The organism is Vibrio sp. zbq_1 (genome assembly GCF_043102935.1).
Lineage (GTDB): Bacteria > Pseudomonadota > Gammaproteobacteria > Enterobacterales > Vibrionaceae > Vibrio > Vibrio parahaemolyticus.
The window spans coordinates 57,672-115,342 of the sequence record NZ_JBICJH010000036.1; the positions used below are offsets into that span (position 1 = coordinate 57,672).

46 protein-coding genes and 2 pseudogenes (2 of these 48 cut by a window edge) are annotated in these 57,671 nt (G+C 42.4%); 8 read left to right on the top strand and 40 right to left on the bottom strand.

The genetic code is table 11. From position 1 onward, the window contains the following. A protein-coding gene (locus tag ACF8CV_RS16840; RefSeq protein ID WP_024103839.1) for a GH116 family glycosyl hydrolase crosses the window boundary here: on the bottom strand, nucleotides 1-2,832 show its 5' portion. The gene continues 246 nt to the left of window position 1, outside the view; 2,832 of the gene's 3,078 nt are visible here — the first part of the coding sequence; it begins with the start codon at nucleotides 2,830-2,832; its stop codon lies off the left edge, out of view. 65 nt (nucleotides 2,833-2,897) lie between these two features. On the opposite strand from ACF8CV_RS16840, the gene ACF8CV_RS16845 reads away from it, so the two are divergent. Continuing rightward, nucleotides 2,898-3,839, top strand: coding sequence for an aldose 1-epimerase (locus ACF8CV_RS16845; protein WP_023584749.1), 942 nt, complete (start codon nucleotides 2,898-2,900; stop codon nucleotides 3,837-3,839). Between the two features lie 35 nt (nucleotides 3,840-3,874). Here ACF8CV_RS16845 and ACF8CV_RS16850 read toward each other — a convergent pair whose 3' ends face one another. The 9 genes from ACF8CV_RS16850 to ACF8CV_RS16890 all read right to left on the bottom strand — a co-directional run bounded on the left by ACF8CV_RS16850 (nucleotide 3,875) and on the right by ACF8CV_RS16890 (nucleotide 16,701). Continuing rightward, a complete protein-coding gene (locus tag ACF8CV_RS16850) occupies nucleotides 3,875-6,286 on the bottom strand; it encodes a GH36-type glycosyl hydrolase domain-containing protein (RefSeq protein WP_023584748.1) in 2,412 nt (803 codons plus the stop codon). A gap of 70 nt (nucleotides 6,287-6,356) precedes the next feature. Continuing rightward, nucleotides 6,357-7,448, bottom strand: a complete 1,092-nt coding sequence (locus tag ACF8CV_RS16855; RefSeq protein ID WP_023584747.1) for an ABC transporter ATP-binding protein — start codon at nucleotides 7,446-7,448, stop codon at nucleotides 6,357-6,359. After that, the gene (locus ACF8CV_RS16860) at nucleotides 7,448-8,797 is read right to left on the bottom strand and encodes a GH1 family beta-glucosidase (protein WP_024103838.1); all 1,350 of its coding nucleotides are present in this window, start codon (nucleotides 8,795-8,797) and stop codon (nucleotides 7,448-7,450) included. Before ACF8CV_RS16860 ends, ACF8CV_RS16855 begins: the two co-directional genes overlap by 1 nt. Before the next feature lie 16 nt (nucleotides 8,798-8,813). Further along, on the bottom strand, nucleotides 8,814-9,710 hold the full coding sequence (locus tag ACF8CV_RS16865; protein ID WP_023584745.1) for a carbohydrate ABC transporter permease: 897 nt from the start codon (nucleotides 9,708-9,710) through the stop codon (nucleotides 8,814-8,816). A gap of 1 nt (nucleotide 9,711) precedes the next feature. After that, nucleotides 9,712-10,677 (bottom strand): carbohydrate ABC transporter permease, encoded by a 966-nt coding sequence (locus tag ACF8CV_RS16870; RefSeq protein WP_373924884.1) that lies wholly within the window; start codon nucleotides 10,675-10,677, stop codon nucleotides 9,712-9,714. A gap of 86 nt (nucleotides 10,678-10,763) precedes the next feature. After that, nucleotides 10,764-12,008: an ABC transporter substrate-binding protein gene (locus tag ACF8CV_RS16875; protein ID WP_023584743.1), complete on the bottom strand. Its 1,245-nt coding sequence runs from the start codon at nucleotides 12,006-12,008 to the stop codon at nucleotides 10,764-10,766. Between the two features lie 18 nt (nucleotides 12,009-12,026). Then, complete coding sequence (locus ACF8CV_RS16880) at nucleotides 12,027-13,034, bottom strand: LacI family DNA-binding transcriptional regulator (RefSeq protein WP_023584742.1); 1,008 nt, start codon at nucleotides 13,032-13,034, stop codon at nucleotides 12,027-12,029. Between the two features lie 183 nt (nucleotides 13,035-13,217). Next, a complete protein-coding gene (locus tag ACF8CV_RS16885; RefSeq protein ID WP_023584741.1) occupies nucleotides 13,218-15,287 on the bottom strand; it encodes a methyl-accepting chemotaxis protein in 2,070 nt (689 codons plus the stop codon). A gap of 142 nt (nucleotides 15,288-15,429) precedes the next feature. Then, complete coding sequence (locus ACF8CV_RS16890) at nucleotides 15,430-16,701, bottom strand: carbohydrate porin (protein ID WP_023584740.1); 1,272 nt, start codon at nucleotides 16,699-16,701, stop codon at nucleotides 15,430-15,432. Nucleotides 16,702-17,229: 528 nt separating this feature from the next. On the opposite strand from ACF8CV_RS16890, the gene ACF8CV_RS16895 reads away from it, so the two are divergent. The 3 genes and pseudogenes from ACF8CV_RS16895 to ACF8CV_RS16905 all read left to right on the top strand — a co-directional run bounded on the left by ACF8CV_RS16895 (nucleotide 17,230) and on the right by ACF8CV_RS16905 (nucleotide 19,874). After that, nucleotides 17,230-18,150, top strand: coding sequence for an IS5 family transposase (locus ACF8CV_RS16895; RefSeq protein WP_023584738.1), 921 nt, complete (start codon nucleotides 17,230-17,232; stop codon nucleotides 18,148-18,150). A gap of 504 nt (nucleotides 18,151-18,654) precedes the next feature. Then, a pseudogene (locus tag ACF8CV_RS16900) lies at nucleotides 18,655-18,854 on the top strand (transposase); the annotation flags it as partial. Nucleotides 18,855-19,094: 240 nt separating this feature from the next. Continuing rightward, nucleotides 19,095-19,874, top strand: coding sequence for an ion transporter (locus tag ACF8CV_RS16905; RefSeq protein ID WP_023584737.1), 780 nt, complete (start codon nucleotides 19,095-19,097; stop codon nucleotides 19,872-19,874). A gap of 30 nt (nucleotides 19,875-19,904) precedes the next feature. On the opposite strand, the gene ACF8CV_RS16910 is transcribed toward ACF8CV_RS16905, so the two are convergent. The 8 genes and pseudogenes from ACF8CV_RS16910 to ACF8CV_RS16945 form a co-directional block, all read right to left on the bottom strand. Beyond that, on the bottom strand, nucleotides 19,905-21,767 hold the full coding sequence (locus tag ACF8CV_RS16910; RefSeq protein WP_232425011.1) for a DNA repair protein: 1,863 nt from the start codon (nucleotides 21,765-21,767) through the stop codon (nucleotides 19,905-19,907). 7 nt (nucleotides 21,768-21,774) lie between these two features. Next, entirely contained in the window at nucleotides 21,775-22,698 is a 924-nt protein-coding gene (locus tag ACF8CV_RS16915) for a hypothetical protein (protein WP_023584735.1), read from the bottom strand. 3 nt (nucleotides 22,699-22,701) lie between these two features. Continuing rightward, nucleotides 22,702-23,106 carry a TerB family tellurite resistance protein gene (locus tag ACF8CV_RS16920; protein ID WP_023584734.1) on the bottom strand — a complete coding sequence of 135 codons (405 nt, stop codon included), beginning with the start codon at nucleotides 23,104-23,106 and terminating at the stop codon, nucleotides 22,702-22,704. A gap of 16 nt (nucleotides 23,107-23,122) precedes the next feature. Then, a complete protein-coding gene (locus tag ACF8CV_RS16925) occupies nucleotides 23,123-24,292 on the bottom strand; it encodes a hypothetical protein (RefSeq protein ID WP_023584733.1) in 1,170 nt (389 codons plus the stop codon). Between the two features lie 40 nt (nucleotides 24,293-24,332). Beyond that, nucleotides 24,333-25,301 (bottom strand): YafY family protein, encoded by a 969-nt coding sequence (locus ACF8CV_RS16930; RefSeq protein WP_023584732.1) that lies wholly within the window; start codon nucleotides 25,299-25,301, stop codon nucleotides 24,333-24,335. Nucleotides 25,302-25,539: 238 nt separating this feature from the next. After that, a pseudogene (locus ACF8CV_RS16935) lies at nucleotides 25,540-26,251 on the bottom strand (type I restriction-modification system subunit M N-terminal domain-containing protein); the annotation flags it as partial. 144 nt (nucleotides 26,252-26,395) lie between these two features. After that, nucleotides 26,396-28,459 (bottom strand): hypothetical protein, encoded by a 2,064-nt coding sequence (locus ACF8CV_RS16940; RefSeq protein WP_023584729.1) that lies wholly within the window; start codon nucleotides 28,457-28,459, stop codon nucleotides 26,396-26,398. Further along, on the bottom strand, nucleotides 28,441-32,013 hold the full coding sequence (locus tag ACF8CV_RS16945) for a hypothetical protein (protein WP_023584728.1): 3,573 nt from the start codon (nucleotides 32,011-32,013) through the stop codon (nucleotides 28,441-28,443). Before ACF8CV_RS16945 ends, ACF8CV_RS16940 begins: the two co-directional genes overlap by 19 nt. A gap of 116 nt (nucleotides 32,014-32,129) precedes the next feature. On the opposite strand from ACF8CV_RS16945, the gene ACF8CV_RS16950 reads away from it, so the two are divergent. Next, nucleotides 32,130-32,984 (top strand): YafY family protein, encoded by an 855-nt coding sequence (locus ACF8CV_RS16950; protein ID WP_014232275.1) that lies wholly within the window; start codon nucleotides 32,130-32,132, stop codon nucleotides 32,982-32,984. An 816-nt stretch (nucleotides 32,985-33,800) separates the two neighbouring features. Here ACF8CV_RS16950 and ACF8CV_RS16955 read toward each other — a convergent pair. The 9 genes from ACF8CV_RS16955 to ACF8CV_RS16995 form a co-directional block, all read right to left on the bottom strand. Further along, a complete protein-coding gene (locus ACF8CV_RS16955; RefSeq protein ID WP_138938233.1) occupies nucleotides 33,801-34,202 on the bottom strand; it encodes a DUF2007 domain-containing protein in 402 nt (133 codons plus the stop codon). Nucleotides 34,203-34,842: 640 nt separating this feature from the next. Beyond that, nucleotides 34,843-35,259 (bottom strand): lysozyme inhibitor LprI family protein, encoded by a 417-nt coding sequence (locus tag ACF8CV_RS16960; RefSeq protein WP_138938642.1) that lies wholly within the window; start codon nucleotides 35,257-35,259, stop codon nucleotides 34,843-34,845. A 148-nt stretch (nucleotides 35,260-35,407) separates the two neighbouring features. Beyond that, nucleotides 35,408-35,884, bottom strand: coding sequence for a GNAT family N-acetyltransferase (locus ACF8CV_RS16965; RefSeq protein ID WP_042765616.1), 477 nt, complete (start codon nucleotides 35,882-35,884; stop codon nucleotides 35,408-35,410). A 135-nt stretch (nucleotides 35,885-36,019) separates the two neighbouring features. Further along, nucleotides 36,020-36,529 carry a hypothetical protein gene (locus ACF8CV_RS16970; protein WP_025507141.1) on the bottom strand — a complete coding sequence of 170 codons (510 nt, stop codon included), beginning with the start codon at nucleotides 36,527-36,529 and terminating at the stop codon, nucleotides 36,020-36,022. A gap of 623 nt (nucleotides 36,530-37,152) precedes the next feature. Further along, nucleotides 37,153-37,617 carry a DUF2846 domain-containing protein gene (locus ACF8CV_RS16975; protein ID WP_021485101.1) on the bottom strand — a complete coding sequence of 155 codons (465 nt, stop codon included), beginning with the start codon at nucleotides 37,615-37,617 and terminating at the stop codon, nucleotides 37,153-37,155. A gap of 215 nt (nucleotides 37,618-37,832) precedes the next feature. Then, nucleotides 37,833-38,294 carry a GNAT family N-acetyltransferase gene (locus ACF8CV_RS16980; protein WP_138938634.1) on the bottom strand — a complete coding sequence of 154 codons (462 nt, stop codon included), beginning with the start codon at nucleotides 38,292-38,294 and terminating at the stop codon, nucleotides 37,833-37,835. Between the two features lie 148 nt (nucleotides 38,295-38,442). Continuing rightward, on the bottom strand, nucleotides 38,443-38,922 hold the full coding sequence (locus ACF8CV_RS16985) for a GNAT family N-acetyltransferase (protein ID WP_138938635.1): 480 nt from the start codon (nucleotides 38,920-38,922) through the stop codon (nucleotides 38,443-38,445). A 2,617-nt stretch (nucleotides 38,923-41,539) separates the two neighbouring features. Then, nucleotides 41,540-42,007 (bottom strand): GNAT family N-acetyltransferase, encoded by a 468-nt coding sequence (locus ACF8CV_RS16990; RefSeq protein WP_138938636.1) that lies wholly within the window; start codon nucleotides 42,005-42,007, stop codon nucleotides 41,540-41,542. 164 nt (nucleotides 42,008-42,171) lie between these two features. Continuing rightward, the gene (locus ACF8CV_RS16995) at nucleotides 42,172-42,474 is read right to left on the bottom strand and encodes a hypothetical protein (protein WP_138938637.1); all 303 of its coding nucleotides are present in this window, start codon (nucleotides 42,472-42,474) and stop codon (nucleotides 42,172-42,174) included. Between the two features lie 1,991 nt (nucleotides 42,475-44,465). Between ACF8CV_RS16995 and ACF8CV_RS17000 the strand changes: the two genes are divergently transcribed. Both ACF8CV_RS17000 and ACF8CV_RS17005 read left to right on the top strand, forming a co-directional pair. Further along, the gene (locus tag ACF8CV_RS17000) at nucleotides 44,466-44,750 is read left to right on the top strand and encodes a type II toxin-antitoxin system RelB/DinJ family antitoxin (protein WP_005497249.1); all 285 of its coding nucleotides are present in this window, start codon (nucleotides 44,466-44,468) and stop codon (nucleotides 44,748-44,750) included. Beyond that, on the top strand, nucleotides 44,747-45,025 hold the full coding sequence (locus tag ACF8CV_RS17005; RefSeq protein ID WP_005497247.1) for a type II toxin-antitoxin system mRNA interferase toxin, RelE/StbE family: 279 nt from the start codon (nucleotides 44,747-44,749) through the stop codon (nucleotides 45,023-45,025). Before ACF8CV_RS17000 ends, ACF8CV_RS17005 begins: the two co-directional genes overlap by 4 nt. A gap of 146 nt (nucleotides 45,026-45,171) precedes the next feature. Here ACF8CV_RS17005 and ACF8CV_RS17010 read toward each other — a convergent pair whose 3' ends face one another. The 12 genes from ACF8CV_RS17010 to ACF8CV_RS17065 all read right to left on the bottom strand — a co-directional run bounded on the left by ACF8CV_RS17010 (nucleotide 45,172) and on the right by ACF8CV_RS17065 (nucleotide 55,680). After that, nucleotides 45,172-45,456: a MazG nucleotide pyrophosphohydrolase domain-containing protein gene (locus tag ACF8CV_RS17010; RefSeq protein WP_021453788.1), complete on the bottom strand. Its 285-nt coding sequence runs from the start codon at nucleotides 45,454-45,456 to the stop codon at nucleotides 45,172-45,174. A gap of 702 nt (nucleotides 45,457-46,158) precedes the next feature. Continuing rightward, nucleotides 46,159-46,713 (bottom strand): hypothetical protein, encoded by a 555-nt coding sequence (locus ACF8CV_RS17015; protein ID WP_138938638.1) that lies wholly within the window; start codon nucleotides 46,711-46,713, stop codon nucleotides 46,159-46,161. Between the two features lie 170 nt (nucleotides 46,714-46,883). Further along, the gene (locus ACF8CV_RS17020; protein ID WP_138937928.1) at nucleotides 46,884-47,474 is read right to left on the bottom strand and encodes a cold shock and DUF1294 domain-containing protein; all 591 of its coding nucleotides are present in this window, start codon (nucleotides 47,472-47,474) and stop codon (nucleotides 46,884-46,886) included. A gap of 146 nt (nucleotides 47,475-47,620) precedes the next feature. Beyond that, entirely contained in the window at nucleotides 47,621-48,253 is a 633-nt protein-coding gene (locus tag ACF8CV_RS17025) for a hypothetical protein (protein WP_138937927.1), read from the bottom strand. Between the two features lie 621 nt (nucleotides 48,254-48,874). Then, a complete protein-coding gene (locus ACF8CV_RS17030; RefSeq protein WP_171055911.1) occupies nucleotides 48,875-49,621 on the bottom strand; it encodes a hypothetical protein in 747 nt (248 codons plus the stop codon). A gap of 164 nt (nucleotides 49,622-49,785) precedes the next feature. Continuing rightward, nucleotides 49,786-50,376: a cold shock and DUF1294 domain-containing protein gene (locus ACF8CV_RS17035; RefSeq protein ID WP_170827819.1), complete on the bottom strand. Its 591-nt coding sequence runs from the start codon at nucleotides 50,374-50,376 to the stop codon at nucleotides 49,786-49,788. A 707-nt stretch (nucleotides 50,377-51,083) separates the two neighbouring features. Next, nucleotides 51,084-51,560 carry a GNAT family N-acetyltransferase gene (locus ACF8CV_RS17040; RefSeq protein WP_138937926.1) on the bottom strand — a complete coding sequence of 159 codons (477 nt, stop codon included), beginning with the start codon at nucleotides 51,558-51,560 and terminating at the stop codon, nucleotides 51,084-51,086. A 488-nt stretch (nucleotides 51,561-52,048) separates the two neighbouring features. Next, on the bottom strand, nucleotides 52,049-52,441 hold the full coding sequence (locus ACF8CV_RS17045; RefSeq protein ID WP_138937925.1) for a nuclear transport factor 2 family protein: 393 nt from the start codon (nucleotides 52,439-52,441) through the stop codon (nucleotides 52,049-52,051). Nucleotides 52,442-52,576: 135 nt separating this feature from the next. Then, nucleotides 52,577-53,053 carry an N-acetyltransferase gene (locus ACF8CV_RS17050; protein WP_138937924.1) on the bottom strand — a complete coding sequence of 159 codons (477 nt, stop codon included), beginning with the start codon at nucleotides 53,051-53,053 and terminating at the stop codon, nucleotides 52,577-52,579. Nucleotides 53,054-53,213: 160 nt separating this feature from the next. Further along, complete coding sequence (locus ACF8CV_RS17055) at nucleotides 53,214-53,753, bottom strand: AlpA family transcriptional regulator (RefSeq protein ID WP_025506643.1); 540 nt, start codon at nucleotides 53,751-53,753, stop codon at nucleotides 53,214-53,216. Nucleotides 53,754-54,272: 519 nt separating this feature from the next. Beyond that, nucleotides 54,273-54,734 (bottom strand): GIY-YIG nuclease family protein, encoded by a 462-nt coding sequence (locus ACF8CV_RS17060; RefSeq protein WP_138937923.1) that lies wholly within the window; start codon nucleotides 54,732-54,734, stop codon nucleotides 54,273-54,275. A 595-nt stretch (nucleotides 54,735-55,329) separates the two neighbouring features. Continuing rightward, on the bottom strand, nucleotides 55,330-55,680 hold the full coding sequence (locus ACF8CV_RS17065) for a hypothetical protein (RefSeq protein ID WP_138937922.1): 351 nt from the start codon (nucleotides 55,678-55,680) through the stop codon (nucleotides 55,330-55,332). Nucleotides 55,681-55,885: 205 nt separating this feature from the next. Here ACF8CV_RS17065 and ACF8CV_RS17070 point away from each other — a divergent pair, with 205 nt between their 5' ends. Continuing rightward, a complete protein-coding gene (locus ACF8CV_RS17070) occupies nucleotides 55,886-56,278 on the top strand; it encodes a leucine-rich repeat protein (protein WP_132700255.1) in 393 nt (130 codons plus the stop codon). A gap of 1,167 nt (nucleotides 56,279-57,445) precedes the next feature. Here ACF8CV_RS17070 and ACF8CV_RS17075 read toward each other — a convergent pair. Then, on the bottom strand, nucleotides 57,446-57,671 hold the end of the coding sequence (locus ACF8CV_RS17075; protein ID WP_021485185.1) for a cysteine hydrolase family protein. 308 nt of this gene lie beyond the right edge of the window; only the last 226 of its 534 coding nucleotides appear in the window; the start codon falls outside the window, past its right edge; its stop codon occupies nucleotides 57,446-57,448.

Below are 57,671 nucleotides of genomic sequence, written 5' to 3' on the forward strand. Positions count from 1 at the left end.
AAAACGTTCAACCAAGTCACTACTACTCACGGACACTGAACAGTTAAAACCTTCAGGTGCGGCAAAAGGGATCTTCGCCATTTCATAAAGGGCTTTATACACCGCATCCATCAAGGTTTCTGCTTGCTTTTGCTTACCGGCAAGGCGTAAAGCCGTTGCAACACTAAACTGAACGCCAATCCAAACATCTTGAGCCTGAAATGCTTCATGAGGGCTGCCATCCGCCAACGTCATATTCGCAACACCCAACTTAGGGCTGTTAAGCACATAGTTAGTCTGATAAATAAAATCTAAAGTACGCTCAATGCGAGATGAGTCAAACAAACCTGGTAGCTTAACTAATTTTAGATAACTGTCTGCAAGCAATGCATCACCAAAACTGTTATCTGAATCTGCTACTAACTGGGCAAATTCATCACGAAAAGCATTTGGAGCCAACTCCAACAGGATTTGTTTCTTGGCCATGCGTTGTTCGCGCTTACTCTTACCGTTATTTATTTCATACGCATCTAAATATTTATTCACCAAATTAGCGTCATGCACAGTGTCGCCTGTTAACATTAAACCAATTTTTTCAAGTGTTTCGAAGTCATGACCAGATAGGTGCTTTGCTTGCACAGGAGTGATAAAGAAATGGTAATAGCCTTCCTGTTCATCCCATAACCCACGCTCCAATGTCTCAAGAGCCTCTTTTGATCGGCGAGAATAGTCTTCAGCCAGCTCTGTTTCTTCGACGATCAAAGCTAACTCACTCGCCGCACGTAAACCAGCCGCCCACAAACTACCACAGTAAATAGATATACCGTGAGAAGCGAGGTTATCAAATGTATCATCTGTACCACGAGTCAATGGTAGAGTGTCGCCTGGCTCAATAAGATTAGTAAGGTATTGAATACTTTCTTTTACCGCAAACCAACAACTCTCAACGACAGATTTGTCCCCCGTTTTTTGCCAGTGTCGGTACACCATCAAAATGAATTTAGGCGCCAGATCTTTCCACTCTTTGACATTATGCCAACTGTAAGCATCGGGCTGAATGTCATAAGGGCTACCTAGATCATGGATTACAGCACCACGTTCGGATCTTGTACCTTGATATTTTTCATCCACTAGTTCAGCATAAGGCTTATCTTCATATTCCCAGTAGCGCCGTAGGGTTACATCACTAGCCAATATAGCTTTGGCAAAATGTTTCATTACGCAGCCGTCTAGTTCGGGTAGTAAATACAACAGCGAGAAAGAACCATAAAAATACACATCTAATGAGTTAAAGAATGGATAATCAACACATTCTTTAACCAGAAGTGTGTTTTCTCTATCCCAAACCGTAGATTCCGCTAAGAAAGACAAACTATTCATCGCCATCGTTGCATAGCGTAGTGCACTATCACTATCATCAAAATTCCTACTCGCCATATCGAGAAACTCGCATTGCTGCGCAATAATCTCTTGCTCGATCTGTCCAAGTCTAGGTAATGTCATGTTAAGCATAGTTTGTGCTCGAGATTCTACCGGGAAGTAACGGGTGTACGCTTTTTCACTCTCCCAATCATCTAACATGATCTTGCTGTGGTCCATCACTTGTGCAAACCTAAGTGCGATTGTCTCTCCCGGCTTTAGCGTCACCTGAACACAAACTAGGGCGCTCAACGCTTCTCTGCCGCTATAAATGCCATGATCAAAGTGTTGATTTGTTCGGCCTGTCTTTAATGCTCGCTCAACTTGTCTATCGGCTTTGCTGCTATATACCTGAGGCTTAACGGAGACTGTGACTTGATCCGCGGCCACACCACTGACCTGAGTATGTACACCGTACAAAACTTCACCAGAGATATCTCCTTCGTACGGTGAATTCGATGTCATACTCACGCCTTGGAATTCATAGTCCTCCCCTGAGATAGATACAGGTTGATGCTGTTGTTTGATCGCATTCTGAACCAAATAACTGCAAGAATCTTGAACGCCATCTCGCGCTTTTTTATAGGTTGAGCCAATCAAATTACGCAATGGTTGAACTAAAGTCACAAGTTGAACTCGGTCACTCTTGTTGCTCACTTCAAAGTGGTTCCAGTGCATCGGCAAACTACAAAGTGTTTGGTCATTTTTAACGATTGGAGATATAACCTGACGAGTTAAAGTAATAGAATCAAAACCTTGATATTCATACTCTGCAATCGGATATAATGCACGATAAACAATGTTGTTAGCATCGATCGATGCCACATTCGACTTTTGGTTAGCCGTAAGCGACAACGCGCGCACAGAACGGTTTACCAATAAACCGTCGAAGAAGTCGATAGCCACCAACAATTGCGTTTCGATTGCACTTTCATTGTTCGCAATTGCTTGTTGAGTTTTACCTGAAAACTCAATATTCCAGCGCTCAAAGTTAGACTTATTATTTGAATAAAATTGGCCTGTTAGCAAGCAATCCTTTATGCCAGAAAGAATCGTTTCCTTATTATCACACGTTGATAATTCAAATAAAAAATCAGCCGGATAATATTTCAGGAAATTCATCATTTCTTCAACGTTAGGAATGTCAATATTATCTATTGAATACTCATCCATAACAGAAAAATAGAAGTCGTTAAAATGAACACTCTCATGTTCACAGTCAACAAACATCCCTGAAATAAAAGCAAAATTTGGCGTATTCCCTTGCGGAGTCAAAGTAAATGTAGAACCTATACCACCGACAGCCATCCCAGTATTTGCAGGTGTTGTTGATATCGGCGTATACCAAGGTTGAATAAACTCAACGGCGTTTCCTTTATTACATAGGTCTCCCGCTAGGCCTGAATACGATGTATATGGAATTTTATTTATCATAATTTCAAATCCAACATTGAATATTTAAACTAATCCTTTAATATCTAATAAAAAGGAGAATATTTATGTTTAAGTTAATTAAAAGTAATTTTGGGAAGTTCAAATCCACAACTATATTAAATGACAATCTAGGAATCCAAGTCGAAATTATCCAAGACTTTGGCGCAATTATTAACCAATATAAAGTACACCACAGTCCATTTTCGTTTATCGTAGGATACCAAGACAGTGATGACCTCACTAAATCTCATCCTTTCTTTTCGCGCGGTGCTAAGTTGTTTCCCTTTCCAAATCGTCTAAATTCAGGACGTTACAGTTATAGACAACGTACGTACACACTAGAAGCTAACTTTCCTTGGTCAGATCATGCAGTCCACGGTTTACTCTATAACCAACCATTTGAACTCGTAGACTATGAAACAAACAACCACTATGCCGAAGCCATTTTTCGTTTTGAAACAACCAGATTAGCCGATGGTTTCCCTTTCGCGTTTCGCCTAGATATACGCTACCGTGTTGATTCCAATGGTGAGTTAAGCTGCAATACGACTGTAACCAACTTAGGAACTGAACATTTTCCATTTGGAGATGCTTGCCACCCCTACTTTTCTCTCGGTTGTGAATTAGAACAATGCCAACTCACAATGTCTCCCCACACGGAGCTGCAACATCAGAACGATTTACCAACTGGGAGATTTGTTGGTAGCAATGCCTTTTCTACCCCGACATCACTAAAAGAAATGAACCTCAACCATTGCTACCAATTTAGTGATACTTCAAAACAAACGCTGATGTTGGAACGTAACGATAAAAGTGCTTCTTTGCGTTTTCAGCAAAATGAAGGTTACTCATTCGTACAGCTATATATGCCTCCATCAGAATCTAGCATTGCTATTGAGCCAATGACGTGCCCAGCAGATGCTTTCAATAACCAGATAGGCTTACTAGAGCTCGCCCCAGAGGAAAGCATGCAGTTTCATTGGCAATGCCAAGCCTATTTTGGCTAACTAAATTGGGGAGCTATAATGCTCCCCATTAAACATTAACCTAATCGAACCTCTACTTGATGTTCGCCTTCAGGCAGTACTGGAACTTTGTTCCCTGCTAAGATTTCTCCATTCACACGTAATTCCGCCACACCTTTACTCACCTTATTAGGGTTCGTTACATGAATATTGTACATAGCACCACGGAATTGACGTTTAACGCGAAACTCTTCCCATTCCGATGGAATACAAGGATCAACAATCAAACCATCAACATCAGGGCGTACGCCTAAAATCCATTGTATACCAGCAACATATGTCCATGAAGATGTTCCCGATAACCAGGCATTTCGGCCAAGGCCAAATTGAGGATGCTCGTCACCAAGAATATTTTGTGGATAGCAGTACGGTTCAGATTCAAAGATATCAATAGCGTCATTCTTCGATGCTGGATTGATCTGGCGGTAGTACTCGTAAGCACGGTCACCATTACCCATCTTCGCTTCCGCGATCATCACCCAAGGATTAGAGTGTAAGAAAATACCGCCGTTTTCTTTCGCGCCTGGTGGGTAGGTAGAGACCCCACCTAGATTCGGATTAAAGCCATTGTAGCCTGGGGTAGATAACTTAATGCCATTTGCCGTATTCAGTTTAGTGTAGACAGAGTCTAGTGCCTGCGTCGCACGCTCTTCCTCTGCAAACCCTGCAATCACAGGCCAGCTTTGACCGTTGGTATAGATTTGGCCTTGCTCGTTGATGTGTGAGCCAACAGGGTATCCTTGCTCATCAAAGTAACGAATAAACCAGTTACCGTCCCAACCGCATCCGTTCACCACTGCTTTCATTTGCTCGTATTGAGCTTGATAACGCTCTGCCAGGTCATTTTCACCGCGCAAGCGACACAGATCAAGCATGTCAAGCAACGCTTTGCCGTACATGCTAGCAACCATGAGAGATTCTGCACCCGTTGGCAAATTCACCGTGTCATTCCAGTCCGCGAAGCCAAGTAATGGCAATCCGTGTTGGCCTGTGTTGCCTCGAGTGAACTCAATAGAACGGCCTAGGTGTTCCCACACGCTCGCCGACTCGACAGGTTGGCCTTGTGCATCTTTCTGATAAAACGGAATAACCTTATTTAGGAACTCAGCATGACCGGTTTCTTTAACGTATTGCGTAACCGCGTATACAATCCAAAGATGATCATCGCCGTAATAATCGGGACGGTCTTCTTCTTCACGCGAATCACCGGCATTTGCTTCCATCGTTGAAGGGAAGAACTGATGCATCGCTGAACCATCGATGTTTTGCACCGAAAGTAAGCGTTCGATAAACTCGCGTGCTTCTTCTGGCATATGTGTAATGACGCCAAGTGTATCTTGCGAAGAGTCGCGGAAACCAATACCTCGTGCTCCGTAACCAAGTTGGTACAACGACAAGTAACGCGACCAGTTTTTCGTCGTGTGACATTGGCGTGGGTTATGAATGTTTAGCATGGAGTTCATGGCTGGATCGGGTGTTTCTACTTGTACTGCCGCAAGGTAGTTATCCCAGTGATTAGCAAGCGCATCCAACGCTTTGTCCACTTCTTGATGGTCTCGGTACTTCTCAAGCATAGGCTCAGCCTGCTCGAGACTTGGCATTTGCGTTAACTGTACAACTGTACGCTCCATTTGCTTAGGTTCAATCCAGCCTAAACGTAGATTCAACGCACCAATATTGTCTCCACGCAAACATTCACTGTTTCCTAGTTCATCGGTGAACAGTTTTTCAGGAGCGGCCCAACTGCCATAACCCAAGTTGCCAAGGAACTTCTGACGGTCACCATCAAAAGAGGTCGCAGGGCGATCCGCCGTCATTAGATTTACTGCATAGTCACGCTTCATAAAAGCGTATTGCTCTAAAACGGTGTGGCCTGATGCTTGTTGATGCGCCTTAAGCGTCATGGTTTGTGGTACCCAGTCTGCATTAACTAATTGTTTTAACGCATCAAAGTGAGTGAACTCAAAGACAGGAACAACATCAACGTGTAGCGCTTCATCGCTGATGTTTGTGATTTTGATATCTTCAAGTAATACTGGCGCATCTTTAGGCACAAACAAAGTGGCTTCACAACGGACGCCGTACCCTTCAGCAATAATTGTGGTGTAAGAAAGTCCCGTATGGTTTTCAAACTTTTCTAACGGTTTTAGCGTAGGAGTATAAAAAGGTGAAAATACCTTAACGTTACCTTCGCGGTTGGTCACTTTTAGGTAAACCGTCGATCCTTTAAAATCAGAATTAGGCAACTGGGCAATGTACTTCGTGATACGGTTGAGTGCTGGGTCACCTTTACACAACACAACGCCACCGTTACTGTCAACTAAACCACCGAACTCCAGTGTACCAACATAGTTACACCATTTTATTGGCGTGCAAGGCGTGGTGGTGATGTATTCTTTATTATTATCGTCAAAATATCCGAATTTCATAACACTATCCTTAGTCCCCAGTAGACTGGGGACCAATTATTAATTTGTTCTTAGAGATTGGGTATGGAAATTAGTGAGCCAGTGATTTTTCACTTAATGCGTCAAACAAGTGAACAGAGTCTAAATCAATGTAGAGCGTGATCTCTTGGATATCGACTTCTGCAGCTTGCGTCTCGACCGTTAACAACTGACCACCAATCTCAGTTCTCAATAAAATGCTTGCTCCAAGCAGTTCTTTATCTTTGATTTTAGCGCGAACTGGCAATACACGGTCATGCTCTACTTGCTCGGCACGCAAATGAATATCGGTAGGACGAATACCAAAATGCAACGCTAAGTTCTTTGATGCATGGGCTTTAAAGCGTTCAGGTAATGGGATATTCACATCTCCTAGAGCAATAAAGGATTCGTCTTGTTCATTCACCAATTTCGCATCTAACATATTCATTGATGGGTTACCGATAAACTGAGCAACAAACTTATTGGCTGGACGTTTAAACACTTCTGTTGGCGTACCAACCTGAGCGACATAACCGTTTTTTAGAATCACAATACGGTCCGCGAGTGTCATGGCTTCGATTTGGTCGTGCGTTACGTAGATAGTGGTTGTCTTAAGCTCGCCGTGTAACTGTTTGATTTCTTCACGCATCACACCACGGAGCTTGGCATCAAGGTTAGAAAGCGGTTCGTCAAATAGGAATACTTTGGGAGTACGCACCATCGCACGCCCCATTGCTACGCGCTGACGTTGACCACCGGAAAGTTCCTTCGGTTTACGATCAAGTAGTGGCTCTAGCTCAAGCATCTTGGCTGCTTTGCGAACTTCCACATCAATGTCTGCTTTATTCATGCCTTTTAACTTGAGTGCAAAAGCAATGTTTTCATACACCGACATATGCGGATAAAGAGCGTAACTTTGAAACACCATAGCTAAATCACGATCTTTAGCATCAATCTTGTTCACTAGTTTTTCATCAACATAGATTTCGCCAGAAGTAATGTCTTCTAACCCAGCTAACATGCGTAACGTAGTCGATTTACCGCAGCCAGAAGGTCCAAGAAATACGACAAACTCACCGTCATTTACAGTGAAATCAAAATGCTTCACAACATCTACGTCACCAAATGATTTCTTAATATTTTTAAATTCAACTTTAGCCATTACTTAGTCTCCTCGGCGCGTTCTAGAAGCATGTTGCGGTAAGCGATAGCGCTTTGCTTCAATGTTCTTTTCTGGGTGTCATAATCAACATGTACAATCCCAAATCGCTGTTCGTAGCCAAATGCCCACTCAAAGTTATCCATCAAACTCCAAGCAAAATAACCGTCAACCTGAACGCCTGCTCTAATAGCGTTATCAACCGCTTCTAGGTGACTTTGGAAGTAACGAACACGTTGTTCATCATTAACGACACCATCAATAATTGAATCGTTACCAGCCGCACCATTTTCCGTAACGTATAAAGGCGGTACATTGTCGTAACGCTGATCAAGCCTTACTAGAAGATCGGTTAACCCTTGTGGATAAATTTCCCAACCAATATGGGTGTATTCCGCGTCTTCAGGTTTAATGGTTTCAACCTCATCATTTTCGTTGAAACGAGCCACACTGCGGCTGTAATAGTTAATACCAATGTAATCCACAGGGGCAGACATAATCGCCAGGTCACCTTCGAGGATCATTGGCATATTCGCTTGTTGTTTTTCGACCACGACTTGTGGGTATTCGCCTTTAAGTACAGGATCGATAAACCAATGGAAATTTTCTGCTTCACAGTAATCAGCCGCTGCTTGATCTTTATCAGTTAGCGGATAGCTCGGTGTCGCATTGAACACTATACCATGTAAAGACTCAGGCGCATTTTTGCGTAATACAGGCATTGCCAAACCATGGCCTAACATTAAGTGATGGGCCGCTAAGTAACCTTCTTTTTCACCTTTGATACCCGGAGCATGTTCGCCCCAACGATAGCCTAAGAAAGCAGCAACAAATGGTTCATTCAGTGTGGTATAGACATCGATTTTGTTACCAAAATAGGCACTGACAACTTCAGCATATTCAGCAAATTTATATGCAGTTTCACGGTTTAGCCATCCACCGCGGTCTTCGAGATATTGTGGTAAATCCCAGTGGTAAAGCGTAACGTAAACTTTCATGCCACGAGCATGACACTCATCAATGATCTGCTCGTAGAATTTTAACCCTTCAGGGTTCACGCCGCCTTCTTGTGGTTGAATTCTCGGCCAAGCAATAGATAGGCGATACGCATCCACACCTAGATCTGCAATCATTTCGATATCTTGCTTCCACAGATGGTAGTGGTCACAAGCAACATCTCCGTTGTCGCCTTTATCTACTTTGCCTGGCATCTTACAAAAAGTATCCCAGATGGAAGGTGTGCGACCTCCTTCATTAACACCACCTTCAATCTGATAAGATGATGTTGCAACACCGAAAACAAATTCTGAAGTAAGTAGTTGTGAATCCTTCGGTAACTGGTATTTATTTATAGACATAACTTTTCTTTTAACCTTTTACTGCACCAGAAGTTAAACCACTAATCATCTGTTTCGAAGCAAACAGATAAGTAATAACTAATGGTAAAATGGAAATCGTGGTTCCTAGCATTACGGCTCCCCAAGGAGTATTCGGAATACCTTGTACACTTCGCAACGCCTGAGTAATGACATAATTTTCCGGTGAGTTAAGCACAACTAAAGGCTGCATAAACATGTTCCAGAAGAAAACAAACTGAACAATGGCCAACGTAGCGAGGGCTGGTTTCATTAATGGCAGTACTACACTCCAGTAAGTTCTAAACTCACCTGCGCCATCCAGTTTGGCAGCCTCTAGTAGCTCTTTAGGAATTGAAGCCACGACGTGCTGGCGCATCAGGAAAATACCAAATGGCGTAGTCGTAAAGGGTAGCCATACCGAAATATGATTATCCAGCAAGCCTAAGAACTTAACGATCATGAAGTACGGAATCAGGCTTAATACTGGCGGAATCATCATCGAACCAACCAGCATGCCAAATAAGATATTTTTGCCACGGAACTTAAATACCGCAAACGCATATCCGCCCATACTACAGAACAGCAACGAAATAGTTGTTCCCAAGAACGCGACGTAGATCGAGTTAAACATTGCCTGCCAAAAAGGCATGATCTCTTGCAATTTGGCGTAGTTGATAGCCAGGCTGTCACCAATAGCAAAGCTGATTCCTGTACCGAAAATCTCCCCTCGGTCACGTGTCGAAAGTAGAGCAGACCAAATGAATGGGAAAACTGTCACTATGGCTGACACAATCAGGATTACACCCAGAACAAGCATCGTTATCTTAATAAAACTATCAATCACTCTATCGCTAGGCTTAATAGAAGCCCATAACGACGAGTTTGATGTGGCAATTTGAGTCGTCATGTTATTGCTCCCCTAAACCTTTTTTACCGAAGAAGAAAAATTGAACCATGGTACAAGCTGCAATCAGGGCAAACAGCAACCAAGAGATAGCAGAAGCTGTTCCCATTTCTAACCATTCCCAACCCACTTTGTACAAATACATTGAGATCGTAAGGCCAGCTTGACCTGTACCACCCCCGCCACGGGTCAACACGAACGGTTCTTCAAATAATTGCAAGTTACCAATGATGGTCATCGTAACTGCGAAGAATACAAATGGGCGAATCATTGGCAGTGAAATGTTCCAAAAACGACGCAGAGCGTTAGCTCCGTCCATACGGGCAGCTTCAAGAATGTCTTTAGGGATAGTCATTAAGCCTGTGGTATACAGAACAATGTTGAAACCTGTGTACTTCCAGAACACCATGATAGCAATAGATGGCTTAATCAACGTTGCATCATCCAACCAGCGAATTGGTTGAAAATCATTCACCCACGCAAATGCCCAACCAAACAGTGAACTGTCTGCCAGCGCGATCAAAGTTTGGTTGATGATGCCGGAGTTTGGTGAATACATGTTGAAGAAGATCAGCGATGCAGCAACCGTAGAAGTGATGTACGGAAGAAAATACGCGGATGTTAACCAATGACGGATTTTATCCCCCATTGATACAAGAATGTATGCGACGGGAATAGCAATTAAATGCTGAGCTAGGCCTGATGTGATCGCTAACCAAAACGTATTTTGCAGAGAACGCCATAGCCAAGGGTCAGTCAGGGCGATTTGATAGTTTTCAACCCCAACATATTTCATCGCCGCTAACCCTTCCACAGGGTTCCATGAATGAAACGATAAGAAAACAGAAAAAAGTAATGGAAAAATCCCAAATACAGAAAAAATAACTAAAAACGGCAACAAAAACGAATACGGTGTAAGCGCTTTCAAATTCAGGCGAGAAAAAAAACTTTCACCGCCCGATGTTTTCATTGAGTTACCTGTAGATTGGTTCATAGTAACAACCCCTTACCTAGGGAGGCGTAATTTACGCCTCCCAAAATTAATACAACTCTGGCTTACATATTACGCGTACGACGTTTAATCAAACGCTCAGCTTCTTCAAGCGCTGTCTTAATATCTTTACCTTCATCCAGCACTTCCATCAGAGCATTTTCTAAAACGATGGAACGTGCCACGTGATCACCTTTAGCAGGTTCAACTGGCTTGATATTTTTCGCCACTTCAGCAAACAACAAGCGAGCCTTTTGACCACCTAGGAAAGGCATTTCTTCTGAGAACATAGCATCATCGTAAGTAGTTACGTTTGCAGGGAAAGCAGCAATAGTTTCGAAGTGTTTAAGCTGAACATCACGACGAGTTGTCATGTATTCAATTAGTTGCCACGCTTCGTCTTGCTTAGTAGATTGAGTCGGGATAGAAAGGAAAGACCCGCCCCAGCTACCGTAGATACCATCGGGGAGGTTAGATACACCCCACTTACCTGCGGTTCCGGGAGCAATCCAGTTGTTCAAGTGACCAAGAAGCCAAGCACCTGATAACTGAGTTGCAAAAGTACCGTTGCGGAAGCCTTCATACCACTCGTTTGACCAAGCTAGAATTTTTCCATCTAGTCCTTTGTCACGAATTTCCTTCGCAACTTCAAACGCATGAACAAAGCGCTCAGAAGTGACCACTGGGTTCCCATCGTTGTCGAAATACAGACCTTCGCCTTCCGGTACAGTAGTAAAAATAATCGCTTGCGCTACGTCAGATGCTGAAGCAATCAACTGAATGTTTTTAGCTTTTAGCTTTTCACCTGCCGCTATGTATGAATCCCAATCTTTGATCGCTTCATTCAAGTCGATTCCAGCGTCTTTAAAGATGTCTGTACGGTAGTACATTACACCTGGACCAAGGTCGACTGGCATACCATACACATCGCCATCCGCGCCTTTACCTTGAGCCCAAGCGTATGGCGCAAAGCGTTCAGCATATTTATCGGCACTATATTTTTCTGACAAGTTAACTAAGCCACCAGACGCAACAAACGGACCGATTTTCTCTACATCCACAACGATCACATCACCAGCACCAGAGCCTGTTGCAAGGTTGGTGGTTAACTTAGTGTGGTGATCTCCGTGGTTGTTCATCAGGTAATCAACCTTGATGCCTGTTTCTTTCTCAAACTCTGGCAGCAACACTTTCAAGCTGCTATCAAAATCTGGAAAACCATCAAAACGGATCTCGCTGTTCGCTGCTGAAGCTGTTGCAGCAAGTCCTAATGTGATTGCACTTGAAAGTGCTAAGGTCTTAAATTTCATGCTGTATCCTTAGTGTAGTTATAGGGTACTCGTTATATCCTTGACAGAATTTCGAATGACTAACGCAGGGCTAAGTTTGAAATTCACATCTTGTTTATTCTTTGTCAGCTTTTGCAAAGTGAGCTGTACAGCCTCAATGCTCATCTGTTCGATAGGAAAGTTAATGGTAGTTAAAGAGGGGGTGAGATAACGAGCAAAGATGTTGTCGTCGAAACCGACAAGTGAAACATCATCAGGAATCGAGTAGCCTTCTTCTCTCAATACCTCAAAGGCTCCAAATGCCATATGATCATTTGACGCAAAAATGGCACTGAATCGACAATCTCTCTTCAGCAATTTTTTTGTCGCACTAACACCAGTTTCTTCAGTGAAACCCGCTTCAGAAACCAATACCTCGTTATACTCTAACCCCACCTCCTCCAAGGCTTTTCGATAGCCTTGCAAGCGTCCTCGAGCATCAGACTTATCTAAAGGACCTGTAATACAGGCAATTTCAGTATGCCCCATTTTTAAGAGATATTGTGTAGCAAGTTTCCCCCCAAACTCGTTATCAATATCAATACAGCTCCGACTCATCTCAGGGATAAAGCGATTCAATAAAACGACAGGGATTCCTTGCTCTTCTAGACTGATCAAGTAATCATCACTCAGATTCTGAACATGGAGAATCAAGGCATCGACCTTACGTCCTAATAAAAATTCAACCGCTTCACGTTGCTCCTTTGCATTGTTTGAGCCTGCAGTTACAACAGCATAGTAGCCAAAACGACGCAAATGCTCTTCCAGGCAATGGAGAATACCTGAATAGAAAGGACCACCAAGTTCCGGTACGACAATCCCCACGCTGCCAGTGCGACTAGATGCCAAAGCTTGGGCGATAGAGTTCGGCCGATAACCCAACTCTTTTATCGCTTTTTCAACCTTTAACTTCTTGTCGTGACTCACCCGACTAGTACCATTTATTACTCTAGATACTGTGGCCTGAGATACCCCCGCATGCTCAGAGACGTGTTTAATTGTTGCCACCGTTACCTCTACTCCCAAGACACTTGAAAACGCTTACAAACTAATTATTGAGTAATCATGGAGTGGTTTTAGTGATTATTGTCACACTAAACTTTTACGTTAAACTCAGTATTAAGAAACATTGAGAGTTATTACAGTTTTTCCCACTCCCATGAAACTGTTTCATGAATTAATATTCACTCTTCAAACCGCTTCGATGATGACGTCATTGTCACTCTTTTGCTGTTTATCCGTCTCTTCCTGCTGTAAAATGAAACTTTCCGTCAGCTCAAATTGAATTTCCGCTAAACGCTCAAGCTTTTCACCATGCTCAGCAACTTGTGTTGAGCGCTGTGAGTTTTGCTCTGACAGCGTGTGAATTTGAGTGATGTTTTCAACTACGTCACGAGCAACAGCTTGATGTGCACTCGTTGCTGACGATATTTGCTGACTGCGATGAGAGACTTGGTTGAGAAGAACATGTAATTTCACGAAGCGCCCATCGACACGCTTGGCTTGTTGCATGCTTTGGTTCATACCTGAGAGGCAATCGGAAATCTGTGATGCTGCGAGATCCGTTTGTCGCTGCAAACGTTCAATTTTATTTTTAATTTCCTGAGCACTATTCGTGGTTTGGGCAGCGAGGACTCGAACTTCATCAGCGACGACAGAAAAACCGCGTCCATGATCTCCCGCCCTTGCAGCTTCTATTGCTGCATTTAGTGCAAGCAAGTTCGTTTGCTCTGAAATGCCCGCGATGGTATCTAATATAGACGCAATACTTTTACTCTCTTTTTCCAACGCCAGATTTGTCTCTGTTACTTGATGAAGCTCTTCAGAAAGACGCTCTAACATGGCAACATTTTCAGTCATATCATTCTGAGCTTCATCAGAATGTTCAACGGCTTGCGTCACTAAACTGAGTGTATCTTCGGTAGACTTGGCAATTTCGCTAACCGAGCACTCAATTTCCTCCATTGCAGACGCTACAGACACCGTTTGTGAGGTTTGCTCGAAGATGGCGCTATTTAGTTCCTTACTGATATTTTGATTGGTCAATGATGCACTATTGAGTTCCGCACTTGATTGACGAATTCGTTCAATAATGAGTGAAAGATGGCGCACAACCAAATTGACCTTTTCTGCCACTTGCCCAAACTCATTACTTGCTGAGTACTCTACCTCTGAAGTTAAATCTTTCGCGGCAATTTTATTCAAGGCATTAAGCAGTAGTTTAGTCGCCCTACGAACCATATTCGTAAAACTCAGAACCAAACACACAGTGACCAAAATCGAGCCCAAAGAGATACTAATAAGCAGCGTGCGGGTTTCGTTAGATGCTTGTGTTGCTTGCTCAAAAAGTTGGTTAGCAATGTGATTTGCACTATGTGATAGGCTGTCAATGTTTGCTAACTGTGTATCGATATTTTCCTCTAAATCTAACCGAAGAGCACTACGGGCTTGTGCTTGCTCTACCACGGCAACATGCATTTTTATTGCACCTGTTGAATCGAATGCCAACTGTTTAAGTGCAGACATCGGCTTTTCAATTGAAGAATAGAGTGAAGAATACTTCTTGATTAGTAACTGCTCACTTTCTTCTAAGTAACGTTGGCGATTTTCTAGCCGACGCTCAACCGCACGAACCTCCGTCATATCTTGTAACTTGAACACCTCGCTAGCCTCATTTTGCAAAAGGCTAATTTGGCTGGATAAGCCGTCTAACGCTTTTAAAGCATCATCGGTTTCGGCTTGACTAAGTGCTCGCTGCAATGCATTACGAAGTTGAGCGTTTACCGATTGAAATTTAGATTGTAAAAAATAGCTCTGGTCGAGCTGATCGAGATAACGAGCATGAACAGCAACAACATCCCTCAACAGGCTCAAGGTCTTCTCACTTTGAGCAGCAATTGGCTCAACAAAATCTTTTAGTTCTGGCCGCTGATTGGTCTGAGAAACAAACCAATTAAGTTGGGCATTATAGATCTCTATACTCTTTTCAATTGACGCAACAAATGGGGGAAGCTCATCCAAATATTGAGTAGACAAATAAGGCGTAAGGTTACGGTTTATATTGAGAAAATCGATGGTTAGCTGAGCTGAGCTTAGCATCAACGGAGTTGCATCTTGAGTAATAGATTCCATCTTTGCGGTAACATCCTGATTACCACTGACAGAAAGCCATGCTGAACTCAGCATGATCACAATTAAACACACACAACCAAAGTAGAGACGAGAAATTAACGTTTGAAAGGGCATAATCCACCAACCCATAGACAACTCCTGTCTTAATCAAAAGGACAAAAAAAGGGCACCTATGATAGTGCCCAAAAATGGAGTCAAGTTTGCTAGTATATCAGCCCCAATAAGCTGCCTTTGGGGCTAAGACATGAATGGACAATTAAGATTGACTGGTTTACCACCAAGCTTCGAACATCGCGCCGAAAGCAAGAGTATCCACATTTGTCGTTGAACCATCCGTTGTTTCAACATCACCTACTGTAGTGTAGAAGCGAAGCATTGGGCGGCTCCAAGGTAGACCACCTAGAGATAAGTTTTGAGAAAGTGTCGCTTTCCAACCGGTCACTTCTTTATCGTTGTCCCAGTCTTCCATTGCATAACCCGCTTCAAACCAAGTTGAGTGAACGTCTGTCCATTGGTATTGCGGACGCACGATAGCAGAGTATTCATTTTTCTCATCAGTATCGTTACCAGCGATATTTTTGTACGAGACAATGTAATCAATGATAAATTGACTCGATACGCCATAGTTACCTTCTAAACTGGTATATAGCACTTGCTTATCGCCTGCCAAATCAAACGCAGAATCGTCAGCACCATCAGCATACTTCACAAGGAGCTTGTTCGAACTGCCTAATCCTAGTACAGCACCTGCTTGCCATGAGTTTTCGTCTTTCTTATCATCGCCAGCTTCGTCAGAAGCAAAACCGTAGTTGAAGTAAAGCTCAAGATTACCAATACCTGCATCAATACTGTGAAGTTTAGAAGTGATTGCGTAGACGCCATTGTCATTGTTCAAGCTACCACCGTTAGAGTCGACTTTACCCACAAACCCCATATCTAACTTAGCGCCACCTAGATTCAGGTTATTGAAGCCTGCCCCCTGACCGTCGTGTGTGAACAAGAAGTAATCGTTCAAACCTTGTTGTACACGACCGTGGAAATCTCGACCGGCCCACATGTAAAGCTCAGGTTGGCTTTCAAATACGTTGGTCACCCCAGCGTAAGCTTTTTTCAGGCTAACACCACCGTCAGAACCCCAATCACGATGAGCCCATTCATCAAACATGACAACGATGTCCCATTTGACACCATTATCTGCTTGGAAAATTTTACCTAACTGGAATTCACCACCGTTAGCTTCGTTACCCAGACGACCTACTGAGCGACCTGTACTACCCACATTAACATAACGGCTGTCACCATCTGAATAATGCGCGCCATAACGAGCATAACCAGAGAAGATCACGCCTTCTGGAACTTTTGTATCCGGAGTCAATACGGCTTGTTGTTGATCATTGACATAGTCAATTTCAACAACCTTAGATTCCAACTCTTGGATACGTTTTTCTAAATCAGAAATAGTAGATTCATCAGCAAATGTAGATACAGAAGAAAGTGAAGCGGCCACTGCTAAAGTTATTGGTAAGAATTTGAAGTTTTTCATCTTATTTCCCTATTATTCTATGTTTGTTTAAGTTTGATATAGGCTAAACAATGAAAGACTTGAAAACACATGTCGACTTCACATCCGAGAACAGAAGAAATCACCATGAAACAAACCAACAAACAGAAGGAGAAAAAAATAAAATAAAAATCAAAAGCTTAAATACACAACAACAACAATTAAAATAATGAAATCGCTTTCTTTTCATGAGAAATGGAGAATTTTGTCACGAAATGAAACCTCTATTATTAACCTTAAATGCATTACTTTATGAGCACTTTCAATATTATGAAATTTTTCAGCAATAATGATCCGCTCTAACTGTTTTGGACACCGAGTTAAGTGAGCACAATCACTAACAAGGTGAACAATAACAACCAACAAAACTAAACCCTCTGAATTTAAGGCAGAAGCTCTGAAGCTATCAGAGAAAGTGGAAGTTGCAGCGGCTTTGTTGCAGAAATCGAATGAACTAAATCAGAATCTTACGATCAGATCAGGGACAATTCATTCACTTACTTTAATTTCATGCCGAAGCCTCGCTACAAAACCACTAACTGGTGCAAGTACAATAACTCCTTGATCAACAGAGGTTCACTCACGTTTTGGATTGACGAAGAGGCCATAACTGAGTGGAAACAATCTAAACAGGATAAACGTGGTAGACCAAGATTGTTTAGTGATCTCGCTATCACGACTGCTCTCATGGTAAAGCGCATTTTTTCCTTACCATTAAGGGCGCTACAAGGCTTTATCGACTCTGTTTTTAGATTGGCGAACGTCCCATTGGTTTGTCCCCACTATACTTGCATCAGTCGCCGAGCTAAGGATGTAGAGGTTAATTTCAAAGCCTCATCACGAGGCGCTATCCAACACCTGGCTATTGATGCAACTGGGCTCAAGGTATACGGTGAGGGCGAATGGAAAGTGAAAAAGCATGGAACCGATGGTAAGCGTCGAGTCTGGCGTAAACTCCATCTTGCTGTTGATACTGACACTCATGAAATTATTGCAGCTGAACTGACACTTTCAGGCGTGACAGATGCGGATGTACGCCCAAATTTACTCAAACAAACACACCGATCCATCAAGGAAATTTCGGGAGATGGCGCATACGATACAAGGGAGTGCCACAGGGCGATTAGGGTTAAGAAAGCGATACCTCTAATCCCTCCACGTGAAGGAGCCGCCTTCTGGGAAAAGGGGCATCCACGTAATCTGGCGGTTGGTTGCCAAAAGCTCTATGGTTCGAACAAAAAGTGGAAACGAAAGTATGGTTACCACAGGCGTACATTGTCGGAGACCGCTATGTATCGCGTAAAACAGCTACTAGGAGCTTCACTCACACTTCGAAATTACAACGCACAAGTTGGTGAAACATACGCCATGATCAAAGCACTCAACAAGCTAACAGGGATAGGTATGCCCGAAATCCAGTATATCGTTTAAAATACAAACGATTTAGCTAGTGTTCGCTCTCAAGTTGAATTCCGCAACAAAGCCCATATTTCGCCCAATAATGAGCACTAGGACACGATTCCATTGCCACTAATGAAAGCTTCTCTTTAATTAGAAGTTCCTTGAGCTTCGTTCTGTTTATTTCTCGATTGTATATAACTTTTCCCTGTGGGCTTAATTTACAAGCCTGAAAGACACTTTTCGCCAAATCAATAGCTATAACGTTATATTTCTGGATTGTATGGACTCTTGGTTAGGTTTTGATCAACTTCAACCCTAGCTCCCTGAAGAGAGGGAGTCCATACATCTTAGAGGGACGACACTTGGTAACAGATGTCGTCTACTCAACAAAGGCCGAAGGTGATTTAAGCAACTACGAAGGATTCCTTCCTAGTTGCCAGCACGAAATAAGGGCAATTCGAGTTATCTTTTTAATTTAGTAAAATATGAATTAACTTCTATGGAAGCGGAACCGAGTCACTGTTACGAAGTTCGCTTAAAGAGTGGCAACAGCGACCGCTCAACACGCTCTATCCCTTTGTTTAGCTTGACGCTATCCACTATAAAATCAAGGAAGATGGACGCTACATAAGCAAAACTATTCACGCCATCCTAGAACTTAAAGTCGACGGAAAGAAGGAACTGCTTGATCTCTCCCTATCTGAATCTCCAGGAGGAACTATTGGCTGTCTGTATGATCTTCACCCTTATGCATCTTTTTGACCATAAGACGTCGCTCGGCGCTGTCAGGCAATGTTAGAATCATGCGTACTCGGTAACGGTTGCGAGTTTGTATGTTTGGCGACAGTTCAGATTGCTCAAACGTTACCGAGTTCCTTTTTGTTTCTACACACCAGTGGATTACATTTAGGAACAGCTATTTAGCTGGAGCTAATTCATGATAAAATAACTGCCTTAAGTCAGGAATCAACTTTATGTTTGTATTATCAAAAGGATCGATATCTTTAAAAAGCTTAGATCGACTCTCATCGTATGTCGTGATCAGTTCACTGCTAATATTTTTTACGCAGCACCTGTACGAAAACCACGTATTTCAGTACATAGATATTTGTGTTTTGATCTATTTTTCGCTGGAATTTTTCTTGAAAGTACACGTGCTGTCGTGGAGGAGATATTTTCAGTCCCCGTCCTGTCAGTTTGACTTCTTTTTACTGGTTGCCAGCCTGGTCGCCATGCCTATCGCCGATATCGATAGTGTTATCTATTTACGCGTGTTCAGGTTAATCTCGGTTATCCGCGTGTTCAAGATCATCCCGAACGGCTCACAAGTTCTGAGCGGATTAGCTCGGGCGATCAAAAGCTCCAAAGCGGTGTTGATCCTGCTTTTCTGCCTGTTGTGCTTCTTTTCACTGATTGGATTTATCCTGTTTTCCACCAGCGTTCCCGACTATTTTAGTACTCCATTGACATCACTCAACACTGTCTTTGAGATATTTACCATTGAGAACTGGGGTGCATTGCCGGACTCTATCGATAAAACCAGCCATCCCCTGCTGCACGCCAGCGTCAATGCCTTTACCATCATCGTCCTGGTCAGCGGCGGCTTTATTGCGGTTTCTCTAGCGAATGCAGTGTTCGTTGATGAACTGGTCAGTGACAACAATGATGACCTCAAGCGGGAGGTGCTTGAGCTAAGGCGAGAAAATCGTGAAATTAAACAGCTACTTACCGAGATAAAGCACAAGATTGAATAAAAAACGCCTCTGATTCAGAGGCGTAGTGGGTTATGCGATTTCCAGCGTATTATTGTTTTCCAGCAGGGCCATAAAATCATCGCTGGATCTGATTTTAAGATCGACTTTCATGAAATCGGCTATCGCTTCAACGTCAGAGTTCACGTTACTGTCATCATCAATGGCTCTTGATAGATGTTCAGTCAGCGAGCGAAACTGCAGTTTATCCCGGGCTAGTTTGGCTATCGACGCCTGTTCAAACGCATCCGTGTTGTCTTTGATTTGCTGAATTCTCATCTCAAAAACTTCTTTAACCCGCTTGGTACGCAGCTCGGCCTTGGTTGAAAAAATATCGGCCTGATCAAGCAGCCAAACCACCAGGGTTGAACCAATCCCGGACACCATGATGCCGGTAGCCTCTTTGAGATGCTCACCCACCACAGGGATCATGTCGACATAGGGTGATATCACCTGTTCAAAGGTGAAACTCACATAGGTGACCACGGTCGTAGCAAGCAACTTGGTAATCGCATCGGCTTTCTGCGCCGGAGTGCTGTCACTGAACAGGATCTTGATCGCCTGGATTATGGCATTAAATCCTTCAGAAATGATCTTCAGCGCCCGTTTTAACATTCCAACAAACAGATTAATAACGGCATTGATCAGGTACTTGACGAAGTTTTTCAGTGCGTCCTTGATAACATCAAACCCGACATGTTTCAGGTTCGCCATGATGTAACGATACGCTCTCTTGAACCGTATTCCTATCGCATCTAGCTTGGAATCGGTCTCTAGTCCATGGAGTACGCCATATTGGAAAGTGTCTCGCAGCTCAAAGAAAATGGGTTTAATGATGAGGATGATGAGCTCACCAATACCCTTTTCTTCCAACTCATCTTTCGCCTGGCCGTAGGCTTCCTTCGCCAGTTTTTTGCCCATGTTACGATCTGTTTTTAGCTTGTTAGCCACCACTTTGTTCAGATCACTTTCGATCGCCTCCTTTGCTGTTTTTTCGGCCTCCAGGGCATTATCCAGCGTTTTTTGCGTCGGCAGGTCGTTTAACTCCTGCTGTTCCGACTTGGATAGGGTCCCCGCTCTTTGCTTACGTTCAAGCCGGCCTCGCTTGTTCTCGACCCACTGCTGGTATTCACTCCAGGATTTCTCTCCTTTTGAAGTGTTGAGCTTTCCGGAGATATTCTTAAAGTTCGCGTCCTGGTTGAGCGCCGTTTTCAGATCATCGAGCGAAATTGCTTTACTCTGGCCATACTCCTCAAAAGCATGTTTCAGCGGAACCTGGTGATCAACGTTAATCTCACTTTTGGAATAGTTGACCCCCTGCTCTTTTTTCGCCTGGTTGATCGCATCGCTTCTCCGGTATAAATAGCGTTTCTGCCCCTGCTCATTGACTTCAAGCTCACTTTCGATGCGCCGGTTGTTTTTGATACGACTGTCTAGGTAGTCATCGAGCTTATCGGTATCTTCGACTATCTTGCGCTTACCTTTGTATGGCCCCTTATCGTCTCGCTGCTTTCGCGTATGCTCGTCCAGACGTTGTTTATCGAGCCGATGATCGGCCACCATACTCGCCGACGCATCATAACTGAAACTCTGTAACTCATTCACCAACCGGGAGGCTGTAAGCCCCTTTTTTGACAACTTGAGTTTCGGGTGGCTGACCAGCCCGTCACACACGTTCAGCAGGATCGGCTTAACCAGTGACTCGCCGATGCCCGCTTGACTGTCGGCCATTTGCTCCTCAATGGTCTGTAACACTTCCAGGCTGTCTCGCTGATCGTGCAGTTCGACATCCAGCAGCACTTTGCTGGCCTGCAGTGGCGAGCAGCCCTCAAGCCGCTCAACTAGCTCGGTACTGGACAATGACTTGATCTCAAAATCTTGCTTGCTTGCCATCATTACCTCCTCATGCGCACAAAGAGTGTGACTGAGACATCTCGTACACCGCTTTGGCTTTCTCGCTGTCGGCGGCAATGAACTCACCCGATTCTGACAAGTAACCCAGGTTTGCCATCTGTTTCAGGACAATCGACAAGTTAAACAGGGCACGAAACTCTTCCAGGTGAACAATCGGCAAACGCTTAAAATCGAGTTTGTGGGCAAACACATCGCTGTTTTCGGCCATCTGATGCATGCGCTGGGTCTGGATTCCGTATTCGAACCGGTCCAATAACTTGCTGTAGTTGGCCACCAGTTCATCGAAATACACCACCACGTTATCGATTGACTCTTCGATCACCTTAAGTTGCTTCTGCTGTGCCTCCAGCTTGGTGATCTCTTCAGTCACGCGCGCGCGCTCCTGCTTGGCACGCTCGAGCGACTCTTTGGCTTTCTTACGCGAAAAGAAGCCCAAGGTCAGCACCATACCCAGTGTATCCAACAGGCCCATCTGATTAAAATCAATCAACATGATCTCTGATTTCGCCCTGACACCACGTTGCGGTTTGATCTCCAGGATGCGGTCATCGAACAGCTCTTCAAAAGGCTGACCCTTTACCGTAACGTTGTGCATCCGCTTTGATACCTTGATAAAACGCTCGAAGTGAATCGCGTAAATGTCCTGCTTCTGGCGGTTGATCCGGCTGATCTTAGTCTCGATACTGGCGGATATCTGTCTGACCTCTTGCTCGTAAATCTGCTTGGCATCGGTAAACCGTTTTTCCGTTTCGGCAATGATTGATTCCGCTTCATCGGCATAGTGCTTACCCGTAAAGGCGCTCCATACCTTAGAGCACGTCTGCTTTACAGCACCTGTAGCTTTCGATGTGAAATTTTTTGCCGCACTATATGCGCTTGAACACCAACTTCCTAATCTGCTAACAAAGCCCATACATTATTCCTTATCAATCATGGCATAGCCTTCCGCCACCATATCGTTCATGGCGTTCACCCAACGCTGCATTTTCTTCACTTCAAAGCTGTCGATCGCCAGCGCATCGCTGAGCTTGTCCATAAACGCCTCTTCCTCGATGCACACCTCACCGTCGGCCAACAGGATCCCGAACAGTTCAACCAGTATGATGCGTTTGCTTTTCCCTTTTGATTTTGCCAGCACTTTGATCACGGACTCAATGTTGTCCTGCTTGGTCAGGGTATGCTCCGTCAGACCACATTCCTGCACAAACGACTGAAAAATCGTCTGCTCTTCGGTCTTCTGCTCACCGTTCAACCCCATGGCGTATTTCGCCAGTTCCAGGAAGTTCTTCTTCTCGCCAATATTCAGTTCAGATAAGTACATGTGTTGTCCCCAATAATTAATACGCTGTTTCTAGTTTTTGTTTTTCGTTGCCTTTCGGGTCATAGACCGTCTCGATACGCTTGCTGATTTCGCCGGCATCGTCATACAGGTATTCGAACACCAGGTTTCCGGCCTGGTCGAATTCACAGCCCCGTGCCGGTTTTCCGTCCTCATTAAACGTCATCTGGTATTTGAGCTGGGTACCGGCAAAGGTATCACTGCTGCGCTTTTTGCCGTTTTCATAGTAAATCTGCGTCACCTGGCCGGAGTGCTTGTCCTCGATATGGGTCACTTTGCAGTCGCCTAGCCGCTTGACGAAATCGTCCGTGTCAATCGTCAGCTCCTGATGCCTGGCCAGTTCATTGGTCAGGCTCACCAGGTTATCGGCGCGTAACTGCTGGATCTGGGTGGTTAAATGTTCAAGCTGGGCAATACCGGCCTGCTTGGCCGCAAAATCGCGCTTCTCGTCCAACTGCTGAAGCGTTTGCAGCAAGGCTTTCAGGCTGCTGTGGGACTGGCCCACCAGCTTCTGCACGTGGATTAACTCTTCGCTCTGTTTTTTCGCCAGTGACCTAGCACTTTCCGCCTGGGTGCGTGCCAACTCAGAGTGCAGGTGACGGCTTTCCTGATGCTGCTCCTGGCTCAATGCATGCAGAGCCTCGATCTGCCGTTGCTGCTCTGCAGCCTGCTGCGCGATCAGGCCATCGGTTCTCTCTTGTTTGCTTTGCATCGCAGACAAGCTGGCCCCGGTGCTGGTGTGCTGCTCCAGCAACTTTTGCTCCAGCGCCAGCGCTGCACCTTTTAGCTCAGCCTCGGTCGCGGCAAGCTGTGAAGAGAGCTGAGTCAGCTCGCTCACCACTTCTTTCTCCGCCGCAGACAGGCGCGCGACCACTTGTGCGCCCTGCTGGTTAACTTCAGCAGTAACGTGCTGGATGATGTCGCCCGCAACGATTTTCATCACTCTGAGCAACTGGTCCGTTTTATCGCTGAGTTGTTGGCCGAGCTCACCAGCCTGCCTGTCCATTTGCGTACTGTGCTGATCAAACCGGGCATTGACCCGCTTAGCTTCATCGAGTGCCCATTGCTGCATCTGATGCTTTTTGTTGATGGAGATAGCTTGCAGTAGCACGATCAAGCCAGCACAGCCAACCAATGTCCAAAATAGTAGCTCTAACGTAATTTCCATTGTTGTTCCCTTAAACAGGTTGTTAGTTTGTTATTAAGTATCAGGAGACCGATGCCATCGGCTGGATCTCGATATCCCAAATATTGTCGCCGAAGCTGTTGAGCCACTTTTTCAGGTAGAGCGAATCAATCACACTCGCGCTGATATGCAGCGAATCATCACGCTCAACGACTTGCTGGTCCGGTGACAGTGGTGTTTCGCGCAGAAAGTAACCATCAGACTTGGTGATGCAGAACTGTAGTCGGCACTGTTGACCTTCGCCAAAACCAAACCTTCCGTCCGCATCGTATTTTGCCAGGTCAAAATCCTCCGGCCGGTCAAAGGTGAAGGTGGACAAGTGCACGCTGGTCACCCGGTGGATGGCTAAAGTTCGCTCATTCGTGTAACCTTCAAAACGACAGACCAGGTAAAGTCGCTTGCCCTGCTGCGCGATGCCAAGTGGCATGACGGTCGCTTTTTTCGGTTCGTCTTTGCTGTTGGTGTATTCCAGACTCAGCCACCGGTCTTCGTACAGACCCTGGCTGATGGTCCTGAGCACTTCCTCGTCCAGATGCGGGGCGAGCAGAGGCTGGGTTTCACTCACGACTCTGACCTTCTTCAGCCAGCTGCGCTCTTTTTGGTTAGGTGAGGTCGGATTAAGCTGGTAGTCCGCCTCATGAAAGAACCCGTCCATGGCAGCAAACATCCGGCTCGGCAAAAGGCCCGCCAGGTATTCCCGCGCCAGATGAAACAGCAGAGACTCCTGGGCCGACAGGGTCGGCAGACTGAGTACCGCGTTGACTTGGGTCAGCTTATAGCCGTAAGGTTTGCTTTTGTCGTTGCGGTCAAGGTTAAACTGCTCTGATAAGGTTTCCATGATCCTCTGTAAGGTGCGGATATCGCGCTCAATGCCCACCTCAGCCAACTGGCTCTGCAGCTCTTTAACCGTGATGTATCTGGACTTTGGAATGCGCTTGAGGATCTCAAGCGCCAGATTCAGAGATTCATTCAGAGATGACTTTTTTTTCATTTTGTGCTCATTTGTATACTGCATCTCGTGCGTCAAGTAGCGAAAACTATCACAAAGTCGCTATACATTGCTGATTTAAGCCAGATTTATATCAGATATTTTTGATATAAATCATGCTCATATCGTTTATGAAAATTTTACCGCTAGCTGCGTCAGAATATGTCGGATACCAAAAAGAGTTCATCATCAGCATCCAATTTCAGAATACATGGCCAATTGAACATTAATGACTCCGATAAAGCATACCGCCACTACCACATGCAGGGTCATACACTGTGATTGAAAGTGGCAAGTTATCTTAGATTGGATCGAAAACAAGGTGTGTCATTAGCTCAATAACTTCACGTAGGGTAAAGTGCTCACTCGCCTCTTCATTGTTCTCTTCATTGAACTCAAGGATCAATTCCTCAAATATATAGCCCTTACTAAGATTGCCAAGTGCAGGTAGTTTGTTGCCCTCAGGATCTTCTTTCACTGTTGGCGTTAAGTTGATGTATGGCGAAACGAACTTCTCAAACACATTTAGCAGGACGTCTTTACCCGCCATGTGACGGATTTGAGCTTTCAGGTTAAACACTCAACAATCTCTTTTACGTTGTCGCTTAAACCGTTGATGTAATCTTCGAAGTTAGCCAGCAAAATCTGTTGGTTGTTAGTCGCCGTACTGAATAGCGTTTGCAGAGTCCACTTGGAAGTGTTGTAGAACACATTACCTGATGCAGCGCACAATGGGGCATCATCAAGCTCAGTTCATTCATCTCTTCTTTTTGGAATCGAACCTCTTCCAATACCGCTTCTTTTGATGGCTCTAAAAGCGTATCCAGACGGCGCAGCACCACCATAGGTAAGATAACGCCGCAGTATTAAACACGAACATAAATATTACGAAGACAGTCGTCGGTAATTGACCAAATAAATGAAATGAGTTTGTTATGTACTGAGTAGTCCATAATTTTCGTCCCAAAGCGATAGTTGCTTGAAGTTCAAACAATAATAATAGGGATAAGTGGACAGGATTTTATTGACTTTTGGCACTAGTAGCGAATAAAACATGCGTTTCTGCTCGCTACTAGCTCCGTGGTTTGGTCTACATATCAAGATTTAAAACACTGCATCTCAATATGCTCACGTAAATGCTTAAATGGATAAGGCGTTACGGTTGGTAGACGATGTCTTAAGTGATAAACATCAAACAAGTTTTCTACCTCTTCTGGTAGTGCATCAAACGAATGCTTTATCAAGTATAAATGGCTAAAAGTTTCTATTTTGCTCTGTGGGCTGCCTTTGCCACCAGCAAAGTACATCCCCAGCTCTCGGTTATAGAAGAAACCTAAAGATGCATTAAAGAATCCCTCACTTTGCCCTCTCATCGATGTTTTTAAAAAGAATCCTTGTTCGCGCAGCCAATCATAGAATTGTTTTTCATCATTGCTTTTGTATGCGATTGTCGAAAACTCATCAAACGGTAGAGGGGCCGTATCATCCCACTCTGACAATATCACTCTCAGTTTGGTTACAACTTTACTCTCGGGGTTTTCTTCAATGAACTGAGTCAACAGTGCAATAGGAACATCTTGTGAACGGCCTTCTTTAAGTTCACGCAATCGCTCTGCAACCGCTTCAAATTCCGGCAGCATTTGAATACCAGTATCAATAAAAATGGCATAGTCCCCCGTCTCCGGCCAATAAATAAAAGGGGGACGTTGAAATCCTTGAAATACTTGCCATTTATCATTACCTAAATCGAGTTCAATATCTTCAAGTTCCTCTTGAGTCGCTTGTGTATATTGCCATTCACCACCAACTAACTTAGACGCATACACTGGCCACGGCCCATCTCGGACCTCTGAAGACTCGCTTTTCGGTCGCTGAGGCATGTAATATATACATCCTTCAGGCCCGCTTGGGTACTCAATCAAATGCTTTCTTGTATGGACTTCTAGCTTGATAAGCAGTTCTTTTAACAGCACTTCCACCACGTGTCGGTTTGGCTGGCCTTGACGGTTCCATAAGCGCTCTGGGTAACACGACTGGAAAACTGTGTTTTGGTACTTTCTACGATAACCCTGATACGGGTCTTCTTCAGCAGACTTATAGGTGTCTTTATTGCCAACAATTAGGATATTCAGTGCCCCACGAATCGGAACTTCAGCTATTTCTGCGTCTATATCAAGATGCTCGATACCATGAAGCAAGGTTAGTGCAGCATCAGTATCTTTGTTTTTGGTTAAATCACAGATCACCAAACGATGCTCTTTCAACGTATCAAACAGCCCTACATAGTGATTTTTGACAATCGTATCTGAAACAAACCTGTGCTTTTCTCCGGGAATCCGCTGCAACTTCACTGAAACTGAATCGCCATAAGCTTGCTTAAGATCTTGCATGAACTGCTCAAGAATACCGACCTTAGATAGTTGAAAACCACTATAAGATTCTTTGGTTATATCAATCGCCTGAATTCGATTTTTCGCATTAGAGTAAAGCGGCTTCTTGATGTAGTCTCCCTTTATGGATTTGCTAACCAACATCCCCACATCATCAAGTTGATAACGTGTAGCAAACTTTGCCTTTTTCTGTATCTCTCCGTTCTCTAACGTAAACCAAGACAAAGGAGAAAACGTTTTGGCACTCATTGACAGTGTTTGTTTGAATCCAAGCGCTGCACATGGCGCTAAATCGATTTCCACGGTCGTTAATTCATAGCCTGAGTGACCTTTCGGTAACTTTTTGCTTTTGACTAGATAATATAAGCCTTCACTTTCAAAGCGCTTTATCTCTGGCGTAGCGCCACTCAATACTTTTGGTATCGCTTTAATCAGTAAACGGGCCAATTGCCATGTAGGTAGCTCGGCAGCGTTAACTGGTTTGATAGCCAAAGACGTGTCTTTGAGGTCTAATTTGGCGTCCTTTGGTAACAGCACCCAATAACACGCTTCTTTATTGGCACCTTTGACTAAGCAATAAACACTTCCTGACTTATAGATTTCAGACGCTAATGTTACTAAACGCTTAGGTCGTTCTGAGAAGTCTATTCCTTTATAACTGACACAGTAAATTGCGAAGCTTCTATCAACCCAATCAGTGTCAATGGATATTTGTTCCACTAAGGTTGATAAAGGACCGTGTGAGGAAGGCTCTAGCTGTTGTGTAACCATTTTATCAACTCCTGTACTGCGGTTAGGTTGGTGTCGGCATTGCTATCATTAATTAGTGCAGGAATTTCAATAACTTTAGCTAACTGTGGTGAGGTTTCTACGAAGCACGAGTCCAAATATCTAATCGACTTTGAGGTATCCCCTAACGCATTCACGTAAATAAACTTCGAAGGTCCAAACTCTTCTTCTACCAATGAAATTTTCGAACTGTAATCTTCGCTGATTTCATTACCTTCATGCTTCCAGTATTTGCTGTCTAGCCAGATCGGTTGCTCAACCCCTGCAAATTTGACTCTATTATCAAATCGCTCGTAAATAGAATGTGGAACTTCTTCAAAGATAAAATCGAATGCTGTTAGCACCGCCTCTACCGCTTGCTCGCCCAATGCTCCCTTATAAATGTTGGTAAACATAACTGGCGTCATCACATACGCTTCTTTTTGCCACGAACAGGCAAAACCTTTGTGTTCAAACCACGGCCTCACATATTGGTTCTGAACTAACGTAGCTAGGTTGCATGCTTCCTCAGAAACCATATCGCCAGTAGGCACTCTATCAAAGAACTCGAAGGCATTCGGATCACCATCTAAGTTACCCAGATAACGGTAGTAACCGTTGGTCATAGACTGTAAGTACAATCGATTAAATCGCTCCGGTTGAGAGACGATCGTCGGATAGCGAAGTAACTGAGTTCTAATGTCTTGCCACTCTTGAATATCATTATCAGATGCAGGTTGATTATGTAGACGACGAACTAGTGCTTTGATTGACCGCATACCGTCTTTGTTGTTTCTTTGAGCAAGATTGAATAAACGTCGAACAACCCTGTCCTCAACTAAAGACTTATTAGCTGATTTCGCTTTATCAATCAAAGCAACATATTCGTGCGAAAACAAGCTTGGGTCTCTACTCTCTTCCGCCAGAATTTCTTTCAAACTGGAATCGGCAAACAAGAGAATTTGTTTTCGTTTCAGAGATGTTCTCCCGGCTCTTCCTACCGCTTGTTCAATGTATTTCCTTACCGCGCTTTGGTAGTCACTTGTTTGGTAATATTGTTGTAAAGAGCGCTCTCTGCTCATGCCCATAAGTTGCTGACGACACCAGCTTTCAGCACTTTTCGGCGACAACTCTCCGTTCTCTTGCAAAGATAAGATTTGGTGAAACTGACAAAGCTGGTTAGCAGTATGCGAATAATCATCTGACAACATTAGCTGAGTAGGTTTTTCAAGATATATACTGTCTATATCGCTTCGCTGCTGGGTGCTATAAGTGACATCGGCAACGGATATTAGGCTTCCACCTTCCAACGCTAAATTGACTGCATAATCAGGGTTTTTACCAGCACCCATTGAAGCATATGTACTGAACACAACGACTTTCCCTGATTCTGTGTTTAGGTGATTGGAAATTTCATCATAGCCAACTAACCTCATCCAATCAGCGTTCACGCCAAAATATGTCTTGGTTGGAACATTAAATTCTATCGCCCATTTATCACAGCAAAACTGGATGAATTCATTAATATCCTGACGTGTTGTATCAAGAGTACGGTTTAACAGCGACAGCATATAACGATTATCAGGAACTGACATAAACGCTTTAATACTCGCTAAGAGCTTAGACAGCCAGCTCCGAACAAATGCCTGCTCTGACTCAACAATACCCAGATGGTGATTTAGGATAAAGTGGCTTGAGCGAGCCTCCGGCTTATATTCTTCTAACAAAGTATCAAGAAACGCATCTCGACTATTAAGATACTTAACCTTTAAAACCACACCATTATCTTTATAGTTGCGCTTACTATGATAATAATCATTTACCCGCTGCTTTTGCTCTCTCGACAAAGACAAAAGCTTTTTACCTAAACGCTCATTCAAGTACTTAAAATCAAAGTTATGTATTACGGTATCAGCTCTCGCTGTTGCACTTATACCGAGAATAACAGCTCCGGCATCAACCATATCCGCCAAGACACCCGATGGTGAAAGATTTAAGAATGACGCTTTACAATTTACGGTATCGCGAGTCCCCTGATTATGGGCGACTTCAACAAGTTTCATTCCGGTATGATGGTAGCTCTTGCTAGAACTCAACTTGCTCGCTTGTCCACCTGCTGATTGCCGCAGCCCCCTAGTATCAAAAGACTCGTAAACAGCAGACTCAAATTCTTGTAGGTTAAAGTGAGTCAGCAGGGATTGAACGGCTTCTTGAAACGTTCCTTCTAGGCTTCTATTTTCGCTCCCTTCAATTTCAAGGCTACGAACGTTCTCCCAGTACTGAAATACGGCTTTACGCATAGTGCCAAGAAACCACTGGTATATAACATCCGCTTCATTGACAAAGCGGGTTAAAAGCCCATTTTTTTCAATGAGAGAACCTTCCACTTTCTCATCACTAAATATGAGATTTTTCTGCCTCAATAGATCTGATTTTAATGACAGCTTATGAGTGGCACTGCTTACATGCGTGAAGCTTCTATCTGAAAACAACCGAACAGGTCGTTCATTCAAGTTAGGTCCTTCCGTATTAAACGCAAACGCTAGGTTCCACTTGGTGCCAAACTCTTCGAGTCGCTCACGCAGTGGTTCAAACAGGTCTTCAATCTTGTCGTAGCGAGGCGAACTCTCAAGTTGGTGATCTCGAAAGTTTGCTCTCAGAGTTCTTATAGCCCAAATTAAGTCCTGCGCTTGTTGTTTACACAGTTCGGAAAGGATGACTTGATTTTGCTTGTCAATTTCATCAATGATAAGCACCGCACCACTTAAATCGCGTAATGGACTGTAGCGCGAGCGGGTATTGTGGAAGCCTTTCAGAAACTTGCTCGTCGTTAAGAAAACAACATGAGCGCTTCCATTGCGGATTTTTTCTCCCGGCAGAAGTGCTTCAACAGAGGTCAGTAACGAGCCATTCAGCGAGATTCTATCGGCCCCTTTTTGTTTCTTTTGCAAGCGGGCAACTAAATTGCGGTAAAAGTAACCGGCTTGACGACTTAAAGAAACTTTAACTTCTGGCTTGCTCGCATGATGCCTTAGGCCCGATATAGCGCTCCATTCTGCTTTAACATCGCGCTCGGCGTTCAAGTCAAATCCAACTAATACTTGATTCAAGACAGCATCAGAACATTGCAACAACTGCTCTGACTGGTTAGGTAGGTGGACTATTTGTGCTTTAAGGTAGTCTTGTTGTTCTAAAGTGAAGCGAGGCTCACCCTTGACTGTTTGTTCCTCAATTAACTTCAACAATTCTGCTTTCGCACTTACGACGTTATCTACTGAATCTGTAACGTAATAGAGTAAACGCTTGGATCTACTACCGCTCTTTTCTTCCTGTAATTCATTTTGCACTTGAACGAGCATCTGCTGGAGCAAAAAGTTTAATGCCGTGTATGTTTTCCCGATTCCGGTCTGAAACGGTAATGGAAGCAAAGCACCAGATTTAGCGCCATTAAGTTTAGTGTAATTTTCGAGTGATTCAGTAATGACAAGATCAAGCGGCGATGGATCGGGAACGAGCTGAAAATCAAAATGAGTAAACTCTTCTATCGACACGTTCATACAACATTACCCCCGCAGGCCTTGATGTTTTATTAACCAGACCATAGTATGACGTCATTAGCGACAGGTAAATACTGAATACATAAACATGTCGAATAACTAGACAGGAATCTAAAATGACTAAATGGCCAATTCGATGGGATCTACTGTTTCGATACCGAATGATTGAAATTGTTGCTTTGTGGGAAGGAAGATTAAATACCAACCACTTAATACAGAGCTTTGGCATTGGTCGGCAGCAAGCCTCCAAAGACATCAATACTTACTTAGTTGATATAGCACCTGGCAACCTGATTTACGACAAACAGCTTAAAGGCTACAAGCCGAGCGATAGCTTTGTTCCCAAGTTAACAAGTGGTCATGCGGATGAGTATCTGCACATTCTTTCTCGTAATGAAGACATGACAGTAACATTTGCTGATCTCAATATGGGCTTTGAAAACACAACCATGGTACGCCCAGTCACACGCAACATTTCACCACAAGTATTACGTCCTTTGGTACAGGCGATACGAGAGAAACAACGTGTCGACATTTGCTACACATCGTTAAAAGATGGTGAGTGCTCGGGGCGCATAATTTCCCCTCATAACTTAGTTTGTACCCCACTACGCTGGCATGTTCGCGCTTATTGTGAACATGCTGGTGGCTTTCGCGACTTTGTGCTAAGCCGTATTCATGGGATACCGGATATTAACGATCAAGCCACTTACGACAAACACGCTGACAAGCTTTGGAGCACTAAAGTGAATGTTGATATTGTGCCTGACCCGCGTTTGAACGAGCAACAGAAAAAGGTAATTGAAAAAGACTATGCCATGAGTGACGGCGTTCTTAGCATCGCTACAAATGCATCATTAATACGGTATGTTCTAGATGCTTATAGCATCGATATACACACGCAGAAGTCTAATCCTCAAGGTCAACAAATTGTATTAGGTAATTTATCTGAGCTAACAAATTACCTATGATAAAGAAAAATTTATCTGTATTCAGATAACAAATAGAGCGAACTTATTGACACAACACGTGATTCAGATCTCATTTTAAAGTTATTTTTTGCAGTTCCCCTAAATGTCCCCCAACGAGTGGCAAAAGAAACATAAAGCGTTAAGAAACAAAAACTTAGGTGGAAATTAAAAATCCCTCTTGAGCAGTTTGTTAGTTTGCAGACCCAAAAGGTTGATTTTACGTTATTTTAAACTTTGCAAACAACAAACTTTATGTGCTTTGATGCATTTAAATCAGGCGTAGTCTAAAAGCGGCTACTCAATGAAACCACTTGGAACAAACAACGCCGCAGAAAACGAACTCACAACACCAAAAAGCGCTTTTGGAAAACCAATCTCACAATGCGGACTTTCAACAAAGCCACTGAAACCACGTGAACTTGCCACACCAGAGAAAGCATCCTTTCAGCAAGTAAATCGGCTTTTGTACCAACAAACTCACAGAGCAGAGTTTCAGCAAAAAAGTTCGACTCAATGACCCCAAACTCACAACACCAAAGAACAAATTTACCCTTGAAACGATGCCAATTTTGGATTTTTACCACGCTAATTAACACTGAAATTGAACGCCGATACGACAATTTAGACTTTGAGCTTTTACCACTAGACCTTGCGATATAGCTGCGTTTTTCCTCTTGCAAACTAACGCCGCGTTAAGGGGTGAACAACGCAATGACACCTAACTCAAACTATTGTGCCATAAACACAAAAGCTAAATTTTGAACCAAAACAGCCAAGCGTTGAGAATCCCTCTTGAACGCTTTGTTATACCACTACTCAAAGCTTTTCACTGAACTCCCCACACTGCTTACACTTGTAACCATGCTTGTAAAAGAACAGTGGAAAACCCAGTAAAATGAATACTAAGAAAGCTGGACGCTTACCTTTTGTAAATACATATAGCTCCGTACTACCACAGTTAGGGCAAACATCTTTGGCTTCATCAACGGCAACTTCATTTTCCAATGATTCTGAGAAGTCACTACTAAGTATTTGTTTCGCTTCCTCTGCATCACTCACGGAGACCATTAGGCGAACACCGCCCATAGCGTTTGAATAAAGCCACTGAGTATTCACCGTGTGCTCGTCAGCGATGTAACTTTCTATCCCAGCACTATCTAGACTCGCTTTCGCAATATGAGCTTCATGAGGAAAAGAAAACCTTGCTACTACAATCACATATTGCTCCTTGTGGTATAACGCCGCATTAAGGGGTGAACAACGCCACCACCTAACCTAAACCATTGTGCCGTAAACACTAAAGCCAATTCAAACCAAAACTGCCAAGCGTTGTGAATCCCTCTTGAATGCTTTGTTAGTTGCCAAACCTAACGCTTTGATTTGAAGTTAATTACGGCTTTGCCAACACTTACTTTACGTATGTTGAAAAACTCAAATCAGGCGCAGTTTCAAAGCGCCTGTCACTGAAACCACTTGGAATATAAAACGCCGTAGAAAACGGACTTTGAACACCAAACAAACCTTTTGGAACGACAATGCAGCAGAGCAGACTTTCAACAAGATAATCAGCGTCTGAAACAGAAAACTCAAACCGTACAAGGAACCAAAGCACGATTTTCACAAACCCAAAGAACTAGAAATGGAAATACGAAAACCTAGACAAAAACACATGGACATTAACCCAAAACATTCTGCTTTAGGTACATTTTCCTCGTTGGCAACTAACGCTCTGTTAAGGGGTGAGCAACGCAATACCGAAGCCGCCGCATACCACCTTAATCACTAAAACCAACGCATAGTAAAAATGCCACGCGTTGCGAATCCCTCTTGAACAGTTTGTTATGTGCGTGGTTGAAAGCTACTCCACACTTGGCTCCGGTAAAACTGGTGGTGTACTGTCCATATAAGTTAAAAAATTTTCCCATAACTCGTGCGTTCTTTGCTTAGTTAACTTAGTTTTGCACGATATCGCCATAATTCCACGAATAGTTCCATCACGCCATTGCGTATAAACCGAGTCACAGTGAGAGGACATATATGCTTGCCAATCCTGTTGAGCAAGCTTAATTGCTGCGATCAGTTCTGGGTCATGAGCGTTGTGCTCAAAGCTAGTGTTTAGATATTTATCTAATTTAACTTGTGCTGACTCTAGTTCAATAGCGGCACATTGGTTTATCTCGATTGTGGTCATCGCATTATTACAGTCAATGGACTCTTCTTCAGCAAGAGCACCAAATGAAAGACTAGATAATATAATGATTAGACACTTATTCATCGTTTTCTCCGAAAGCACATAACGCCCTGTTAAGGGGTAAGCAACGCAATACCGAAGCCGCCGCATACCACCTTAAACACTAAAACCAACGCATAGTGAAAATGCCACGCGTTGTGAATCCCTCTTGAACAGTTTGTTATACGATGCCTCACAGCAAGCGCTGAAACTGACCGTTTTTAGCTTTGAAACCTAGCTTATTAAACAAAGCTTGAGACCGAAAATTACCCTCATCAATATCTGCATACAATCTTTCAATGCCCAAAGATTTAGCATGAGAAAATAATAAACTAAGAGCTTCCGACATATACCCTTGTCGCCAGTACGATGAATTTAGTAAGCATCCGACCTCGCAGGAATCACCGTTATCACTAAAACTATGTAAGCCGCAGGTTCCAATAACTTTGTTTGTCGCTTGAACCATAATAGCCCATTCCAACGATTCACCTGATTTCTCCAGTCGGACGACGCTTTCTAGCATCTGAACTATCATATCTTTCGATGTAAAAGCTGGGTCTGAGGCAAATTCCATTGTTTGAATATCACCATAAATTTCAAACAAATCATCAGAATCATTCGTTTGAATTGACCTCAAAACAATGCTACTTCCGTGTAAATCTGGCTTCATTTTTCTCCTTAATCGTATAACGCCGCGTTAAGTAGTGAGCAACGCCACCACCTAACTCAAACCATTACACCTTAAACACAAAACTCAATTTGAACTAAGAATGCCACGCGTTGCGAATCTGCCTTAAACGCTTTGTTATGTTCGTAACTTCTCTAGCCCTTGTATAGCTCGGATGGTCGACTCGGCTAGGTCAGTTCGATTGAGTTTATATCGAATATTCAGGGCTTCATTGAACTGTTGTTCAGCTAGCTCATAATTACCAAGCTCAACGTTTAATTTGCCTAAGTGCTGTAAACTGAAACTCAAAGAAAGCTCACAGCCATAAACCTGACTTTGTAGAAATGCTCTTTCAGCACCCACCATGTCACCAGCGTATTGCAAAGCTATACCTGAAGCATGAGTAGACCAAAACTTGTTTTTCTCGCTAGAAGTTTTCGTTTGCACTTTATAAGCTAGCCAATAAGCCAGCTTACAAAAACCAACAATACGTAGACAATCAGCTATCAATATTTGCTGCCACTCTAGTTTTTCTTTCTTGCCCAACACTTTGAATACGAGAGCTTGATACATTTTTAAAGCGAGTCTTTGGAAAACAATGAAAGTTACCCTGTCTCTTTGATACTCCACCATTTCCTCCAAGAACATAACGCCGCATTAAGGGGTGAACAACGCCACCACCCAACTTAAACCATTGTGCCGTAAACACTAAAGCCGATTAAAGCCAAAACTGCCAAGCGTTGTGAATCCCTCTTGAATGCTTTGTTAGTTGCCAAACCTAAAGCTTTGATTTGATGCTAATTGCCCCTTTGCCAACACGAGCTTTACGTGTTTTAAGAAACTCAAATCAGGCGCAGTTTCAAAGCGCCTGTCGCTGAAACCACTTAGAACATACAACGCCTTAGAAAACGGGCTAACAGCACCAAAAAGCTCGTTTGGGCAGACAATTCTACACAGCTAACTTTCAACATATAAATCGGTTTCTGAAATAGAAAATCTAACCACAAAAGAAACCAACGATCGATTTTCACAAACCCAAATAACTAGAAATTGAAATACGAAAACCCAGCCAAAAACACATGGACATTAGCCCTAAACATTCTGCTTTAGGTGCATTTTTCCTCATTGGCAACTAACGCCGCATTAAGGTGTGAGCAACGCTGCCACCTAACCTAAACCTTTACACCGTAAACACGAAACCCAACCTTGAGCTGAAAATGCCAAGCGTTGGGAATCACTCTTAAATGCTTTGTTATTGCGCTATATCGACATTAGATCGATGGGCATTTACCTTTTACTGCCATGTCTACTTTTAAAACTTCAGCTTTACCTTTGTTTTCGTCCACTAACTCTACGCCAGCACCGCCAACAAACACACCCATTTTAATATATTGATTAACGAAGTAATTGCGGCCTTCTTCAGTGTAAATAGTTAAATGATTCTCGGAAAACTCTGATTCCGTACTAACTTGATGCTCTTTATTACCTTCAACTTCATGGTAGAAGAAGATCCCTGGAGCAGTCTCACCTATACACTCTCCATCAACATAAACGTATTTTTTAAGTGCTGCTCCAACAAAGGTATCCTCGCGATAAATATAAATACCAGAGTTACCTTCCTGAGGAGCTTCAAATGATTTAACTTCATTCGAAATTGTCGAATCAACGGTAGGAACTGAAGCACAGCCTGATAAACCCAAAAGGAGAGCGGAGCACAAAATTACTTTATTTTTCATGTTATTAACCTAGCTACGATAAAATCGCGCCAAACATACTATATGATAATGCATCGATTAATAAATATATTGGAAATTTGTGATTCAACTAGCGCAATAACGCCGCGTTAAGGGGTGCCGGCACGCAATACAAAAGCTACCGCACAGCGCCGTAAACACTGAACCCAACGCATATTAAAAATGCCACGCGTGCCAAATCCCTCTTGAACGCTTTGTTATACCGCTGCCTGCCGCTCCAGACGAACTTCTATTGCTTTAACGTTTGAGCTGTCAGTCAACTCAAAAATATCTGACTCAACACGCTCCGCAACCTTGAAACCTAGAGCCTCAAAGATCTCTACATTACCAGTTTGCTCAACGCACCAAACTGAGAGCAAGTCTGAATTTGAGAACATACGCTCCGCCTCCAAAATTAAGCTTCGAGCTATGCCTCTTTTACGACATTCAGGCATGACAGCAAGTGTACTTAAATTAAGCGTCTTGCTGGACAACTTAGCCTTTATAAGACCCACTAGCTGGTGATCCAAATAATATCCCAAACAAGTCCACTCATCTGTTGAACTAGCTTGGTTTCTTTGAGCTTCGGAAGTTGGGCGATAGATTTTTCGTAGCTCGGAGAAGCTTGTTTTTGATAGAGATAAGAGCGACTGATCTGTGCCGCTTATTTGCTTTATCATTGATTTCTCCTTTGCGGTATAACGCCGCGTTAAGGGGTGCCGGCACGCAATACAAAAGCCTCTGCAATGCACCGTAAACACTGGACCCAACGCATACTAAAAATGCCACGCGTGCCAAATCCCTCTTAAACGCTTTGTTATGTAGTGGCTATTGCTCACCTATTTGCTTGGCCATATTAAAGCCTGTAATGACAAAGCCAACTTCCTTGTACAACTTAAGCGCTCGTTCGTTGTGATAAGCCACCCTTAGTTTGATTTGCTTTATACCAACTGACTGTAACTGTTTTTCCAACTCAGAAATTGCTTGAGTTCCATAGCCCAATCCTCGGTACTCGCTGGATACAAAAAAGTCGTAGATGAAGGTAGATCGATCTGAAGCGTTTACTGAGTGCCAAAGATAACCAATAAGATGTAACTGCCCTTCAATTTCAGTATCAATACATAGCAAGGAGTGCACATCTCCGCCGAGTCCATTGGGGAAACAACGATGCAGCTCTTTCGTTGCTAACTCTGTTGCTACTTCGAGAGTATGTCCATAATTCTTAGCGATTTCCCGACTGTAATCATCGATAAAATACTGACAATAAGCCGGGTACTCTTCTTGACGCATTTCCCTAAGTACAACCATATTTTTCCTTTTTATGTGATAAATCCAACCCGCTACATAACGCCTTGTTAAGGGGTGAGCAACGCAATACTGAAGCCACTGCAACCACCTTAATCACTAACACCAACGCATAGCAAAAATGCCACGCGTTGCGAATCCCTCTTGAACAATTTGTTAGGTAGTAACTACATGTTTTTGCTGAGATTTTCATACAAACATGGTAAAATAAATGTAGAAATAAACCCATAAATGAGATTATCGGAGATCAACCACATGAAGAAAAACATCAAAATTAAAACTAGCAGTTTTCGCTTGTCACTTACTTTGAGGTCTGACATTAAGCTACTGATTAATAAGGATTTTATTGCCAGAAGAATCCTGGGAAGAGGTAGTCGTGATAAGGTGAATCGCCTGAAAGAAAGATCGGCTTTCACCTTATCACGACTACCACATCAAGTCAATTCAGCAATATAAACAGATACTTACCCTAAAATAATCTCTGCTTTTAATCTCAATCGCACTTACTACCTAACGCCCTGCTAAGGGGTGAGCAACGCAATACAAAAGCCGCCGCAAACCACCTTAATCACTAAATTAAACGCATAGTGAAAATGCCACGCGTTGCGAATCCCTCTTGAGCAGTTTGTTAGTTTGCAAACCCAAAGCGTTGATTTTACGTTATTTTAAACTTTGCAAACAATAAGCTTTAAGTGTTGTGATGCACTTAAGCCAGGCGTAGTCTCAAAGCGGCTACTCAATGAAACCACGTGGAACAAACAACGCCGCAGAAAACGAACTTACAACACCAAAAAGCGCTTTTGGAAAACTAATCTCACAATGCGGACTTTCAACGAAGTCACTGAAACCACATGAACTTACCACACTAGAGAAAACGTCCTCGCAGCGAGTAAATCGGCTTTTGCACCAATAAACTCAACGAGCAGAATTTCAGCAAAAAAGTTCGACTCAGTTAACCCGAAAGTCACCGCACCAAAGAACAAATCAACCGTTGAAACGACGCTAATTTGGGATTTTCACCACGCTAATTAACACTGAAATTGAACACCGATACGACAATTTCGACTTTGAGCTTTTACCACTAGATTTTGCTTTATAGCTGCGTTTTTCCTCTTGCAAACTAACGCCGCGTTAAGGGGTGAACAACGCCACCGCCTGACCTAAACCATTGTGCCATAAACACATAAGCTAAACCTTGAACCGAAACCGCCAAGCGTTGAGAATCCCTCTTGAACGCCTTGTTAGCTTATTTAATGCAAGCCATTGTATACCAAAAAACTGTCCCTACTACGCCATGAAGTATGAACTTGAGACATACCACTGAGCCGAATTTACAGGTTTGAGCTTTGAATTGCCTTGGACTAGACCAAAACCGCCGAGCGTGGAGACTCACGGAACTTCACACACAAAAGCTGACATTTGAATTGCTGATTTCACGCGAGGACTTTGTCATTTACACCTAACGAGGCGATGCTTGAATTTGCACCGCCTTAATATCAGACCGATAACCGATACAGCTTAGATAGGAACAAGACGAGTACTAGATAAAACACTGCCAGAGCACGATATTCCGATGTGGTTCGGCGTTGAATATTAGCTATAAGATTCTGATTTTTAGAGAGTAAGCTAACGCCGCATTAAGGGGTGAACAACACCACCACCCAACCTAAGCTATTGTGCCGTAAACACTAAAGTTGATTCAAACCAAAACTGCCAAGCGTTGTGAATCCCTCTTGAATGCTTTGTTAGTTGCCAAACCTAAAGCTTTGATTTGATGCTAATTGCCGCTTTGCCAACACTGTCTTTGCGTATTTTGGAAAACTCAAATCAGGCGCAGTTTCAAAGCGCCTGTCACTGAAACCACTTGGAATATACAACGCCGTAGAAAACGAGCTAACAACACCAAAAAGCGCCTTTGGATAAACAATGTTACAGAGCTAACTTTCAACATATAAATCGGTTTCTGAAATAGAGAATACAACCACAAAAGAAACCAACGCACAATTTTACAAACCTAAATAACTAGAAATTGAAATACGAAAACTGAGCCAAAAACACACGGACCTTAGCCCTAAATATTTTGTTTTAGCTGCGTTTATCTCGTTGGCAACTAACGCCCTGTTAAGGGGTGAGCAACGCAATACCGAAGCCGCCGCATACCACCTTAAACACTAAAAACAACGCATAGTAAAAATGCCACGCGTTGTGAATCCCTCTTGAACTGTTTGTTATGTTTAAGATTCAATACCTTACGTTCAACTATACGGAAGTTTAACCCGACTTACTTTGCAATCAAAACCAGAAGCTAAAAATTTATTTAAATCATAAGTTTTACTAAATTGAACCTTGAAAACAGAAAACACAAAAGCTGAAGTTCTAACTTAAAGATTGAGGAAAATGTTCGAAAAACAACGTCAAACGATGCCAATTTGCTAAAAGACCAAAACAGAATGACTTTTGGAGCAAAGAAAAGACACAAGCTACTGATTTACGTGATTAAACATAACGCCCTGTTAAGGTGTGAGCAACGCAGTACCGAAGCTACCGCATACCACCTTAATCACTAAAATAAACGCATAGTAAAAATGCCACGCGTTGTGAATCCCTCTTAAGCAGCTTGTTAGCTTACAGTTTTCCACAGAGTTTTTGACTGCTCTGCAAAGCCAAGTTTTGTATAGAATTTTTGTGCATGACTGTTGAATGCCATAACCTCAAGCTTTATTTGCTCTGCACCTTGAGATTTAGCCCAACCGCTACATTTAGCCATTAGTTGTGTCCCAATACCGGAAGTTCGGGCACTTTCATCGACTACAATCGTGCCAACACGACAAATCGGTGTTTTAACTAGAAATGGAACTACTTCATTTTGGCTAACGGTGGCAGTTATAAACCCAACTACAGCACCGGAAACTTCCGCTACAAGAAATAGCCTTGATTGATCATTTAAGGCATTAAGAAGAAACTCTTTTTCTTCGAAAGACGGTTCAACAAATGCTTCCGGAGCATTTTCAAAATGCATTATTCCAATTTGATAATTTAGACGCAAAAGTGAGTCTATATCTGATGCTTGAGCTTCTCTAATTTCCATTTTCGTTCTCTGAATCTGATATGTAAGCTAACGCCCTGTTAAGGGGTGAGCAACGCTATACCGAAGCCGCTGCATTCCACCTTAAACACTAAAACCAACGCATAGTGAAAATGCCACGCGTTGCGAATCCCTCTTGAACAGTTTGTTATGTGCTTAGCTCTGGACTACCCACCGTATTCCAGAGCGCATACTCCACAGTAACCTCGACCAGCAACAGTAAATTTGCTACACCCAGCAATTCCACATCCTTCAACTAATGTAGGAAGTATGAAATTGTCGTAGTGATACTGTTGGTTTCGGCTCAGAGGCTTAGTAGGGTCACCCAAAATCTGTCTAATTATACCCGCAGACCTATCATCTATTGATTCTTGTTCGTGCTCCAAACGGTTATGAAGTGCCTCTATCACTTCGTAATCACTAAGCTCTCTAGCTGCTGCACGAAACGCTTCTATTCTACTTCCATTCATAATTTAAGACTCCTTCTATTAATACATAATACACTCATACGCCATGTCAAAGCATGAACAACGGGGCACATAACGCCGCATTAAGGTGTGAGCAACGCTACCACGAAACGTAACCTTACCGCTGTAAACACAAAACCCAACGACGGAATGAAAAATGCCAAGCGTTGGGAATCACTCTTAAATGCTTTGTTATATTTTTGAACTCGCATCTTTAATTTCAAATTCAAACCCGCCAATATACTTTACGAGCACATTGTAAACCAAACATGTAATAGCCACCGAAAGGTACCCCAATACTAGATAGAGTATCGAAAATAGAAATATGAACCCGATGGGAAAACCAGTACTCATTTCTGGTTGTAGAAAAGACATTCCGACAAAGGGAATAAACATAGGAAGTGATGCGATTGCGATCAATATACCAAATACCTTTCCGTTCTGATGGGGAGATAGTCTAGAAATCTGCTTTTTCATATTCTTTTATCCTTTTAATTTATCTTACTCAAACGCCGATGAAATATAACGCCGCGTTAAGTGGTGAACAACGCCAACCACCAAGCCTAAACATTGTACCTTAAACACTAAAACTGATTTGAACTGAAACCGCCAAGCGTTGTGAATCCGTCTTAAACGCCTTGTTAGCCTAACGTGTTAGCCGATATTCCAAAACAATTCAAAGCACTGGTTAGAATAGCAGCAAAAAATAGCAGCCAAGGTAAAAGAAAATCAGGGGCGTCTTCCGTGTTTATTGAAAAAGCAAGGAATCTCCACGATTTAATTAAAGGCCATGAATACCAACTATAAGTGATTGAGAAAGTTTTCATAGTTCTTTGGAAAAGCTCTGACTCATATTGGTATTGAACACCATATACAAGCACTAGCTTTTGGTTTTCGTACGAAAACTTATTCGGGTAGATGTTGAAACCAGCAGATCGAACAGAGTCGATGCTGTCTTTGCCCACAATTCCCTCGATCTCCGTCTCATACTGAGATTTATGATTAACTAAAAAGTCTTTTAAACATACGTTCTTTAGCCTCCTATGAAAGAAGCTATCTTTACTACTTATTTGCTGAAATGCGAACTTTCTCCTGTAGCCTGTTCTGACACGCTTTCTAGAGTTCAAATAAAAACGCCACGCGAAATACAACAGCAAACCATGAGCAACCCATGGTAGAACTTCCAAATTAGTAACTTGAAAATTTATCACTTGAAGACGAATGGAATTGTCTACTGGTTCTAACCCAAGCAAGTAATAAAGAATGAACATCAATGAAATCAACTTTAGATTTCTCGAATGTAAATTTGGTTCGTTGTACATCATTTGCACCCAGTTGATAACTTCTAGAAGTAGGCTAACGCCGCATTAAGGGGTGAACAACGCCACCACCCAACCTAAGCTATTGTGCCGTAAACACTAAAGTTGATTCAAACCAAAACTGCCAAGCGTTGTGAATCCCTCTTAAATGCTTTGTTAGTTGCCAAACCTAAAGCTTTGATTTGATGTTAATTGCCGCTTTGCCAACACTAGCTTTACGTGTTTTAAGAAACTCAAATCAGGCGCAGTTTCAAAGCGCCTGTCACTGAAACCACTTGGAACATACAACGCCGTAGAAAACGGGCTAACAACACCAAAAAGCGCCTTGGGACAGACAATGTTACACAACTAACTTTCAACATATAAATCGGTTTCTGAAACAGAAAAACCAAACCGTACAAGAAACCAAAGCACGATTTTCACAAACCCAATTAGCTAGAAATTGAAATACGAAAACCTAGCCAAAAACACACGGACATTAGCCCTAAACATTCTGCTTTAGGTACGTTTTTCCTCGTTGGCAACTAACGCCGCATTAAGGTGTGAGCGACGCTTGGCTATACTTGAGCGAAGCGAAAACGCCAAGCGTTGCGAATCACTCTTAAATGCTTTGTTAGTTGCCCAACCCCAAATCCAGTGCTAACATTTGTACACACACAACATACGGAGCACATCATGGACACCAGAATTCAGTTTCGTGTTGATGAAGAAACGAAACGACTAGCCCAGCAAATGGCAGAAAGCCAAGGCAGAACACTAAGTGACGCTTGTCGTGAACTGACTGAACAACTAGCTGACCAACAGAGAAAGACTTTATCTCACGATGCATGGTTAACTGAACAAGTTAACTTGGCTTTTGAGAAGTTTGACTCAGGAAAAGCCACTTTTGTTGATCACGAATCAGCTAAATCACGTATGGCTGAGCGCAAAGCTAAAATCCGTAACCGAGGCAAATTATGATTTTGTGGGAAGAAGAGTCTCTCAACGATCGTGAAAAGATCTTTGAGTTTCTTTACGACTTCAACCCAGAGGCTGCTGAAAAAACCGATGAAGTTATTGAAGCCAAAGTGGAAAACCTTCTAGAACAACCTCATATGGGAGTCCAACGAGACGGAATTAGAGGGCGATTGCTCATTATTCCAGAGATATCAATGATTGTTTCGTACTGGGTTGAAGGCGATATCATTCGCATTATGCGTGTACTACACCAAAAACAAAAATTCCCTGTGAGCTAGTTATGTCGACTGGGCAACTAACGCCTTGTTAAGGGGTGAAGCACGCAACACCGATGCTACCGCATACCGCCTTAGCCACTAAAACCAACGCATAGTAAAAATGCCACGCGTGCTGAATCCCTCTTGAACAAATTGTTATACGCGTTCTATCGGTTGTACTTAACCTTGTTCAAAACTTCTTTTAGTTCATGTGTTTTTTCAAGGTTTACGCCGTGAACATTGGCTAAAGTACAAACATAATACAAGACGTCATACAACTCTTCTGCGATTGAACCTTTAAGTTCATCTAACGTTGGCTGACCACTTTTACCTTTGCGAATAGATTCCGATAATTCGCCAACTTCTTCGATTAATTTTAAAAAATAGTGTTCAGATTGCTCTGGCGCATAATCGAATTCTTTGATATGACTTTGTAACTCAGATAACTTCATAACGTCCTTTTTGTATCATTTTCCATAAAGCGTATAACGCCCAATTAAGGTGTGAAGCACGCGACCACGGTACTTCATTTGAACACCGTAAACACTTAGCCAAACCTAAACCAAAAATGCCAAGCGTGCTGAATCACTCTTAAATTGTTTGTTAGTACGCTGTTCCTAAACCTTTTGGTTTGCACCAAGATACTGAAATATAGCACGAAACTATTGGCTTAAAACGCTGAAGCCAAACGGGTAACTGCCAAACTAGAGCTCAACCTCAAAACGCAAGTTGGCTAGAAGAAAAATACGCAAAACTACCCTATTATGGCCAGTTTCAAATTAGCAAAGGATTCGGTCACCGAACTTTGGCAACCACACCAAAGTACAGAATTGAAGGCTAAAAAGCCAACAACACAAAAGAAACCGCGCCAACGAAATAGCCAAAAAGTTAGAAACCGTAAACGGTGAAATCGACGCGAGCACTTCTCATATAGTGCCACCGGAAAGAACGTGAAAGGCACATTTGATCCGGTGTAAAGATAGAACGCGAAACCAATAAACACTGAAACTTTTGACCTTTGATGCCAATCCCGTACTAACGCCGCGTTAAGTGGTGAACAACGCGACCACCTAACCTAAACCATTGTGCCGTAAACACTAAAGCTGAATCAAACCGAAAATGCTAAGCGTTGTGAATCCGTCTTAAACGCTTTGTTATATGAGTTTTGGGGCCATTTGACTGATTTTATCTACCAAGGTTTTGCCCGGTAGTTCTTCTTTTAGGATCTTAGCGTACTCGATTCTATGGTGTAGCTTGGTAACAAGCTGACCACAGATAGACATAAATTTGGTCTCCGATGTTCCATTGTCGCTAACAGAAACTTTATCAATACGTTTGCTTATCTGTGGAGATGTGAGGTCAGTTCGCCAGTCATGGGCTAGGTCATTCCTTATATTGGCAAGAAATTTGACTTGTTCAAACTCAGTATCAGTAATCAATGCTAACATATGACACACATTAGCTTTGTTCATTAAGGTATTTAAGCAACCCGATAGATCTGATGTTAACTTTTGTGCCTTTGATTGATTTGGACTGAATTCAACCAACAACTGAGCAAGTAAATGATCGACAAAGGAAACGATATTTATGACTTTTCCACGACTATTTTCTGCTTTTACTTGAGCGGAAAATTTAGATAGAAATAGTTTTTCTTTCTCATCTTTAGCAAAAGCTAAGAATTCAAATGAGCCTGAATTTGAATCTTCCATCTTAACATGTACTCCTAAGCATATAACGCCCAATTAAGGTGTGAAGCACACGATGACCTAGCCGCTGCATAGCACTTCAACACCAAAAACACTGCATACCAAAAATGCTACGCGTGCTGAATCACTCTTAAATTGTTTGTTAGCCCACATCATTTAAAGCGTAATTTAAGCTAAAAGAAACTTAAAACACCCTGAACGAGTTTTCTACCTGACTCTGTAAACAACCAAACAAATCCACTGATATTTAAAACGATTGTGACCCAAAGAATGAACTTGAAAGGTTGCTTTCTTGATTTGTGTCGCAGTTGGAACTGAGCTAATAATGCTCCAGGCCAGCCACCTACCAAAGAGAGTGTATGCAGTGTGTTTTCTGGCGTTCGCCAACTGCCATTCTGTGCCGCCTGTTTATCCCAAGCAAACATCAAGTATGTAAAAGTGCTCAGTATTAAATACACAGGAATCAGAAATATTACACCGTTGAACATGGTTATCGATGCTGTTGCTGCAACTAAAAAACTAAAACCAAACAGCACAGTGTAAGGGAAGCCACTGGCACCTTGAACTAGCACATTTTCAGCATTGAAGCGCCCCTTTTTATCCTCAGTCACATCAAAGGTAACGCTATCATTTAGCTTAGGGCGATAACCTCGGTTTTTGATGGATGAAATATGGAAAAACACCCTAAGTTCCCCACCAACAGACGAAATAAACCCATAACCTTTATTATCATTCCATTCTACTATTTGACCCTTCATCATCATCCTTAGCTAATTGTGACACCTGTGGGCTAACGCCGCGTTAAGTGGTGAGCAACGCAGACCACCCTGCCTAAACCATTGCGCCGTAAACACTAAAGCTGAATCAAACCGAAAATGCCGAGCGTTGGGAATCCGCCTTAAACGCTTTGTTAGTTTTCTTCAGCACCGTACCTACGAACAAAAAGGTTCACACTTTCAAGCATTATTTTGGCTCGTTCCCTATTACTAATTTCGTCCCATTTACCATGGGCAGCTTCATTTCTAAGTCCAGCCCAAGCCAGAATATCCTTATTATCTTGGGATGTTAGAAGCTTATTTTCATATAATTTTTTCGCATAGTTGGAGATCCCAGCTTTTAAATTCCCCATTTTTACATTTTCTCGTTCCACCCACTTGGCTAGAAACTCCTCCAATGTAGCACCAATTAAAACTATTGCTGCTGCAGGGTGTACCTTCTTATCATTGAGTAAAACTCTAGCCTGTTCTAGAAAGTCAGATACGATTTTATCTTCTGCTTGCTGGAGAGGAGTAAAATCCTCAACAAACCCTTCTTCAACGAACTCTAAAAAACCAATGAGTATGTTTGATATAGCGTCTTTATCTGGATTTTTGTCATCTAGAAACAACAGTGAGGTATAAAATTCACTCTCGTCACCAATGTAAACTCGAAAAAACTCTTTAGCTCTAGCAGCTAAACTATGCGCTTTGGGTGAGCCAGGATCAATTTTCTCCGCCTCGACAATTAACTTTCTTATATAGTTTACTGCTTTATCTACTTGCATCTGACATCTCATTCTTGAAAAACTAACGCCCTGTTAAGGGGTGAGCAACGCAATACCGAAGCCGCCGCAAACCACCTTAAACACTAAAATCAACGCATAGTAAAAATGCCACGCGTTGCGAATCCCTCTTGAACAGTTTGTTAACTTAGCGCCCTTCAGTTTTCGCCGAGCTTACAGCCACTGTAGCCAAAGCTGGTTTCACTAATTAATGATTAGTAAAGCTAACTCAAATATGTGTTTAACCAAAAGATTACAGTTTATCTTTAGTTTGAAATGTGTCTCACAACACCATACTTCGGCGATGTAAGTTCGCCGAACTAATCGCGAATGCCTTATATTATTAGAAGGCTTTGTGCCGCCTTTCACATCAGTAAACTTAAGTACCAAATTTAAATTAGTCGCATTAGCTAAATTAAGGAAACCAACCGAACACGCTAGACCTCTGGACCTAGAAACCGTATCAATGTGCTTTCGTATTTTCTGCGCCAGTTAACGCCCAATTAAGGGGTGAACAACGCCTCCACCCAAACCTAAATCATTGTGCCATAAACACTAAATTTGAAATAGAAGCAAAAATGCCGAGCGTTGTGAATCCCTCTTAAATTGCTTGTTATGTGGCTATTACAACTCTTGCTGAATTCCACCGTGACGAACTTTTTCCATATAATCGTAATCAGGGACCAAATCACTATTTTCGTTCAATGAACGCATGGCAGATAGAATCGTATTTTTACCACCTTTAATAGAATACAACCAGAACCTATACGACTTGAGGTACTGTTTGAGCTCTGGAAAAAACCTATAGGTTGTAAAATGGAGCATTCTATTTGACTCGTGCTCTAGGCTCTTTAAATAGTCGTAGTAAGTGCAAAGAATATCCTTTCTTTCCTCATCACTTTTAGAAGCAAAAGTTCGAATACTTTTCAAGTGATCTTTAACAAAGGCGTTTAAAGACCTTCGATTAGTATCATTTTTATGGGTATATAGTAATACTTCATACATTTGAACAAGTCGCATGTTGTCATACCCTACTTCTAGCGAATACTCATTTGGCAAATGATTATATTCAAGAGGTGGAGCAGTAAGTATGTCAAATTCATTGCTGATAAAAGTTTGTTTTAGCAACTCCTCATCACCAGCAAGCATTTTTTCAACAGCCTTAATGTGAGGAATTATAGTGTGCCTCAGTATGATGAGTTCAGATTGAGTAATACGCATAGCAACATCAGACATATACGTTGCTGCATATATCTTTTGTTTCGTTTCTTTTATCCTTCGGGCATAGAACTGCAAAAAAATAATTGTCAAAGATGCCCCAATAGTCGCTATAAATGGAACAATAACTTTTTCACTAAGGATAAAGTCCATCAGTGTGTACCTCCTAAGCCACATAACGCCCTGTTAAGGTGTGAGCAACGTAATACCTATGCCGCCGCATACCACCTTAAACACTAAACACAACGCATAGTGAAAATGCCACGCGTTGCGAATCACTCTTGAACAGTTTGTTAGCCCACATCTCACAGCTAGTGCTAGAACCAATTGCTAATAAAGTTCTGAACGAACACCGAACCTGATGGAGTGAATGTCCAAACAAATGCTCCAATATTTACGAATATCGTCAGCCACAAAATCGATTTAAATGGCTGTTTTTTAGACTTATGACGAAGTTGATTTTGAGCACATAATGCCCCCATCCAACCACCGAGTAACGATAAAAGATGAAGCGTATTTTCTGGTGTCCGCCATTTGCCGTTTTGAGCGGCATTTTTATCTATTGCGTACATTACGTAGGTTACAATGGACATCAGGATATAAGCTGCAATGAACAGCTTCTCACCACCTAATATGAACACAGCTGTACTCGCTAAAACTAAGTAAACAATGCTAAACATGATTGTTGAAGGTACCGAGCCGGAACCTAGAATTGTTACATTAGTGGCGTTGTAACGCCCTTTTTTGTCTTCGTTAACTTCAAATTTAACTTCATCATCGACCTTAGGGCGTCGACCTTTACTCTGAACCGTTGATATATGGAGAAAAACTCTTAATTCACCATTTAATGCCGAAATGAATCCATAACCTTTTGAGTCATTCCACTCTACAACTTTACCTTTGATCATCGAACTCTACTTTTTACTTCTCTCTTGTGGGCTAACGCCTTGCTAAGGTGTGAGTAACGCAATACAAAAGCTACCGCACAGCGCCTTAATCACATAAGCCACCGCAAAGTAAAAATGCCACGCGTTACGAATCACTCTTAAGCAATTTGTTAGTACATACGCTACTTCTATTTATGTACTCCAAGATATTGAAAAGTAGCATGATATGAAAGACTTAGAACACTGAAGTGAGACGGGCAGCTACAAAACTTAAACTCGATTGAGAGACGAGAGTTGGCTAGAAGAAAAACGTACTGAACTACCCTACTTTGCAAGCTTCAATTTAGAAAAGGATTCGATCCTCGCACTCCGACGGCAGCCCTAAGGAAAGCCAAGATTCACTTAGAAAACACAGCGAAAGAGAAGAAGCACCAAAGAAATAGGCTAAGAGTTAGAAGCCGTAAATGGTGAAATCAAAGCGAGCACTCCGCATATAGTGCCACCGGAAAGAACGTGAAAGGCACTAACTTGAAGGTGTAAATATGAGCGCCAAAACAGATAAACACCAAAACTGATGACCTTTGATTTCAAACCCGTACTAACGCCTTGTTAAGGTGTGAGGCACGCAATACCGAATCTGCCGCATACCACCTTAATCACTAAAACCAACGCATAGTAAAAATGCCACGCGTGCCGAATCACTCTTGAACAATTTGTTATACGATTTCTCACAACGAGCGTTGAAACAGACCTTTTTGGGCTTTGAAACCTAATTTTTCAAACAGAGCTTTAGACCGAAAGTTACCTTCATCAATGTCTGCATACAATTTTTCAATGCCCACAGATTTTGCGTGAGAAAATAATAAACTGAGAGCTTCCAACATATAGCCTTGTCGCCAATATGCTGAATTAAGTAAGCATCCAACCTCACATGAACGACCACAATCACTAAAACTATGTAAACCGCAAGTTCCAATAACTTTGTTGGTCGATTGCTCTAAAACTGCCCATTCCAGCGATTCACCCGACTTTTCTAATTGGACGACGCTTTCTAGCATCTGAAATATCAAATCTTTCGATGGAAAAACCGGATCTGAGGCAAATTCCATTGTTTGAACATCACCATAAATCTCAAGCAAGTCTTCAGAATCTTCCATTTGAATTGACCTCAATACAACCCTACTTCCGTGTAAATCAGGCTTCATTTTTCTCCTTAATCGTATAACGCCCTGTTAAGGGGTGAGCAACGCAATACTGAAGCTGCCGCATATCACCTTAATCACTGAAACCAACGCATAGTAAAAATGCCACGCGTTGCGAATCCCTCTTGAACAGTTTGTTAGGTGTTGTTCTCACGTTTAGTAACACAAATTGTTTTAGCCAAAAACAAAAACACCGCTAAGAATTTTAACTGCCATTTTATTTCATTAAACCAAATAAAATCAAAGCTTTAAAAACAACCAGCGTAGAGTTATTGTTACATATTCTTAAGTATTTAAGTAAATACTTAAGAATATGTAACTTTTAACAACTTCAATGAATCACGTCTTTCCAATTCATTCCGCAAACACCTAACGCCGCGTTAAGGGGTGAACAACGCAAGCCACCAAACCTAACTTATTGTGCCATAAACACAAAAGCTAAACTTAGAATCAAAATTGCCAAGCGTTGAGAATCCCTCTTGAACGCTTTGTTATGTGCGTTCCTGCTCTTGCACGATCCTCACCCACTTGGAACGCCACTCCTGCGCTTCCATTGGGTCTGGCCAGAACTCTTTCTGTTTACGGATAAGCCCATTTTCTACCGTATGGAAAGTAACAGCACGCGCCCTTTGAACGCTATCAGTTATAGAAACATCAGTGACTACTGTTTCACCATCACAGACGATTGAATGAACGACGAAATCCCAAGTACCATTTGCTGGATAGTAAGAATTGATTGCTGTGAAGTTGTCTCGTCCAACAGTAAGCTCACCAGATTGAGGCCAAAAACCTTCAAAATCCGGGCTAAGCCACTCACTTGCTTTCGCGAAATCATTAGTTTTCATTGCGTCCCAAAAAGCTAAGACGACTTCCTTTGATTTCATTATTACCCTCCAAGCACATAACGCCCTGTTAAGGGGTGAGCAACGCAATACAAGAGCCGCAGCAAACCACCTTAATCACTAAAGCCAACGCATAGTAAAAATGCCACGCGTTGCGAATCCCTCTTGAACAGTTTGTTAGGTGCGTAGCCAAAGTTGGAAAAAGTCTGTTTCTTCGTGCTTGGGATTCTTGCGCACGAACTTCCAACCATGGCGCTTATAGAATGTGAGAGCTCGATGGTTGGTTCGGCTTACTGAAAGTACAGCACGCAAACAACCCGCTTTACTCAAAGTGCTTACAATATAATCCTGCACTTTTGCAGCGAGTCCTGAACCACGAAAATTCGGCTTTAAGTAAATGAGATGCACATAGCCAGTCTCCGGCTCGGGTGAAAAGCTACGAAACTCTAACTGCCCTGCAAACTGACCATCCACAAATATATGGATATAGAACCATCCTGATGTTGCTAACCGGTCTAATACTCGTTCACGATAACCACTGATGAAATCGTCGAAACCATCGTAATGCCCAAAACTACAAAAATATGCATCTTTTCTCGCAGCAACACACAATTCGAAATCATCAATGTTTATCTGCTGAAAAGCAATTTCCATACTTACCTTTTCCTTCAAGCACCTAACGCTCTGTTAAGGGGTGAGCAACGCAATACCGAAGCCGCTGCACACCACCTTACTCACTTAAACCAACGCATAGTAAAAATGCCACGCGTTGCGAATCCCTCTTGAACAGTTTGTTATATGCATTTATGTAAGGTCACCTTTCTATTTCCACTAAGTAATTTAATACATTTTCCTTTGATTTATTGTTTCTAATTCTTAAAGCAGTATTTATTTCAGTGACAACTACAGCGTCTTCAACAAAATTTTTATCAATGTGACCATTACTCTTAAGCCACTTTGCTATATCCAACCAACTCCAGAGTACTCTAGAACTGTCTACTCTATATATTGGTGAGGGAAAGCCTTTTTCACCCCTTTGACCTTTACTATATCTAGATAGGGTTGTTTTATTGATACCCGTAATCTCAGAAACATCGCTAAGACTAACAACATCCCCCACATCAACAGACTGACACTTCAAACCATTAACTGACTCTATATCTCGGATTGCACTGATAATGGCACTCTTTAAGTTCTCAGCAGAACGGAAGAAGTGTATATATAATGCATCATAAATAATTTTAATCACTGCATCTTTACAGCCTGCTTCATAAAGCAAGTCAGCAACGTCGAACAAAGCTTCTTCATTTCCGCTGTACTTCCCGCTTACCACAACATCAAATTCATATTTCATTTCAAGTCCTCATATTACATGAGCTAAATTACTGTTCAGGAATTAGGGCGCAAGCGCCCTATTCTTAAATACATTTATCTACACAAGAGATTAAATGCTTAGCATGCTCTTCTGCTGGCTCGGGTGTTCCGTGAACAAACAGCTGATGACACTTATCTTCGTTACTACAACGCAAGATTCCGACGATGTGTCCTTTGCCCTTACGAACAATGTAGGTCCATCCACGGCTAATTGCGTACTTAACAACAGCATTAATCTCTTTATTCTTGTGGTAAGCGATAAGATATCTCCTAAACTACTTAGCTTCTGAGTCGGAATACTCATTGGCAACAATTGTAACCGCAACAAGAGCAGGCTGTCAACAATTGTAACCACCAATGAAGATACTAAAGATTTGGATAAGATATGGATGATTCCGGAGAGGAAGCATATAACGCCGCATTAAGGTGTGAGCGACGCTTGGCTATACTTGAGCGAAGCGAAAGCGCCAAGCGTTGCGAATCACTCTTAAATGCTTTGTTATGCGTTTTCTCGATTCCATTCTGCGCTTTTGTTCAGAAAAATCAGTTCTTCTTCAACGTAGTTTCTTAAAGACTCAGGTTCAATTGGAAGGTATGCTATTTTGATTGTATGCCCCCTTCGTACTAGATCTTTTACAGATTCTAACTTAGCTCCAGTTTTAGCATGCTTAGTTATCAAATGATTTCTTAAGCGTTGCCTTGCCAGTCTTCGAGTAGTTTTACCAATGTACTTCAGAGTCGGCTTATCATTGTTGTCTTCTAACTCAAAAATTGCGTAAATATTTGCTGTACCTGAAACTGAATTAAGAAGGGCTTCGTTCTCTTCTTCTATGGATTTTACATTCCAGCTACTAACAGAATTTCGAGGGTATTGGACAACTGAATGGTTTTCCTCATTGTGAATAAAGTCATTGATAGATAGAACGAATTCGTTTAGTTGAGCAATACCTTCAAATTTCATTTCTATTCCTCTAAATCACGTAAAACGCATAACGCCGCGTTAAGTAGTGAGCAACGCAGCCACCTAACCTAAACCATTACACATTAGACACAAAACTTAATTTGAACTGAGAATGCCACGCGTTGCGAATCTGTCTTTAACGCTTTGTTATGTTTATTTTATGATGCCAAAAACTGTGTAATTTTGAAGCCCAACGTTAGCAAAGCTCCGCCTCTGTCAAAAAGTAAGTACCAGATGGAAACAACAACAAGAAAACTACCAACAAAAAATGTTTCGAGAGGTGTTTTACCAAATTTTTTAATAAGAAGATTTTCGGAGTGTGGACTATTTCCAATTATAATCAAACGCTTGAGGGAATAAAACAAGAGTCTAGCCCCCAAATCACTATTACACTTAGTGTAAACAGAGAGTACAAGGTGAGATCGAACCAATTATCAGTTTCCATTTGCTCTATAGCTCCTAAAACCTTGTAAACATAACGCCGCGTTAAGTAGTGAGCAACGCTACCACTGAACCTAACCATACCACCTTAAACACAAAGCCCAACGACGGAATGGAAAATGCCAAGCGTTGGGAATCTGTCTTAAACGCTTTGTTAGCTTTTTACTCTTTCATACCGTTCCAAAAGTGCTTTTGAACATTGTACTAAAGGCTGCCCCATACCCGATAATTTAAGCTCTCCGCTCAAAGTAGTTGCAGTAGCAGTCATTATTGCATCAGATTTTTCTAGTTCTTGTTGCTTTTGAGGTAATGTATTGAGGAAACTAGCAATTTTCTCTGCGTCATTACTTCCAAGCAGGCTAGTACATTCCATTAAGTGATTATATCCAATAGCCTGATCTAAGCCTGCTTCACCCATGTTTTTCACATAGAAACCATAAATTCCACCACCAACCAACACTCCGATTAAAGAGCCTACTGCTAAAGATTTTACGTCTAAATCCACTATATTTTCTCCAATTCGATTAAAAAGCTAACGCCCTGTTAAGGGGTGAGCAACGCAATACCAAAGCCACCGCATACCACCTTAATCACTTAAACCAACGCATAGTGAAAATGCCACGCGTTGCGAATCCCTCTTAAACAGATTGTTAGTTGTATATTTCCCTAGTAGCATAATGACTTAAATAAGATTATTAACGGATTTAACAATGACTACCCATACCTTAGAAGCAAATGACGTTAAGTTTGACAAGGAAACTGGTACGATCCTTTCTTACGAGGCTGATTATAGGGATATAGAAATACCTTCCCACTTTGACAACGTTGAAGTTCGTATCATTGGTCGAAATGCATTTTGCCATAATTGGATAACAAATATAATTCTGCCAAACACGTTGCAGCGACTAGAGTATGGGGCGTTAAGTATGAATTTTATAACTCATATCGTTGTTCCTGAATCTGTTGAATTTATCGGTGAATACGCTCTTTACATGGAAGATGCGGAGATAAAAGTCGACATACTAAATAAAAATGCCGATGTTGATTATTGTGCAATTCACTCACCGGAATATCTAGACGAATTAGAAGACGACGAACTCTGATGTACAACTAACGCCGCATTAAGGGGTGAACAACGCAAACCACCCGACCTAAGGCATTGTGCCGTAAACACTAAAGCCAATTCAAACCAAAACTGCCAAGCGTTGTGAATCCCTCTTGAATGCTTTGTTAGTTGCCAAATCTAAAGCTTAGATTTGAAGTCGATTGCCATTTTGCCAACACTAGTTTTATGTGCTTTGAAAAACTCAGTTCAGGCGCAGTTTCAAAGCGCCTGTCACTGAAACCACTTGGAATTTACAACGCCGAAGAAAACGGGCTTTGAACACCCAAAAAACCTTTTGGAACGACAATGCAACAGAGCAGACTTTCAACAAACTAATCGGCTTCTGAAACAGAAAACCGAAACCGCACAAGAAACCAAAGCACGACTTTCACAAACCCAAATAACTAGAAATTGAAATACGAAAAACCTAACCAAAAACACACGGACATTAGCCCTAAACATTCTGCTTTAGCTGCGTTTTCCTCGTTGGCAACTAACGCCCAGTTAAGGGGTGAAGCACGCAATGACCAAGTTTCTGCATGGCACTTCAACACCGAAACCAACGCATACCAAAAATGCCACGCGTGCTGAATCCCACTTGAACTGTTTGTTAGCACGCTGCCCTTTAAGCCTTTGGTACACGCCAAGACATTGAAATATAGCACGAAATCCATAACTAAAAACACTGAAACCAAACGGGCAGCTGCCAAACTGAAAACTAACTTCAAGACGTAAGTTGGCTAGAAGAAAAACATGCTTAGCTGCCCTTTTCCACCGCTTCAAAATTAGCAAAGAATACGGGCTTCGAACTTGAACAACAGCGACAAAGAGACACTTGTTTTGCCGAAAATTTCTCAGCGCCTAAGAAAACACGCCAGAGAAATCGCCCGAAAGTTAGAAACCGTAAACGATAAACTCAAAGCGAAAACTTCACATCTAGTGCCACCGGAGCGAACATGAAAGACACATTTGATCAGGTGTAAAGCTAGGAAAAAAAACCATTAAACACCAAGACTTTTGACCTCTAATGCCAACCCAGTGCTAACGCCCAATTAAGGTGTGAAGCACGCGACCACGACACTCAATTTAACAACCGTAATCACCGAACTTAACCCAAACTAAAAATGCCAAGCGTGCTGAATCACTCTTAAATTGCTTGTTAGCCCTATGCCCAAAGGTTGCGTGCCTCTACCGCTTCGATTTTGACACCGAAACTCGAAATGTTAGGTAACGTGGCATTGTGGTGCTCTCGAATTTGAGCCCCACTGGCGTGTTCCTTATCATGAGTTGTATGAGCATCCGAAACCAAAGTTACTGGATAACCTAAACCTGCTGCTCTACGAATGGTGGTATCAACGCAAAACTCTGAGGCGTAGCCACACACAATTAAG

What these genes read in the sequence shown, in the direction of transcription:
- ACF8CV_RS16845 (WP_023584749.1), top strand. Translation starts at nt 2,898, where the DNA reads ATGTTTAAGTTAATTAAAAGTAATTTTGGGAAGTTCAAATCCACAACT.
- ACF8CV_RS16850 (WP_023584748.1), bottom strand. Translation starts at nt 6,286, where the DNA reads ATGAAATTCGGATATTTTGACGATAATAATAAAGAATACATCACCACC.
- ACF8CV_RS16855 (WP_023584747.1), bottom strand. Translation starts at nt 7,448, where the DNA reads ATGGCTAAAGTTGAATTTAAAAATATTAAGAAATCATTTGGTGACGTA.
- ACF8CV_RS16865 (WP_023584745.1), bottom strand. Translation starts at nt 9,710, where the DNA reads ATGACGACTCAAATTGCCACATCAAACTCGTCGTTATGGGCTTCTATT.
- ACF8CV_RS16870 (WP_373924884.1), bottom strand. Translation starts at nt 10,677, where the DNA reads ATGAAAACATCGGGCGGTGAAAGTTTTTTTTCTCGCCTGAATTTGAAA.
- ACF8CV_RS16875 (WP_023584743.1), bottom strand. Translation starts at nt 12,008, where the DNA reads ATGAAATTTAAGACCTTAGCACTTTCAAGTGCAATCACATTAGGACTT.
- ACF8CV_RS16885 (WP_023584741.1), bottom strand. Translation starts at nt 15,287, where the DNA reads ATGGGTTGGTGGATTATGCCCTTTCAAACGTTAATTTCTCGTCTCTAC.
- ACF8CV_RS16890 (WP_023584740.1), bottom strand. Translation starts at nt 16,701, where the DNA reads ATGAAAAACTTCAAATTCTTACCAATAACTTTAGCAGTGGCCGCTTCA.
- ACF8CV_RS16895 (WP_023584738.1), top strand. Translation starts at nt 17,230, where the DNA reads ATGCCGAAGCCTCGCTACAAAACCACTAACTGGTGCAAGTACAATAAC.
- ACF8CV_RS16905 (WP_023584737.1), top strand. Translation starts at nt 19,095, where the DNA reads ATGTTTGTATTATCAAAAGGATCGATATCTTTAAAAAGCTTAGATCGA.
- ACF8CV_RS16910 (WP_232425011.1), bottom strand. Translation starts at nt 21,767, where the DNA reads ATGATGGCAAGCAAGCAAGATTTTGAGATCAAGTCATTGTCCAGTACC.
- ACF8CV_RS16915 (WP_023584735.1), bottom strand. Translation starts at nt 22,698, where the DNA reads ATGGGCTTTGTTAGCAGATTAGGAAGTTGGTGTTCAAGCGCATATAGT.
- ACF8CV_RS16920 (WP_023584734.1), bottom strand. Translation starts at nt 23,106, where the DNA reads ATGTACTTATCTGAACTGAATATTGGCGAGAAGAAGAACTTCCTGGAA.
- ACF8CV_RS16925 (WP_023584733.1), bottom strand. Translation starts at nt 24,292, where the DNA reads ATGGAAATTACGTTAGAGCTACTATTTTGGACATTGGTTGGCTGTGCT.
- ACF8CV_RS16930 (WP_023584732.1), bottom strand. Translation starts at nt 25,301, where the DNA reads ATGAAAAAAAAGTCATCTCTGAATGAATCTCTGAATCTGGCGCTTGAG.
- ACF8CV_RS16940 (WP_023584729.1), bottom strand. Translation starts at nt 28,459, where the DNA reads ATGGTTACACAACAGCTAGAGCCTTCCTCACACGGTCCTTTATCAACC.
- ACF8CV_RS16945 (WP_023584728.1), bottom strand. Translation starts at nt 32,013, where the DNA reads ATGAACGTGTCGATAGAAGAGTTTACTCATTTTGATTTTCAGCTCGTT.
- ACF8CV_RS16950 (WP_014232275.1), top strand. Translation starts at nt 32,130, where the DNA reads ATGACTAAATGGCCAATTCGATGGGATCTACTGTTTCGATACCGAATG.
- ACF8CV_RS16960 (WP_138938642.1), bottom strand. Translation starts at nt 35,259, where the DNA reads ATGAATAAGTGTCTAATCATTATATTATCTAGTCTTTCATTTGGTGCT.
- ACF8CV_RS16965 (WP_042765616.1), bottom strand. Translation starts at nt 35,884, where the DNA reads ATGAAGCCAGATTTACACGGAAGTAGCATTGTTTTGAGGTCAATTCAA.
- ACF8CV_RS16970 (WP_025507141.1), bottom strand. Translation starts at nt 36,529, where the DNA reads ATGTTCTTGGAGGAAATGGTGGAGTATCAAAGAGACAGGGTAACTTTC.
- ACF8CV_RS16975 (WP_021485101.1), bottom strand. Translation starts at nt 37,617, where the DNA reads ATGAAAAATAAAGTAATTTTGTGCTCCGCTCTCCTTTTGGGTTTATCA.
- ACF8CV_RS16980 (WP_138938634.1), bottom strand. Translation starts at nt 38,294, where the DNA reads ATGATAAAGCAAATAAGCGGCACAGATCAGTCGCTCTTATCTCTATCA.
- ACF8CV_RS16985 (WP_138938635.1), bottom strand. Translation starts at nt 38,922, where the DNA reads ATGGTTGTACTTAGGGAAATGCGTCAAGAAGAGTACCCGGCTTATTGT.
- ACF8CV_RS16990 (WP_138938636.1), bottom strand. Translation starts at nt 42,007, where the DNA reads ATGGAAATTAGAGAAGCTCAAGCATCAGATATAGACTCACTTTTGCGT.
- ACF8CV_RS16995 (WP_138938637.1), bottom strand. Translation starts at nt 42,474, where the DNA reads ATGAATGGAAGTAGAATAGAAGCGTTTCGTGCAGCAGCTAGAGAGCTT.
- ACF8CV_RS17000 (WP_005497249.1), top strand. Translation starts at nt 44,466, where the DNA reads ATGGACACCAGAATTCAGTTTCGTGTTGATGAAGAAACGAAACGACTA.
- ACF8CV_RS17005 (WP_005497247.1), top strand. Translation starts at nt 44,747, where the DNA reads ATGATTTTGTGGGAAGAAGAGTCTCTCAACGATCGTGAAAAGATCTTT.
- ACF8CV_RS17010 (WP_021453788.1), bottom strand. Translation starts at nt 45,456, where the DNA reads ATGAAGTTATCTGAGTTACAAAGTCATATCAAAGAATTCGATTATGCG.
- ACF8CV_RS17015 (WP_138938638.1), bottom strand. Translation starts at nt 46,713, where the DNA reads ATGGAAGATTCAAATTCAGGCTCATTTGAATTCTTAGCTTTTGCTAAA.
- ACF8CV_RS17020 (WP_138937928.1), bottom strand. Translation starts at nt 47,474, where the DNA reads ATGATGATGAAGGGTCAAATAGTAGAATGGAATGATAATAAAGGTTAT.
- ACF8CV_RS17025 (WP_138937927.1), bottom strand. Translation starts at nt 48,253, where the DNA reads ATGCAAGTAGATAAAGCAGTAAACTATATAAGAAAGTTAATTGTCGAG.
- ACF8CV_RS17030 (WP_171055911.1), bottom strand. Translation starts at nt 49,621, where the DNA reads ATGGACTTTATCCTTAGTGAAAAAGTTATTGTTCCATTTATAGCGACT.
- ACF8CV_RS17035 (WP_170827819.1), bottom strand. Translation starts at nt 50,376, where the DNA reads ATGATCAAAGGTAAAGTTGTAGAGTGGAATGACTCAAAAGGTTATGGA.
- ACF8CV_RS17040 (WP_138937926.1), bottom strand. Translation starts at nt 51,560, where the DNA reads ATGAAGCCTGATTTACACGGAAGTAGGGTTGTATTGAGGTCAATTCAA.
- ACF8CV_RS17045 (WP_138937925.1), bottom strand. Translation starts at nt 52,441, where the DNA reads ATGAAATCAAAGGAAGTCGTCTTAGCTTTTTGGGACGCAATGAAAACT.
- ACF8CV_RS17050 (WP_138937924.1), bottom strand. Translation starts at nt 53,053, where the DNA reads ATGGAAATTGCTTTTCAGCAGATAAACATTGATGATTTCGAATTGTGT.
- ACF8CV_RS17055 (WP_025506643.1), bottom strand. Translation starts at nt 53,753, where the DNA reads ATGAAATATGAATTTGATGTTGTGGTAAGCGGGAAGTACAGCGGAAAT.
- ACF8CV_RS17060 (WP_138937923.1), bottom strand. Translation starts at nt 54,734, where the DNA reads ATGAAATTTGAAGGTATTGCTCAACTAAACGAATTCGTTCTATCTATC.
- ACF8CV_RS17070 (WP_132700255.1), top strand. Translation starts at nt 55,886, where the DNA reads ATGACTACCCATACCTTAGAAGCAAATGACGTTAAGTTTGACAAGGAA.